This is a genomic window from Bacillus nitratireducens, assembly GCF_001884135.1.
Classification (GTDB): Bacteria; Bacillota; Bacilli; order Bacillales; family Bacillaceae_G; genus Bacillus_A; species Bacillus_A nitratireducens.
On record NZ_MAOC01000076.1, the window covers coordinates 1 to 57,671 of the forward strand.

Below are 57,671 nucleotides of genomic sequence, written 5' to 3' on the forward strand. Positions count from 1 at the left end.
CCTCAAGGACTTCGTGGTGCTACTGGCGCTACCGGTGCTACTGGACCTCAAGGACTTCGTGGTGCTACCGGCGCTACTGGACCTCAAGGACCTCGTGGTGCTACTGGCGCTACTGGACCTCAAGGACTTCGTGGTGCTACCGGCGCTACTGGACCGGCGGGCACACCAATCCCTGTAACTATAGCAGCAATAGGAAATTCTAATCCACAAACTATATCTCCTGGAACAAACATCCAATTCAATCAAGTTTTCGAATTAAATAATATAACTTTTAACGACACTTCAGATACTTTAACTGTTCTAGAAACAGGAGTATACGATATTAGTTTCTCAGCATCTACAACCTTCCCAGGTTCTTCACCATTTGGGTTCGGTATTTCATTCAACGGTCAACCACCTACTCGTAATTTTTCAACTAACGTTATCGGTAGTGCTGTTTCTTTCTCTACAATTGTTACTTTACAAGCTGGTACAACAATTGCTGTACAACCTACAGCAAATACTATTTCTATTCCTAACACTGGTGACACAACAGCTACACTATCAGTCTTCCGAATTTACTAACTTTTAGTTTTTATCTTATTTTTGAAAGACCAAGAATATTTGATTTATAGTAATTTGTATTATTTTGATTGTATGTTAAATCTCTCTTTTAATAAAAAGGAGTACTTATTTTGGAGGATAAGTACTCCTTCTTTACGTTTCTTTACTTCAAATTTACTTTAGCTTAATTCTCTTTTTGTATGATAAATAGTGAAGACAAAGACATGAAAGAGGGATGATAATGAGAATTATATCACTGACACGTTTTTGGTTTGTTCTTATGGTATGCATAATTTTATGTATAGGATTTCTTTTAACTCTAAAATATTCAAACATTTCAAAAGCAGAAAGAAAAACAGTTCCATACGAACTTCTGTATACAAAACAAAATGACATCCCTTATTCCTCTTCCACACAAAATGAAAAAAAGGTTATAAAAGGAATGCTTATTACAGAAGCTTCTAGTTACGAAGCGCTACTTCAAATTGCTGAAACGATTAAAGATCAGTATACAAATAAAGAAATTGATGAAATCACACTTTCTATTCACAATAAAAATAATGGTAATTATGAAGAAGAATTACCTTACGAACCTATTAGTAAAGGTACAGTAATCGTCACATACGATTCTCAATCCTTTGGCAGTACGAACATTATACTTAACGAGTAATATCATTTATTCCAATTGATATGTACTAATAACTAGTAAAGGTATACAAAGATTTCCACCGATTAAAGTTCCACTTTATTTTCCATACGAAAAAGAGGCGAATTTCGTTATTCGCCTCTTTCTTTTACCAAAATGATGGAATCCACTCTTTCACTTTGTCAAACCACTCTTGTTGCTCTTTTTTTCTTTGTTGTTCCTCTTCTTTTCGTTTTTTCTCTTCTTCTTTTCTTCGTTTTTCTTCCTCAATCATTTTTAATTGCTTTGTATAATCCGCCTCAGGTATTAGTGATAACTGAAATGCCTTTTGAGCTGGATTTACATTCGCTTTCCTCATAATGTCCCGGAACATTGTCGTTGTAATTTGGCTGCCTCCTGGCACATAATGCTCACTATCTGTTTTATCATACCCTACCCAAATCGCACCTACTAAATCCGGCGTGTATCCAACAAACCACGAATCCTTCGCACCAGTACTTGGTCCATTTACAAGCTGGGTAGTCCCCGTCTTGCCTGCGGTATCGATATTATTAACTTTCGCTTTTTCACCCGTTCCCCTTTCAATAACACCTTTTAATAAGTATGTCATCTTTTGGGCAACTTTCTCGTTCGTCACACGAGTTTCTTTCTTGTACCATTTTCCAATTGTTTCCCCTTCAGCATTTTGGATTTCTCTAATAGCATGAGCTTCTACTTGGACACCATCATTTGCCAATGTGCTATACGCTTGAGCCATTACAAATGGAGAAGTCCCTACATGCATACCGCCTAAAGCAATCGGATACGTACGATCTTCAGGCTCTAATGGAATACCAAACCGCTCTAAAGATTTCAATCCTTTATCTAATCCAATTTGCTCTAATAGCCAAACTGCTGAAACATTATATGACTTTGCCACTGCTTCATACATCGTCACATTACCATGGAACGTATGATCACTATTTTGTGGTGCATATTCTTTAATATTAAATGGTTCATCTTTTAAAACATCGTATACTTCATATCCTTGCTCTAACGCTGGTACATACACTGCAAGAGGCTTTAACGTTGAACCGGGCTGCCTTTTTAATTGTGTTGCATGATTAAACTGTAAAAATTGATATGGACCTCTACCTCCAACTAAAGCTGGAACACCGCCAGTTTTGGGATTCATAAGGACCACTCCAGTTTGCATAAGCTGATCTGAACCACTATCTTTAAAATAACTATCATTATTCACAACATCTTCAACCGCTTGTTGTTTTTTCGGGTCAAGTTCCGTATAAATACGATAACCACCTGCTAAAATTTCATTTTGTGTTAATTCATACTTGTCCATCGCTTCTCTAATAATATAATCTACGTATTGAGAATATTTCCCCTTATATTTATCGTCAACACCACGTCGTAATACAAGACCTGATTCTTTCTCCTGATTATATTGTTCTTCAGAAATATATCCTTGTTCCTTCATTAAACCTAATACGACATTACGTCTTTCAATGGATTTATTAAAGTTTTTATACGGCGAATACGCAGATGGCGCTTTAATTAATCCTGCAATCGTTGCAGCTTCTGAAATTGTTAAGTCTTTTACCTCTTTATCAAAATAAGATTTAGCTGCTCTTTTTATCCCCCAAGCACCTTCACCAAAATAAATTTGATTCATATACATTTCTATAATTTCATCTTTTGAATAAGTACGCTCTATTTTTTTTGTTAAAAAATATTCCTTTATTTTACGTGAGTATGTGCGATCTTGTGTTAAAAATACATTTTTTGCAAGTTGTTGCGTAATTGTACTACCACCAGCCACAACTTCACCAGCTGTAATGTTCTTAAATACAGCGCTTATGATTCCACTATAGTAAATGCCATGATGACTAAAAAATTCCTTATCTTCTACTGCAACAATTGCTTGAACCATAATATCAGGAATGTCTTTCCTTTTGACCCCTTCTGTTTTAGAAGAAGCTAATTTAGTCGCAACTTCATTATTTGCATCATAAATTAAAGTCGGTTGTGGCACAGCTTGTTTTAATTCAGATATATCTTGAATGGAAATTATTATATTTACAGCAATAAATAGAGTAACGAGCAAACTTCCCAATACAATTAATGAATTGCGTAGTTTTTTCCTCTGATTGAACCACTCAAGCGTTTTTTTAAAGTGAGTGTTCTTCAATTTCATTCGTTCACTTCCTTCGTTTGTTTACACGCTTCTTTTTAAAAGGAAGAATATACCTCCTTTTAAATTTATTATAATAACGTAGTCTTTCCTATAGTGTAAAGCTTTTCTTTCACATTCATACTTTTTACAAGAAAAGGACATTCTACAAGTAAGATATTCACCATTAGTATTAATATTATTAATACAACAATGTGAGTTATGTTAAGTTTTTGTAAACTTTTCGATAAAATGTTTTAAAAAACGACAGTTTTTTGTTAGAATTGACTAGCCAATATATTTTACATATATTACTTTTGTGGGGGTAACTAATAATGGTCTTTAAATCAAAAAAAGATAAATTTTCTGAAATGTTAATGAATGTTTCCGAAAATTTAAAAGAAGGCGCGCAGTTTTTCGTGGAGTATAAAATTAAAAATGCTAGCGATTTAAAAGAGTTTTCTATGCGCATGAAAGATTATGAGTCAAAAGGTGACTCATTCATTCACGAAATCATTATGGAGTTAAACAAAGCGTTTATCACTCCTATTGAACGTGAAGACATCCTACAACTTGCAATGAGTATGGATGATGTATTAGACGGATTAGATCATAGTGCTGGTCTATTCGAAATGTATTCTATTACAGAAGCTGATGAATACATGATTAAATTCGTAGAAGCAATTAATCAATGTGCAATTGAAATTGCAAACTCTGTTGAACTACTGTCTAAAAAGAAATTAGTCGACATTCGTACGAACGCGATTAAGATTAAGGATTACGAATCACAATGTGATGATATTCGCCGTCATGCGATTAAGCACTTATTCTCTCGTGAAAAAGATCCGATTAAGATTATTCAATACAAAGAGATTTACGAAGAGCTTGAAGAAGTAGCAGATAGCTGCCAAAGCGTTGCAAACGTATTAGAAACAATCATTATGAAGAACGCGTAAGGAGTTTGATCATGGATACACTCTTGATACTGACCGTTTTAGTAGTCATTTGCGCTTTAGCTTTTGACTTTATCAATGGATTTCACGATACAGCAAACGCTATTGCAACGGCTGTTTCAACGAAAGCTCTAAAGCCTAGACATGCAATTGTTATGGCAGCTATTATGAACTTTTTAGGTGCGATGACATTTACAGGTGTAGCAAAAACGATTACAAAAGATATCGTTGACCCATTTGCTTTGCAAAATGGTTCCCTTGTAATTTTAGCTGCTTTGCTTGCGGCAATAGCTTGGAACTTAATTACTTGGTACTACGGTATCCCAAGTAGTTCTTCGCATGCAATCATTGGCGCAATCGCTGGTGCAGCAATTGCTGCTGCCGGTATTAGCTCATTAAACTTTAAAGGATTCATTAAAATTCTTGAAGCTTTAATCATTTCACCGATTATCGCTTTTGTTATTGGTTATATCGTATACAGTATTTTTAAAGTAGTCTTTAAAAACTTTAACTTAACGAAAACGAACAAAAACTTCCGTATATTCCAGATTTTCACTGCAGCATTACAAGCTTATACGCATGGTACGAATGATGCGCAAAAAGCAATGGGAATCATTACGATGGCTCTTATGGCCAATAACTATCATACTTCTGACGACATTCCGTTCTGGGTACAATTATGTTGTGCAATCGCAATGGGTCTTGGTACTTCTGTCGGTGGATGGAAAATTATTAAAACTGTCGGTGGACAAATTATGAAAATTCGTCCTGTAAATGGTGTAGCTGCCGATTTATCATCATCACTTGTTATTTTCGGTGCAACATTCATTCACTTACCGGTTAGTACGACGCACGTTATCTCTTCTTCTATTTTAGGGGTTGGTGCTTCTCATCGTGTGAAAGGTGTAAAATGGGGAACTGCAAAACGCATGTTAATTACATGGGTTATTACACTTCCAATTTCAGCTTCTTTAGCTGCGTTATTTTACTCCTTATTACACTTAATCTTTTAATTAAAAGTCGTCTTCCTTATTTTTCTAGGAAGACGACTTTTTTGTGAACAAGCCTATTTCTTATTAAAAAGCGTGTATAATGATTGGTGGATAAGTTATATAGAGGAGTTGGCAATTTTGGAATACACCATGTTACTTTTCATCGGACTAATCGCCGGGACAGTCGGGAGCCTAGTAGGGCTTGGGGGCGGAATTATTATCGTTCCGTTATTAATTGGATTACACAGTTTATCACCACAGCTCGCAGTAGGAACTTCTATGGTAACAGTCGTTTTTACAGGGCTGGCTTCTACCCTTACTTATATGAAGCATAAACGGGTAGATTATAAAAGTGGACTTATTTTATTTATCGGGAGTGGCCCTGGTGGTATTATCGGAGCATGGGCAAACAAATTTTTAAACCAAGATACATTTTCTTTATACTTTGGGATTTTTCTTATATTCGTCTCCATTCTTCTTATACTACGAGACAAATTGAAACCTCTTTCCCTATCAAATATGACTGTAATTAAGCGATCTTTTACAGATAACGAAGGAAATACTGTAGACTATCAATTTCCACCATTTCTCGCTATCTTTATTGCCTTTATAGTTGGATTTATATCCGGATTATTTGGAATCGGTGGTGGTGCCTTACTTGTGCCAGCAATGATGCTCCTTTTTGCGTTCCCAGCACACATTGCTGTAGCAACTTCAATGTTTATCGTATTTCTCTCAGCAATTGTAAGTTCTTTAACTCACATCTCTCTAGGAAATGTCAGCTGGGCTTATGCATTAATTCTTATTCCTGGTGCATGGGTTGGCGGAAAAATCGGGGCTTATATTAACACAAAATTAAGCGGTAATGCCGTAATTAATTTATTACGTATCACATTAATTATTCTTGGAACTAGATTAATCATTACTTCATTTTTATAACGCGTTCTTTCTAGAATGCGTTTTTTCTTATACACATGAATATAAAAAGGCTCCTAGGAGAACAAATAAAACTAAACAAACACTTAATAACATAAAATTTGAAATATGTACTTTCTTCAAGTTGATCACTCCTATAGCTACGACTGTTATCTTTATGATAGCGAAAAAAAAGGTCGCATGCAGTTACAAAGTGCTAACAATGCAAAATCATTTATTACAAATTTTATCCTTATATTTCATTTCTTTGTATAATCTATCGATTCAATAAAAAAAGATGTCGTATTGACATCTTTTTAGTGAAGAAGTGACCATCCCATAAAGTCTTCATGTACTTGGCACGCCCTCTTATCATTTCGATCATATAATTCAGCATAACTATCTGTTTCTTCATCATAAGCCATCGTATAAATAATTTGGCCGTCTATTTCAACGGATAAAACGACTCCACCTTTCATCTCTTCTACATGAATGGTAGCATTCGCTGGAATTCTCATATCCGTCATCTTCATCGCATCTAACAATATACTAAACCCCCTACAGCGTATTCATTGCTAGTACTATTACACACTAAATAGTATACTACTGTAATAGCATACATTTCGTCAATGAAATTGCTGTTTAAAAAGCATATTGTCTTTATACATATACGCTAAAATATAAGAAATAGAAATGTTTTAATGGGGGGCTAACATTGATTCTACATAAGGGAGATGTATTATTCCGTCAAGGTGAGGACGGTCCATTATATTTTATAAAAACAGGTTTATTAAAAGTTATTCGGTTAGAAGCAGACGGAACACCATTTTTATTTAATATTATCGTTCCTGGTGAAACGATACCTCACCATTCTTTAATTTCACCGAAGGAATATCACGGTACCGCTATCGCTTTAATGAAAACAGAAGTTGAGCCTATACTTAGCAATGAATGGTACGATCAACTCCGGGCAAATCCTGCATCTTATGAAAATATCGCTATGCAATTACAATCGAAATTAAGAATGATGCAACAGCGTATCGATCAATTGACAACTGTCTCTCCTAAAGAGCGCCTTCATCGTTTACAAGAGTGGTTCACCTTATATTTAGGTGACATTCCTATTTATGAAATATTAACACAAACTGAAATTGGTCAGCTCATAGGTGTACGCCGCGAAACAGTAAATCGCTTATTAAGGGAACAAGCAAAAAACGAGGTAAAATAATACCTCGTTTTTTGTTTAGTAATGTTAATCTATTGTAAGCTTGCTGCGGGACCGAAAAATTCATAATGAATGTTCTCTTGTTTAACACCCAAATCAATTAATGCAGCATTTATATGCTTCATAAATGGTACTGGGCCACAGAAATAAAATTCTGCTTCAATTGTTGGAATAATGGTTTGTAACCATTCAGCGTCAATGAAACCTTCTTTATCAAAGTTTTTCATTTCCAGATCTTTTTCAGTCGGTGCCGAATAGCAAGTGTATGCTTTAACTTGTTCGTATTCATTATCTATTGTCTCAACGTGTTCTTTCATTGCATGTGTATTACTATTGATCGCTGCATGAACAAAACATACATTACGTTTTGAATTTTGTTCAATTAACGTATTTAGCATACTCATCATTGGTGTAATACCTACTCCACCACTAATTAGTACAACTGGTAATGTTGAATCCATATTTAATACGAAATCTCCCGCTGGTGCACTTACTGATAAGGCATCTCCTTCCCCTACATGCTCATGTAAGTAATTAGATACTTTACCATCTGGTGTATCTACACCTTTTTCTTTCTTTACACTAATGCGATAGTATTCTTTTCCAGGAGCATCAGATAAGCTATATTGACGATTATGCGTATATGTTTCACCTTCAATATTTATTTGAATCGTTACATATTGTCCCGGGATGAATGATGAAACTTTCCCGCCATCTTCAGGTTTTAAATAAAATGATGTAATAACATCGCTTTCCTTCACTTTTTTAACAATCACAAAGTTGCGGAAATCTTTCCATCCACCTTCTTTATCTGCAGCTTCTTCATACATACCCGCTTCAATGCTAATGAATGCATCAGCAATTACGCCATACGCTTCTCCCCATGCATTTAAAACTTCATCAGGTGCGCCTGCGACCTCTTTAATCGCTCGTAGTAAGCATGTGCCTACTATTGGATAATGCTCTGCTTTAATACCTAAACTTCTATGCTTATGACCGATTTGCTTTACAACCGGAATAATAGCCTCTAAATTATCAATGTACATTGCAGCTGCATAAACCGCATTTGCTAATGCTTGTTGTTGTCTTCCCTTTTTCTGATTCGTATGGTTGAAAATATTCAATAACTCCGGATGTTCCGAAAATAAAATTTGATAAAATCTCGTTGTAATTTCAACGCCTTTTTCCTGTAATAATGGTACTGTTGACTTAACGATTTCAATTGTTTTTGCACTTAACATTGTATCCCACTCCTCTATTTCTTTAACTGTTTTTAGTTTAACTGAATTGTATAATACATATTGTGATTTTAATCACTATTAACATGGTGTTTTTGTGAAAAATATATGAACAATGCACATATTAAGTAAATTTTAATTAGCCATCATTAATAGTGCTCAAAAAAAAGCTAACTAGAATTCTAGCTAGCCTACTACTTCGTTTGTATTGCTTGTTCAATTACTTGTATATTCTGCCCATCTCCAAACTCGGTATACCCCCACACATTCGTTTCACCTTTATATTTATTCACAAGTATATCCAAGTCATGATATACGCGATGAGCATAGACTACATACTCAATATTCTGAAGCTCCACACCTTTTTTTACAATTTCATAACTTCTATTCACATCACGTTTTATTTTTTCATTTTTTATTTCTTTATGTATATTTTTTAATGAAGGTTCTTGCTCTTGAAACCATTGTTTAAAATGTTTCCAATCCCCATCTGTATATTTCTCTGCCTTACCATAGTTCAAGAAATTATTATAACTTTCATGTGTCGTACGAACAAATTCAAGTGGCTTCTTCTTCTCTTGCACATCTTCTATTTGTGCTACTGTATTTACTCCAGCAGACTTATTCGCATAATACAATAGTACTTTCATAAGACTATAGCTCGCTATTGCCATTACAGTAATAGTTACCAATACACTTAACAATTTCTTCATATACAGAACTCCTTTTCTACTATGAATATTACAATGTACTGTTACACTTGTAACATTCTCTCGCAGAAATGTAATTCCTGTTTAAATTCTTCTTGTCATTTCGACACTATTTTCCTACAAATTTCTCTTTGGCAAATGCTCTTGTAAAACAATATAACCTTCATAAGCTGTATAACCGAGTATAGCCATTAATCCGATATAACAAGCAAAAACTGTCCATTTTGTTTTCGTATCAACTTTATAATAATTTTCTTGTTGTTCCTTTTCTATTTCCCATTCATTTAATTTTCTTTCCGACACTTCAAATGCTTCTCTTATATGAATTGTATACTCATCTTTTTCATCTTCATATGGGACATAATCAAGTGGCTCAAACTTTGGTAAAAGGTACTCTAGCACTTCGATTTTTTGAATTTCTCCTGTTTTTAATTCTTTCTCACGCTCTCTTTGTCTTAATACATTCATCTCATGATGAATCATATAAATCGTTCGATGCACCGCACCAGTTTCTTTTAATTCCTCTTCAAGCCTAGCAACATATTCTTTCATTCCATCGATTTTATATCCTAATTCCTTAATCGGTTCCTCTCTCTTTATTACTCTATACAATTCCATACAACCGATAATAACAATAAATCCACCTAAAATACTTTTGAAGTAAATAGAATATCCAAGTAGTACAACTAGCCCTGCTCCCCAAATTTTCGTACTTACAACTGAAATTATTCGTCCACCATCTAACGGAGAAACTGGAATTAAGTTAAAGAAATTAATCATACTTCCAAGTAAAATAATCAGCGCCCAAAACGGCTCTTTCGTTATTATATAAAGTGGGATTGCGGGTAAAAATGAAAGTAATCCGAAAAGAGGTCCCATATATGCAATGTAAGCTTCATCTTTTGCATTTTTCGGCATCTCTTTCATCCCAATAAGAGCTCCCATAAATGGTATGAAGATTGCTGGCGATGTTGGTATACCTTTTCTTCTAGCTGCCCATAAATGCCCCATCTCATGTACAAACAACAAATAAACGAGTGCTACCCCAAACTTCCAACCATATATGACTGCGTATGCACCAAGCGATAAAAACATACTAAATACTGTTGAAAATTTTGCTAACTTAAAAATGGCAAATACCCACTTTAACTTAGACAGTAAAAATAATCCTATTGCAACGATAATTCCCCATAACCCTTTTTTATTATTTTTCATATTCCTCTCCTTTATCTCGCTTTACTGAGTCATTTACACTCATCAAAACTTATTCTTGTCTTTATTATGACATATTTTTTTCTATTGTTAGAAATAATGTTTATTACATCCATTTTTAGCCAAAAATATAAATGAAAGGAGGTATATACAAATGAAATTACAATCTCTTATGATAGGCGCTCTATCGTTTTTAGCTTCAACTCTTATTTTTTATACCGTTAGCTACGTATTATTATTAGATTTGTTGCCAAATCACTTATTTATTGCTCTTATCATTCTTTCCGCTCTTATGATTTCTTTTCTTATTACACGAAAATCAATGAGTGAGCCATCTGCAAAAGCAAAGTAATAGAGAGGGGAGTCTTTCCCCTCTCTTATCATTTCCTAGGAAAATCTATATAGGCTTCACGATTCACATTTATCTCGATTAGTAAAAGCTAATAATCAGTAGGGGATGCCCCCCACTGATTAAAGTTTCACTTTATCTTTGTAAATTCATTTTTTCACCATACTCTTTAACAATTTGAATAATGTTTCGAAATGCTCCTACTTTTTCTTTCTTACTATTTAATATTTGTAAATCGTAATTATCATAATAGCTTTCTAGTGCTTTTAATTGTGATTCTGAAGCATCTTTTATGGGAACAGTAACCTTCAATTCATACTGTTTATACCCTTCCTTTACTTTTTCAGCTGGAATTATTTCACTTTCTTTCGCTCCAATTAATTTTTGAACCTTTTCAGGGAAAATCAATTGCAAATAATATTCTTGTTCCTTCGCTAACTTATTATATAGTGATTGTGAAATCGTATATCGTACTGTATAATTCATTTTTTGATCACCCGCTTTAATATGAAACGCGGTAATCTGCCAATCTTTTTTCGTTACTTCCGTTAAAGGCCCTACCTGCATCTCATCTTCTTTTTGTTCTGGAATTTTTGGAAATATAGCCAAAAGTTTTTCCGTATCTTTTTCATTCAGCATATACATAGCTTTTTTATATTGCACCCATCCCCGTCGATCTTCTCCTCTTAACCATGCATAATACGTTTCTATTTTCCCATCTCTACTAATTTGTATTTCATATTCTGGTTCGCCAAAGCTACCTGTTACTTCTTGTTTTTCTGCTTTGTTTATAATATCCACCACTAACTCCGCATCCATTTTCTTTAATTTTTTTTCTTCTGTACCTTTTTGTATAACAGTTACTTGTAATGGTTCTTTCACTTCATTCACTGTCTCCTCTACTTGTTTCGATTCTTTCTTTTCCTCGGCTTGACCACACGACGCGAGTAAAATAACACATAAAAAAATTAAATACTTCCCTTTCAAATCGATTCTCCTTTTCCAATAAGAAATTCTTATGATCCTCATACATAAAACAAAAATGTTACATTATATAGAATGAGCTATACTATACACTGAAGGGAGGATTTTACAATGTCCATTAATTTTCATGATGCAAATAATAGGTATACGTATGCAAGTCGTAACGCACATATTTCATGGCAGGAAACAATAAACAATATTGTAGATGTGCAAAATAAACAAGTAATTGATATAGGTTGTGGTGGCGGCATTTATACGAAAGAACTTGCTCTTATGGGAGCCAAAAGTGTTGTTGGGCTTGATTTTTCAAAAGAAATATTACAAGCTGCAAAAGAAAACTGTAAAGGCTTCCCAAACATTTCATTCATTCACGGTGATGCGCACAACATTCCATACCCTAACGAAACATTCGACCTGATCATTTCGCGTGCCGTCATTCATCACTTACAAGATATTCCTATTTTTATACGAGAGGCTTCTCGCATATTAAAAAAAGACGGTATACTTATTTTACAAGACCGAACTATTGAAGATTGTACAATTCCAGGAAGCCCTGATCACATTCGTGGATACTTTTTCTCTGTATTTCCAAAACTCATTGAAATAGAATCAAAAAGAAGACCAAAAACCACTACTATACAGCAAGAATTACAACAATATTCTCTTCAAGCGTTCCCCATACAAACACAATGGGAAGTACGAAAAACACATAATTCTGTAGAAGCATTGCTGCAAGATTTATCCCCCCGAACTGGACGATCCATTCTATATGAATTAACAGATCATGAACTTTCTCAACTTCTACTTCATATCCAAACAGCATTGCAAAACGTCTCTCCTATTATCGAAAGAGATCGTTGGACCATTTGGAGCGCCATGAAATTGTAAGGAAGGAAGCCTCACAAAATAATGTGAGGCTTCCTTCTTTCATAATCTAATTTTGCAACACTCTTGATATCCTCCACTCCTGGCCTGTGCACTTCCACACTTCGGACATACTAAATATCTAGACTGATTTGTCAACAAACTACCTTTTTGAAAGAGTAAAACTTCTGCTTGTTTAAACGAACGCGAATAATATAACCACATAAAACCAATTATAGCAATAATGCCAAATAATACTCCCATCGCAAGCATTTCAGTCACCTCTTTTGGTTTGTTCTTTCCAGCAAGTGGATTGTTGTATTATTCTCTGTAAATTCTAACAATACCTTCTTTACTCCTATAAATATCGATTTTCTCCATAAACTTTACAATTCCCTATAATGTTTTACAGCATTTTTACAAACAGCATTCAACCTTATATTCTCAGCTATATTTCTACAGGAAAATATATTTCCCAAAAAATATATTGACTTTCTAAAAAAAACGTGTGAAAATACTGTCAGAATACTTGAATAAAAATTCATTGACGAGAACGAGTACGTTATAGGACTGTTCCCCAGAGAGTTGGCGATTTGCTGAAAGCCAACGTTCAGTGCTTAACCGAAAATCATCTCCGAGAAGTAGAACCGAATGCTGAAGTAAGTTCTTACCGGATGTCCCCCGTTACAAGGAACACGTATCATGTTGTACGTTGCAAAGCCGTATGCATATAGATTCATTTCTACATGTATAAATTAGGGTGGTATCGCGGGTAAATATAACTCGTCCCTTTCTTTAGGGACGAGTTTTTTGTGTTCTTACAATGAATTTACAAAAAGGAGGAAAAACAATGAACACTGTATCAAAAAAACATGTTTTTTTCACAGGCCTTATGCTATTTTCTTTATTTTTTGGGGCAGGAAATTTAATTTTCCCTCCAATGCTTGGACAAAATGCTGGTGAAAACTTTTGGCCAGCGATGATTGGCTTTTTACTAACAGGAGTTGGTTTACCGTTACTTACTGTTATCGCTATTTCTTTATCAGGAAATGGAATGCAGCAACTTGCAAGTCATGTTCACCCATTATTCGGAATTTTCTTTACAGTAGTTGTATACATTGCAATTGGTCCATCTATGGGCATTCCACGTGTTGCTAATGTCGCTTATGAAATGGGGGTTAGTTCTTTCTTACCAGAAACTATTCGCTCTAGCAGCCTAGTGCTATTTTTATACACAGTCATCTTCTTTTCTATCGTATTTTGGCTTAGTTTAAACCCTTCTAAGCTCGTCGATCGTATCGGAAGTGTATTAACACCTATTTTATTACTCTCTATTTTTTTATTATTCGTTAAGAGTGTATTTACACCCCTCGGGCAATCTGGACCAGCAATGCAAGAGTATCAAACTTCTCCAATCTTCAAAGGTTTTATGGAAGGATACTTAACGATGGATACCATTTCAGCACTTGCATTTGGGATTATCGTTGTAAATGCAATTCGCTCAAAAGGTGTGAGTGATCGTAAATCAATTGCCATCGCAACAGCAAAAGCAGGACTTATTGCCGCTACTGGTCTCGTACTTGTATATGGTGCACTTGGCTGGCTCGGTACAACTAGTGTCTCTCTCGGATACGCAAAAAATGGAGGACAGCTACTTACCGCTATCGTACAACAATTATTCGGTCCATATGGTCTAATTCTGTTATCTCTTATCGTTACACTTGCTTGCTTAACAACATGCGTTGGACTTGTATCTGCATGCAGTCAATACTTCTCAACATTATTGACAAAATTTTCATACAAAATATTTGCAAGTGTCATTTGCTTGTTAGGATTATTAGTTGCCAATCTAGGGTTAACAAAAATTATCGCAATCTCTGTTCCTATTTTACTTGTTGTATATCCAGTTGCAATTGTACTCGTGTTATTATCATTACTTCATAAATATTTCGGTGGCTATCGATCTGTTTATGTATGTGCTTTAATCGGAACAGCAGTTGTTAGCGTTTTTGACGGATTAAAACAAGGGAATATTCCTGTTTCATTTATCACATCTTATTTTGAGTTTATTCCATTATATAATGAAGGAATTGGCTGGTTAGTACCAGCATTAGTTGGGGCTATTATCGGTTTTGCTATCGCAAAATTAAGTGGTGCAAAAACAGTGCCATTAACGGATCATTCACCTGAATCGAAAGCATCATAAAAAAACTCCCATTTCGGGAGTTTTTTACATTTGATAAGAAGTATGATTAAAGCTACTTACTTTATAAGCTTTCGTATAGTAATCAATATTCGTATCCACCGTTTCTACTTTTACAACATCATAGCAATCTTCTTGCTTTACTAAAAATAAATAATATTCTTCTGTCGCCTCGATAATTGCGATGCGATCTGTTTCAATATCATATTGTTCACAAAGTGCTTGCAACGCATTCACATAGTTACCTAATTTTTTAGTTTCATCCATTCCAAATATCGTTTGAACTAACATACACTCTCTCCCCTTTGTATGTACTGTTAACACCTTAATGATAACGCTTACAATGTTAACCGTCAACAAAAAGCTTTGACCATATATAGTCAAAGCCTCCTTCTTATTTCGTCAATTGATGTCTAAACGCATAAATAACCGCCTGTGTCCTGTCACTTACATTTAGCTTATTTAATATATTACTCACATGTGTCTTTACTGTTTTGAGAGCAATAAACAACTCATCTGCAATCTCTTGATTACTTTTCCCCTCTGCAATTAATAACAAAATTTCAGACTCTCTTTCTGTTAACTCCTCATGCAAAGGTTGTTCTTTCTTCTGACGCATACGAGACATCATTTTGCCAGTAACTTTTGGCTCTAATACCGTTTCTCCATCATAAGTAGCTCGTACAGCGTCTGCTATATCACTTGCTCTTGATGTTTTTAATAAATAACTTGTCGCCCCCGCCTCAATAACAGGATACAACTTCTCATCATCTAAAAAGCTCGTTACAACCACAATTTTCGCTTCTGGCCATTCCTGAATAATAGCACGTGTTGCTTCAACACCGTCCATCTCATCCATGACAAGGTCCATCAAAATAATATCCGGTCTTAATTGCAAAGCTAACTCTGAACCTTTTCTTCCATTTTCAGCTTCTCCAACCACTTCAATATCTGGCTGCGTTGATAAATATGCTGATACACCCATTCGAACCATTTCATGGTCATCAACTAGTAATACTTTTATCATGACTCTCCCCCTCTCTCAATCATAATCGGTACTTTCACTTCTATTTGCGTACCTTTATTTGGAAAACTAAGTACTTTTAATGTACCACCAATTTCATGAACTCGCTCTTGCATTGATCTTAAACCGTATGAACCTGCCTTATTAACCCCAACTTTAAAACCAACACCATCATCAATAATTTTCAAAATCGCATATTGATCAATTTTACGTAGGCGTACTTCGGTTTTCTTTGCCTTCGCATGCCGTAAAGTATTAGACAACGCCTCTTGCACAATACGGAATAAATGATCTTCTACACCTTTTTTTAATTGAATTGGTTCAATTAACCATTCAATTTTCATATGTTGCTTTCTAGACAGTTCTGTTAATAATTCTTCTATACCCTCTGTTAGTTTCTTACCTTCTAACTGCACTGGGCGTAAGTGAAGGAGCAATGCTCTCATTTCTGATTGTGCATTTACAACCATATTCTCAACAAGCTGCAACTGTTTTTTCGTCGTGTCTGGAATTTCAGCTACTTGTTCATTAATAGCTGACATCATCATCGACATTGCAAAAAGCTGCTGACTTACAGAATCATGCAGCTCCCTCGCCAATCGATGCCTTTCTTGGGAAATCGCTTCTTGTCTCATCTCTTCATTCCAATGAGCTCGTTCATTCGTTACTTTTTGAAATAGCCCAGCTTGCTCCTCTAATCGACGAGCAAGGCCGATTACTTTTCGTTCCACTTCATGAAATTCATCATCCGCAGTAAACGAAACATCACTCGGAAAATTCCCTCGCTCTACTTCAAATAGAAAAGTATTTAATCCTTGTATACGCTGCTCTATATAATAACCGATTGCATAGCCTACAATTCCTCCGATAAGAAGACTAGTACTCATAATAAACAAGCCAATTGGAACAGAAGCAATGGATTCTTTCCATAGTAAATCATAAACTTGTTGTTCGCTTTTCCATACATATACAATTGTACAAATAAGTGCGATACTCACAGAGGACAACATAGAATAACGAATATACATCCACGAAATATTCTTTTGTTTTTTCATTATACTTTCCTCACTTCCGTATCGCCTACGACAAGCGAAGAAATAATTTTTATACGGCGAGGAGCTTCTTTATACTGTTCTGTTCTAAACGTAACATTACGGTTAAATCCTGTTTCTTCGTGCCCCGGCAAGAGCACTCGCCCAACAATAACAGAATGATTTAAAGACAGTTCGATATCATACGGCACATATAAACGAATATTACCAACGACTCCCCGAATAACAATTACCGTTTCTCCCTCTGGAATCATCGCAGTTGTTAAATCAATCTCGACATCACATGCACCATATTGGACGTTAATATCCTCAAGCTCATAAATATGATCCATCATTCGTACATTACCTACGAACATATTTTTTATATACGGTTCTGTACGGTATATTTGTTTTTCTTCATCTATATATCCCTTTTCTTTAATTTCAACTTTCATTGCTTTTTGCTGGTGCCCTTGTTGAATAAGTTGATAACCAATTAAAGCTAAACAAGCAAATACAACAAGTACGAATGCTGCTGATGAAAATAAGAAGAATAAGAATACAATACCACCGACAAATAAAAATACATTCCCTCTTACATAACGGTTTTTCTTTCGGTAATGCCTTCCAAACATAATCATAATAAATGCAAATATTAGACCACCTGGTTCAAAATGCCCAAGTATCATATCAAGAAAAAGACCGAATCCAAATATGATGAGGAGCATCCCCATTAATTGTGTTTTTGAAAAGTGCTTCTTCATTTCAGCTCCCCTCCCTCTTTGTCACATATACATAGAAGAAAAGGCATTGCTTTCCAACACCTTTTCTTCTATCACTATATCATAAGCCTATTTTATTATATACTACAATTATTTTGTTAACTCTTTCGTTAATGATACTTCATTTTTCTCTTTCATTTCACGCTCTAGTTTTGCAATTTTCATATCAAATGTATCACGCTCATGCTCTTCATTTATACGAAGCTCTATGTCACGAATGTGATCTTCAATTTCTTCGAATCGTAAGAACGGATTATTTTCATCCATTTTATGAATGGCAGTATTCATACGGCGATTTGCATGCGCCATATTTTCACGTGCCATTAATTCCATACGCTTTGCGTTCATTTCTTTTAATTTGTTTTTCATTTCTGAAAGACGACGCTCTAACTCATCAATTTGCTCTACAACGCCAGCATACATTTCTTCTAAGCGAGTTACTTGCCCTTCATAATACGCTACTTCTTCTAATGCACGTTCATGTAGTTGTAATTCGCCTGCTTCTTGTGCGATGATAGCTTGCTTTGATCTTTTATTAACAAAATAACGTGCTTGCTCAAGCTCACGAGCAAAGTTAGATTTTAATGTTTTATGACGCTGAATTAATTTCTCAATTTTTGTTATTTCACGCTCACTGTCGCGTAAATATTGGTTTAACATAGCAATTGGATTTTTTCTTTCTTTCTCATCTAACACATTATGAAAATCAGCTAAAATTGCATCGCGCACACGTCCGAATAAAGATTGTTTCATTATAATCTTCCTCTCTTCTACTTTATAATTTAATTTGATTTGATTTATTCTATATTAGTTTTTCATTAACTTGTTCCACTCATCTTCAAAGTTGCTATATGGTTTAGAACTTTCTGGAGCAGAATCAACAACTACGTTTTTTTCTTTTTTCCACTCACGGTAACCGTAGTATAAAACTACTAATGCTGCGATACCGATTAATGCTGGGGAATGAGAAAGTGCAATGGACAAACCGATTAAACCAACAATACCCCAAGCTAACTTTCCAAAGAATGATTTAGCTCGCACAAATGATTTATAGCTCCAGTACACAACTCCTGCTCCAATGGCGAATCCTACAATACCAGCAAGACTACCAAGAGCAATTAAAGCCAAAATACCGGCTGCGATAAACGCTAGAAATTGTTTCATCTTGTGCTTGCCTCCCTTCGATTTGATACTCTTATCTTAACTATTTTTTCTTTTTTCCATAACGAGCTTAAGAACCGTTTTTAACTCAGACTTAAGACTGAGTTAAATTCAGCCTTTTGTAAAACATAAGGTAGGATAGGATAATTCCCTCTTTTACCATACAAAAAAAGCCGTACAGAGAATATTCTCTGTACGGCTTCTGTTGCTACGAATAAAATTCATATTTAATTATGCTGTTTTATGATACTCTTTTTTTTCCGCTACTTTAGAAAATCTCGGGAAACCAATTAATATAGAAATGATTCCACATACTCCAACTAAGATCGGATAAAATGCATATGGTAACAATTCAACCGGAGATAACGCAGCAAATCCTGCCGCAGTTAACATTTGAGCACCATATGGGATTAACCCTTGCACACAACATGAGAAAAGATCTAATACACTCGCTGATTTACGTGGATCAATTTCATATTGATCCGCAATGTTCTTCGCAAGAGGACCAGTAAAAATAATCGAAATCGTATTATTCGCTGTACACATATTCGTCATACTCACTAAACCAGCAATACCGAACTCTGCTCCTTTTTTCGAACGAATGTTACGTGTTAAAAGATTCATTAAATATTGAATACCACCATTATATTGGATCAGTTCAACCATACCACCGATTAATATAGCAAGTAGTACTAGCTCCATCATACCGCCCATTCCAGTCGTTACACTTTTAAAGAAACTCTCTAACGTGTAACTTCCATCTATAAGACCGATAGCACCTGATAATATTGTTCCACCAGTTAACACAATAAGTACATTCCAACCAAGTAGTGCTGTAATAAGTACTCCTGCATACGGTAAAATCTTTATCCAGTCAAAACTATGGGCTTTAACTTGTGTATCACTTCCTAAAGTAATGATTACTAATAGTACAATTGTAATCATAGCGGCTGGTAATACAATTAAAAAGTTCGTTTTAAACTTATCTTTCATTTCTGTTCCTTGTGAACGAACAGCAGCGATTGTTGTATCTGAAATAAATGATAAATTATCACCAAACATCGCTCCGCCCACAACAGTAGCCATCGCAAGTGCAATTGAGATATCAGTTTGTCCACTAATCCCTACAGCAATTGGTGCTAGTGCTGCAATTGTTCCCATTGAAGTTCCCATCGCTAATGAAATAAATGCCCCTATAACAAAAATTCCAGCAACGATAAATCCTGGTGGCAAAATAGATAACGCTAAATTAACAGTTGAATCAACTCCACCCATTCCTTTTGCTGTTTCAGAAAAAGCCCCTGCAAGTACAAAAATTAATACCATAATCATAATATCTGGATTTCCTGCACCTTTAGCAAATCGTTCTACTTTCACATTAAAGCTTTCTTTACGATTCATCACTAAAGCAATTCCTACAGCAATTGAAATTGCTACAAGTATCGGCAATTTATAGAAATCACCTGTAATAATTCCAGAACCAATAAATAGCGCCAAAAATATTCCAAGTGGTAATAACGCTAAACCATTTCCTCTCGTTTCTTTCAAAGTATCATCTCTCCCTAGTTTTCAACCTTTTCTAATGAACAACAAAAGACCTCTTCCAACGAGAAGAGGTCTTATACATCTATAAGAAACACTCTTCTCATCTTTCAAGCACATGCTTGCTGGATTTGGCACAGCACTCTAAAATCGAGTCCGCTGCCGAGGCATCGTAGGGCCAGTCCCTCCGCCTCTCTTTATAAGAAGGTTTCATATTTATTTTTTAATAATAATTTCTTCCCTAACTTTACTCGCTTACAAAACAAAAGTCAATTATTTTTTGTATGGATTTTTTTGGTGATTATACAAAAATATGAATACGCCAATCATTTTAACTTTTCAATTTCTTTATCTAATATTGAAATCCAATAAAATTCACTATTGTTTATTGCTGCCATTATCCATTTCGTTGTTCGCCAGGCTAATTCATATTCTTCCTTAGTAACATCACCTATACTATAAGCATCCTCTAACTCATCTTCATCCAATACATAAATCTCACCGCTCGGTAACAATACTACATCTAAGTATAAATCATCAAAATAAGGCAAACCACGATCGTCAATTTTAAATTCTTTCGTCACATCGATATAATATTGCACTAATTTTTGCTGATCATCTAACATAGCTGTAATTGCAAAGTTTTTGCCGTTTATAAAATATTGCATCCATGTATACCCATCACCTGCAATGCAAAGCTTTTTACCATTATATTCTTTATGACTAGGTTCTCTCACTTTTTTTATGTCCAGTATTCCTAACATTCCATCCTCTACTTGCTTAACCCTGTAATCCTTATCTGTTAGTCGCTTCCACGAAGAACCGTCACCATATTTACGTTTCATTACGTCCGCTCCTCTTCTATATATAGAAAAGCCCCCACATATTATGTGAGAGCTTGTTCATATTATAATTAAGCTGCTTGACCCTTTTCAGATATCTCTTTTAAATAGGCTTGTCCTTTTTCAGCGTCATATTGACCTTCCCACTTAGACATAACTACAGCCGCTAAAGAGTTACCTACAACGTTAACTGCTGTACGAGCCATATCTAGAATACGGTCAATACCAGCGATGAAGGCTAAACCTTCAGCTGGAATACCTACTGTACCAAGTGTTGCTAATAATACAACGAATGATACGCCAGGTACACCCGCAATACCTTTTGATGTAAGCATTAATACAAGTAATAATGTAATTTGTTGTGTAATGGATAAATCAATACCGTACATTTGCGCTAAGAAAATAGCTGCAATTGCTTGATATAAAGTTGATCCATCTAAGTTAAATGAATAACCTGTTGGAATAACGAAAGATGTAATTGCTTTCGGACAACCGAATTTCTCCATTTTCTCCATGATTTTTGGTAAAACCGTTTCTGAACTTGCTGTAGAGTATGCTAAGATCAGTTCGTCTTTTAAAATCTTAAAGAATTGGAAAATGTTAATTCCAAATATTTTCGCTGTAAGTCCTAATACGACTACAACGAAGAAAATCATTGCTCCGTATACTACAACTAATAATTTCCCTAATGGAATTAATGAAGAAAGACCAAATGTAGAAACTGTAACTCCAATTAGTGCAAACACACCAAATGGTGCAAATTTCATAACTTGGTTTGTTACGTAAAACATTGCATCAGCTACACCTTGGAAAAATTGAAGAACCGGCCTTCCTCTTTCACCAATTGCCGCTACACCTAAACCGAATAATACAGAGAAGAAGATAATAGCAAGCATATCTCCGTCAGCTAATGATTTCATAATGTTCGTCGGAACAATATTTACAAACGTATCCGCAAACGAATGACTTTGTACTTGCTCTGTCGTATGTGTATATTTCGAAATATCTGTCTTTGTTAACTGCTCCATATTTACGCCTTTTCCCGGTTGGAAAATATTCGCAATTAATAGACCGACAATAATTGCAATTGTTGTAATAATTTCAAAGTAAATAATTGTTTTTCCGCCTAGTCGACCTAATTTTTTAACATCGCCAACACCAGCAACCCCAACAACAATACTCGCTACAACAATCGGCACAACGATCATCTTAATCAATCGAATAAAAATATCACCAATTGGTTGTAAGTAACTCACCACTGCCGGATTGCCAAAGAAAATCGCCCCAACTGCAATACCCAGCGCAAGACCAATTAATATTTGCCATGCAAGTCCTATTCTTTTCATATTTGTTGTAACCCCCTCTTCGATGTGTCACTCTATCTCTCATTCTATCTCTATAAAACTCGAAATTAAGAGTATTACATATTATTCGACAATTCACTACATTTTGTCCCTGTTAAAAATCATAAATCAAAATTTTAAATCTGACAACAAAATAAGTTTTCCCGAACGCAAATAATTTTCTTGACAAAAATAAAACTCATGTCAGAAAACCTCACATGAGAACGATTCCTTACTAGTGATTGATAGGTTTTTAAAATACTGTTTCATTATGGAGAACCCCATCATTTTCCATGATTTTTAAAAAAATATATAGAAATTGATATCTTTTTCTATACATTCAAGACTTTTAACTTTATGACAAACACTACGAAAAGATACTAAATTCCGACAAAACTTAGCAAAATTATAAAATTTTCTTTACATTATGATTACAACGATAGACACTCCTCTTCTTATGATATATAACTTTCATAGGGAAAGGAGCTAGACAACAATGAAAAAGAAATTTGCAGCGCTTAGTGTTTTAGCAGCGGGAACGATTTTTGCTTCCCCGTTACTTTCACCCGTGTACGCTGAAACAAATCAAGATAAATTAACTGACATTCAATCCGAATTAGAAGGCAAACAAAATGACTTACAAAATAAATCAGCTGAGAAAGAGCAAATAGAAAAAGAAATCCAAGAATTACAAAAGAAAATCGACGAATTAACTACTTCTATTAATAAAAACGAAGCTGAATTGAACGATACAAAAAAGGAAATTAGCAACACACAGCAAGTTATTACCGAAAAAAAGAAACATATAGAGCAATTACAAACGAATATAGATACACGACAGGAAGTTATTAAACAAAGACTACAATCTATGCAAGAAAAGCCTCGTACGAGTATCATTACAGAAGTACTAACAAGTTCTGCAAACATTGCCGATCTTGTTGATAATATGTATTCAGTAAGTTTGATTTTAAATAACGATACAGATATTGTGAAAAAGCAAACAAGCGATCAAAATGCTGTGACGACAGAAAAAGAGGCTGTTGAGAAAAAAGAGCAACAACTGAAAGAATCTGAGCAAAAATTAGAACAAAAACAGCAAGAATTACAAAGTAACCAACAACAGCAACAAACTTTTATTAACGATCTACATACGAAAGTAGCAAAAGTAGATTCAGAGATTGAAGGGTTAGAAGAATCAAAAGGCATTTTAGAAAACCAGCGTCAAGCTGTTCAAAAAGCAATTGAAGAAGAAAAACGTGCAGAAGAAGCGCGTAAAGCTGAAGAGGCACGTAAGGCTGAGGAAGCAAAAAAACAGGTCGCCGCTTCTGCTAAAGAAAGCACACAATCCGCATCAACACCGCAAGATACGAACAAAGGTGGATTTATTAAACCAGCCGCTGGATCGAAAACTTCAGGATTTGGTACACGTTCTTTAGATAACCATAAAGGAATCGATATCGCAGCTTCAGGAACAGTGCCTATCGTAGCTGCTGCAGATGGCGTCGTTATCCGTTCAGAATTATCATCTAGTTACGGAAACGTTGTATACTTATCTCACCGTATAAACGGAAAAACATATACGACAGTATATGCTCATATGAGTAGCCGTTCTGTATCAAATGGACAAACTGTAAAACAAGGCACTCAACTTGGATTTATGGGGAACACTGGCCAATCATACGGACAACATTTACACTTCGAACTTCACCTTGGGGAATGGAATGTCGGCAAGACAAACGCAGTTGATCCATCTCCTTATATCGGATTATAAAAAACTCGGTGCATACCGAGTTTTTTTACTATCATTTCACACTTTGTAGGCATTTCACATAGACTACAACTAAATGCCTATATGTTGCGGGGTGATTAATATGAATACACAATTACAACAAGAAATAGAAGAAGCTAGAGAAACATACATTGGTCGGTTATTTACATTCGGCGGCTCAGCGCTATTTTTAATTGGATCATTTATCGCCGTTGTCACAGCTTATAAAGCATATAATCGTTTATTAAATACGTCTACAACATAATAAAAAGACGGAGATTTCTCCGTCTTTTTATTATGCAAACATTTTAAATACGCCTATCGCATTTAAAAATACGATAATTACAGTTACCGGAATAACATAACGAAGCAAGAAGAACCAAATATTAAATAATGTTTTCCCTTTTGTTTCCGTAACTTCTAATTCTTTCATTAACATTTCTTTACTCATTTTATTTGGTACGAATAGCGAGATGGCTAGTACGCCCAGCGGCAGTAATACATTACTTACCGAAAAATCGACGAAATCAAAGAATGTCTTACCAAATATTTTCACATCACTCATAATTCCAAACGATAATGCCGACGGGATTCCAACTGCAAAAATAAGAATACCAATTAATAATGATGCTGACGGACGCTTTTTCTCATTATCTTTCGCAACAGATGCTACTACAATTTCAAGCATAGAAATCGCAGATGTTAACGTTGCAAAGAAGAATAAAACTAAAAACATAATGAAGAAAAATTGTCCAAATGGTATTTTCGCAAATACTGCTGGAAGGACGATAAACAGTAGTCCTGGTCCTTCAGTCGGCTTAACACCTAATGCGAAAATCGCCGGGAAAATTGCTAATCCTGCAAGCACTGTAATAAAAACAGTTAAACTTACAATAGATGTTGCTGATTTAGCTAAATGTTCTTCTTTCTTCAAATATGAACTATACGTGACCATTACTGAGGCACCTACTGTTAGCGAGAAGAACGATTGTCCCATCGCGTATAAAATCGTATCTGCTGTAAGCTTTGAAAAATCTGGTTTTAAGAAGAACTCTACCCCAGCCATAGCACCATCAAGTGTTAACGCACGAATAATGATAGCAATAAATAAAATGAATAATAGCGGCATCATGTACTTACTTGCTTTTTCTATACCTTTTTCTACACCTTTACTAACAACAAAAATGGTACAAAGCATAAAGATGAATTGTGCCCCAATCGCACTTACTGGATTTGAAATTGTTTCACCAAACAATTTCCCATAATCGACTACTCCGTTCCAGAAGCTACCTGTAACACTATAATATAAATAAAGTAAAATCCATCCACCTACAACACTATAAAAAGATAGTACGCTAAAACAAGTAACAACTCCCATACGACCAATCCAAGGATATAACTTGCTATTCGGTACTAATACTTTATAAGCTGTAACTGCCTCTTTTTGAGTACTACGGCCAATAACAAATTCAGCTAAAAGTAGAGGCATACCAATAAATAAAGTTAATAGTAAGAATACAAGGAAGAATGCGCCTCCCCCTCCATTACCTGCAACATATGGAAACTTCCATATTGCACCAAGACCTACTGCGGCTCCGGCTGCTGCGAGTACAAAGCCAATTTTCGACGTCCATTGCTGTGTTTCTTTCATCATAAATTCCCCTTTTCTGAATATTTAAACTTTTGTCAATTATACACTTTCATTTCATACTCGCACACCTCCTTCAGAAAATAAAAAAGTCCCCTACACGCAAATATGCATGTAGAGGACGATATATGTAATGTAAATACCGTGGTACCACCTCAATTGGATCAATAAATCCCACTTGTTCAAGTACAGGAAACATTCCGATACTCTATCCTTTTAACGGCGGAACCCGGGTTGCCTACTGCAATGTTCAGCATACCTCTCGCAAGCCCATTCTGTATATTTTATCGTACCGGGCTCACACCTTACCCCAGCTCTCTGAACGCCTCAAATATACGTACTCTTCTTGCTCATCGATTTCATCTATTGAAGTTACTAGTGATTATAAATTATATTTTTATATTTGTAAAGCACCATTCATTCACTATCCTACATGAAGTTCCCTCTCTAATTCTTGTAAAAAAATTTCTCTTTTTTGTTCATTTTGAACATATATCGACTTTAATACTTCTTGCAATAATATATTTTTCTGCCTTTTCTCTACTTGTAATTCTTTCACTTTTATTCTAACTTCATATAAAAAATCAAGATATGATTCATAGTTCTCATCATATTTATTTGCAATATCATCACGAATTTTTTTTGCAAGTTTCGGACTAGCCCCTCCAGTAGAAACAGCTACATTAAGCAATCCGCGATGAATTGCCGCCGGAAAATGAACATTTCCACTTTCCGGATTCGTAATAACATTTACCAATTGATTTGCCGAGGCATCTTCAGCAATTTGTTCATTTAGTACCGAATCGCTAGTCGCTGCAACTACTAAAAAAGCATCGTCGATATCGCTTTTCTCATACTCCCTTTGATACCAACGAATTTGCTTTTCTTCTACAAGTTTTACTAAATTCGCATCTAATTCTGTACTTATCACAATTATATCCGCGCCTTGTTTTAGTAAGGGAACAATTTTAAACCCTGCTACTTTCCCTCCACCAATGACAACTACACGTTTCTTATCAACTCGCACTGTAAGTGGATACATATTGTTCCCCCTCCAATATTCCCTCTGTTTTCTGAATTAACATCTCTCGAAACGCTTCATTCTTCCCTAAATATGGACTTATTTTTATCTCTTCCAACTCATATTGACGCACTTCTTTCTCAACATGTTTCATAAGTAAGCCTGTAAACAATAAATAAGGTAGTACAACAACGCTCTTTTCTTTTCGTTCTACAACTTCCCTCAATTTCTCCTCAAACTTTGGCTCCGCAGCTGCTAAATAACAAATTTCCACCTCTTTAATGTTCTCTTCTTTTTGAAATAAAGAAGAGATCCACTTCATGTCTTGTAAAGTTTCCGGATCACTGCTTCCTCTTGCAACGAGCAAAAGTGTTACTTCTTCTTCATAGTCTTTAATGCCACTTCCGTTATATACCGCTTTTACAAGCACTTCTGATACACCAAATGGATTACCATACACTATTTTGATACCCGGATATTCCTCGTTTAACTTTCGTAATTCAAGCGGAATATCTTTCTTTACATGTCCTGCCGCTAATAAAAAAACAGGAATAGCGACAATCTCTGTAGCACCACGCTTCACACATGTACGAAATCCTTCTTCAATAGAAGGACTCGCTAGCTCTAAAAAACAAACTTCTTGAATATTTGCCTCTACACGGTTCATACATGACGTAATAAATGCAACCGCTTCTTCTTTTGCTGCTTTCAAACGACTTCCATGACATATATACAAAACAGCCTTCATTTTACAATACTCCACTTACTGGATATGCATTTTCCGCTTGTTTCTCAAACCAATGTATCTTTTCTCGAAAACGGACAACTTCTCCAATAATAATCATACTTGGATTTTGAATTTTTTCTTTTTTAGCAACATCTATAATTGTTCCTAACGTCCCTGTAACAGTACGCTGCATAGATGTCGTCCCCCACTCAATGATAGCGGCAGGTGTACTTAGATCTTTTCCATATTTTATAAGTTGTTCACATATATAAGGTAAATTACTAACCCCCATATAGACCGCTAATGTATCCACACCTTTAGCTAAACTTTCCCACTTCACTTCCTCTTCAGCATCTTCTTTCCGATGCCCTGTCACAATAGCAAAACTTGCACTTGCATCGCGGTGCGTTACTGGAATTCCAGCGTAAGCAGGAGCAGCTATACCAGCTGAAATACCAGGAATAATTTCAAATGGGATACTTTGCTTCGCTAACGCTTCAGCTTCTTCTCCACCTCTTCCAAATACAAATGGATCTCCACCCTTAAGTCTCGTTACAACTTTTCCTTTTTTCGCATATTTAATAAGAAATGTGTTAATTGTCTCTTGCTTCATCGTGTGATAATTTGGGAGTTTCCCACAATAAATTAAATCCGCTTCAGGCTTTGCATAAGAAAGCAATTCTTTATTTACGAGACGATCGTACAAAATAACATCCGCCTTCTCGATGCATCTCAACCCTTTAACAGTAATTAAATCCGGATCACCAGGACCCGCCCCAACGATATAAACCTTCCCCATCATCTCTCCTCATTTCTACTATAAAATGAAACTTCCACTCTTCATCACGAATGGAAGTTACTATTATTTCGTATTACATGTTCTCTACTCATGAATAACAAATGCCGCTCCTTTTCGAATCTTCTTTTTTTCAAACAAAGAAATCTCTTTCACTTCTGGTAACGGTAAAAAATGTTTTTCAAGCTCAATTTCCGCAAGCTTAAATGCCTGTTCTTCACTCTGAGCAACGACAACAATTGGAACAATACTGTTTACTAATACAGCTTCAAATCGATATAAGTCCATATTGCCCTCCTAAGACGCTATTACTTCTTCTAATACACGATTTAGTACAATTTGTAATTCTTCCACTCCAACACGTCCGACGAAATCATAAAACGTTTCGGCTAGTAGTTTATTCTTTTGGAAATAATTCAAAAATGATACGAGAACATCAGGCAAATCTTCTCCATCTATTTTCCCTTTTAACTTTTCGTTATATGCTCCTCCGTCTAATAGCGTTCCGCCTACATATATTTCAAACGCCTCAACGATTCCCTTTTCCTTCGTTTTCAGTTTTATCCCTTGCAAACCAATATCAGCAATTTGACGTTGACCACATGAGTTCGGGCATCCTACCATATGAATTCGAACTGGAACATCGAGTGCGATTTGTGTATCTAAGTACTCTGCGATTTTACGTAATCTTTCTTTCGTTTCTACTAACGCAAGATTGCAATATTCAATACCAGTACATGAAACCGCATGACCAATAAACGATTTCGGATTTGCTGAAATTGCTTCAAACAACGGTTCACTTAATAATCCTGCAACATTTTCTGGCGGAACATTCGGAATAATGAAGTTTTGTGAGTTACAAGTACGAATTTGCCCGTTTCCATATTGCTTTGCAATTCTAGCAATCTCAAACATTTCTTCTGCATGTAAACGCCCTACCGGCACATTAAAACCGACATATTTTAACCCTTCTTGTTTTTGATCTTGGACGCCATAAAAGTATCCTGCATTCCATCCTTTGAGTGCACTTTCCCCTTTACTTTGCAATGGTCCTGTATACTCTATTAGTTTCTCTTTAAATTTCTCCGCACCCCAGTCAGCAACAAGAAATTTCAAACGTGCTAAATGACGTTTTTCACGATATCCAAAATCACGGAATATAGTAGCAATTGCAATTGCTATCCCCTTCACTTCTTCTGGTAAAACGAATACATCTAATTCTTCCGCTAAGTATGGACGAGCTGATAATCCTCCGCCTATTTTTATATGAAACCCAACCTTTTTCTCACCATTTATTTCTTTCGTAGCAGGTGTAAACGCCACACAGTTAATCTCTGCATTTGCTGAATTATAAATGTTAGAACTAATAGACATTTTGAATTTACGTGGTAGATTAGAAAACTCTTCATTATGTTGGAAGTAATCGTATATTTCTTTAACAATCGATGTTGTATCAAATAGTTCATTTCCATCAATTCCAGCAAGTGGATTTCCCGTAATATTACGCGTAATATCACCGCATGCCCCCGCTGAAGATAAACCAACTCTAGCTAGCCTCTTAAAAATATCCGGAATTTGCCCAATTTCTAACCAATGAAACTGAATCGCCTGTCTTGTCGTAATATCTAACACATCACGCCCATAATCTTTAGCAATGGAAGCCAGCACCTCTGCCTGCGCATTTGTAATAATTCCAGAAGGAATGTTGACACGCATCATAAAATAGCCCGCTTCTTTTGGTCTTTGCAAATACAATCCCGCCCATTTAAAAGCGTCCCACTCTTCTTTCGGAATAGATTCAAATCCATTCTCCGCATAGTAAGGAATATCATTAAAGATTTCTAATCCGTCTTTCTCTAATTTCTTTTTCTCTGTTTGATTTAATTTTTCATTATTAGCCCACACTTTTTCATAACTCATCTTTTATCCCCCTATATGAAACTACGCTCTTGTAAGTACTTCACAATTTGTTCTGCACATTCTTCAATAGAATACTTGTGCGTTTCTACAATTAATTCTGCTTGTTTTGGTTCCTCATACGGTGAATCGATACCTGTAAACTCTTTAATATCACCTTTTCTTGCCTTTTTATAAAGTCCTTTCGGATCGCGTTTCTCACACTCTTCAATTGGACATTTTACAAACACTTCTATAAACTCATCCGCTATCAAAAGGTCTCTAACTTGTTTTCGGTCTACTCGAAATGGTGAAATAAACGCTGTAAGGACAACAGTTCCTTGATCAACAAATAGCTTCGCCACTTCACCAATACGTCTTATATTTTCCATACGATCACTTTCAGAAAAACCTAAATCTTTATTTAAACCTTGGCGAATATTATCCCCATCTAGCACATAATTTCCGATATTCTTTTCAAACAGTTTACGAGCAACCGCATTCGCTACTGTAGATTTACCCGAAGCAGATAAACCAGTAAACCAAACTACAAAACTGTGATGCCCATTCTTCACTCTTCTCTCATCTTTTGAAACAGAAGCTGTATGCCAAGTAATATTCGTATCCATCTCATTCTCTCCCTATTCTGTTACTACTTCTTTTTTCAGACCTTTAATTAGCACTTCCACTACTTCTTTACGACTAAATGTACTTGGCGGAATCTCACCATTCCTTAACATTTCTCGTACTTTCGTACCTGATAAGATGACACGGTCTTCTTTTCCATGCGGACACGTTTTCGTTGAAGCCATCGCTTCACATTTCGTACAGTAAAAACTATGTTCAAAAAATAGCGGCGTAATTCCTAACTCTTCTACTGTAAAGTTCGTAAAAATTTCTTGTGCTTCATAAGTCCCATAATAATCTCCTACTCCTGCATGATCGCGCCCTACAATAAAGTGGGTACAACCAAAGTTCTTTCTTACTAGTGCATGAAATATCGCTTCCCTTGGTCCTGCGTAACGCATTGCTGCAGGAAATACGCCTAAAAAGACACGGTTTTTCGGATAATAGTTTTGAAGCAGTGCTTCATAGCTTTCCATCCTTACATCAGCAGGAATATCATCTGACTTCGTTTCCCCAACGAGTGGATTTAAAAAGAGACCGTCTACAATTTCAAGAGCAGACTTTTGAATATACTCATGGGCACGATGTACTGGGTTTCTCGTTTGAAATCCGACTACTGTTTTCCAACCACGGTTTTTAAATTCTTCTCTCGTTTCAATTGGATCTAAATGATAAGAAGGAAATGGATTATTCCCAAAACGTTTTGTAAGAATAATAGCTCCTCCAACGTAAACATTTGGTCGTTCATATAATTTCTTCACTCCTGGATGGGCCTCATCCGTCGTTTTATATACAAGTAACGCCTCTTTTTCTTTATCAGGTACAAAAATATCTTCTATTTGAATGACACCATATACATTTCCATCGTTAACAAGTTTTACTTCCTCTCCGGCTTTCAGACTTTTTGCTACTTCTTCTGTTACTGGTAATGTAATCGGTATACTCCATACGCTACCATTTGCTAAACGAAGCGTTTCTACGACCGAATCATAATCTTCCTTCCCTAAAAAACCAGTAAGCGGGCTATATGCCCCTGTTGCCAACAGTTCTAAGTCACTTAACGCAATATTGTCTAGTTTAATTTCTTTTTCAATTTGTGATACGTTGTATGTCTCATCTACACGGTTTATTAATTCGTTGTTTCTTGTACTCATTTTCTATATCCCCTCTTAGCTTTATTTCAAGATTCACCTTATTGATAATGAAGACCACATTCTGTTTTCACTTTCCCAGCCCATCTACCATCTCTTGAATCACCACCATCTCCTACAGGTAGCGTACATTTCTCACACCCAATACTCGGATAGCCAACATCATGCAATGGGTTATACGGCAAACTATGTTTGTATACATATCGCCACACTTCTTTCCACGTCCAATGAATAAGTGGACAAACTTTAATAGATTGAAAGCGATGATCTTGATTTATAAACTTTGTATGCTTACGCGTTTCTGATTGTTCCCTTCTTAAGCCCGATATCCACGCTTTTTCCGCTGCTAATGATTTTTCTAACGGTAAAATTTTTCTAATCTTACAACAAAGATTCGGATTACTTTCCCATAACTTCTCACCATGTAACTTCGCTTGTTCATCAAGTGTAAGTTCCGGCTGTTTTTCCATAATATTCAATGAAGGAAATCTTTCTCGCACTTTTTGAATTAATTCATACGTTTCTTGAAAATGAACATTTGTATCCAAAAATACAACTTTAGCAGATGGATTTACTTGGTTTATAAGGTGCAGTAATACCATACCTTCTACTCCAAAGCTACATGCGTATACAATCTCATCCTTATACTCTTTATAAGCCCAACTTAATACTGACAGTGCGCCTTTCGTTTCATCTTCTTCCGAAAATGAAACACTATTTTCTTTCCACGTTTCGTACGTCAACATATTTTTTCCCCCTGTAAAAGCAAAAAGACGGCTTTAACCTATTAAAAATAGATTAAAACCGCCTCTAGTTTTTCTAGTCAGCGCTTTTTACTTTAAACGTACTTTTTCACTTTTTTCTAATTGAATCACTTTTCCATCTTGCACAACAATTGTAATTGAGCCATATTTCATATCAGCAAGCATCGCTTGAATTTTCTCAGATACTTCATCAAAATGTTCCCGTACACTCACGCGAACAGCCCCCCTTTTTATTCATAAAAAAAATCTTTCCCATTTCGAAAAGACTGTTCGGTAATATATTTTACCTTATCTTTCAAAATGGACTCCATTTTGCTGGATTTAGCACCTTGCTTTCTATAAGCAGGTTGCCGAGCTTCGTAGGGCCAGTTCCCTCAGCTTCTCTTGATAAGCTTTGTATTTGTATTTTATCACAATTCTGATTTTTTTCAATCCTAGTTTTCCGATATATTTAATTATTTTTATTTTTTAAAAGGAGTTGCCTTTACTAGACAACTCCTTCTTTCTCATTCACACCAGCTCTTTAATACGTATGCGATCGTTCCCAATGATATTTTCATATGTTTCACGTTCTACGACAATTTGTGACGTCCCGCCTTTTGCAAAGACGACAGCTGGTCTACGAATACGATTATAATTATTCGCCATCGAGTACCCATATGCCCCCGTACAAGAAATTGCTAGTAAATCAGAAGGAGCAACTTGCGGTAAGTTAATATCCCAAATCAGCATATCTCCACTTTCACAGCATTTCCCAGCAATCGAAACGAGTTCCTCATTCTCATCATTCCCTCGATTCGCCAACATCGCCTCATAACGCGCTCCATATAGAGCAGGTCTTAAATTATCTGTCATCCCACCATCGACTGAAACATATTTCCGAATACCAGGAATCTCTTTCACCGCTCCAACTGTATAAATTGTTGTTCCCGCATCACCTACGATACTACGACCTGGTTCAATCCATATTTCTGGAAGCGGGTATTCACATACTGTAAACTGCTCTCTTATCGTACTTGTTACAGCGTGCACATACGTTTCAAGTGTTAACGGTGTATCTGACTCCGTATAACGTATACCGAAACCTCCGCCCACATTCAATACTTTCACTACATAGTTTGTTCGCTCTCTCACTTCCTCTAAAAATTGACGTAATACTTCAATTGCTCGAACAAAACCAGCCGTTTCGAATATTTGTGATCCAATGTGCGAGTGAATTCCTAGCACATTATAATTTGATTTTTGCAAAGCTAGCTCAATTGCTTGCATCGCTTGACCATTTGAAACACCAAATCCAAATTTCGAATCCTCTTGACCTGTTGTTATATATTCGTGTGTATGTGCCTCTACTCCTGGCGTTACACGGATTAATATGTTCACAAACTTTCCATGTTGCACTGCTAAATCATGTAAGATTTCTAATTCCAAGAAATTATCTACGACAAAACAACCTATATTCGCCTGAAGAGCCATCACGATCTCTTCTTCTGTTTTATTATTGCCGTGAAAATGAATGCGCGATGCTGGAAATCCTGCTTGAAGCGCCGTATATAATTCCCCTCCAGAAACAACATCTAATGACATATTCTCTTCACGAGCTACTCGGCACATCTCCATGCACAAGAACGCCTTGCTTGCATATGCTACTTGATAAGAGAAACCACTTTCTTTAAAAGCACGATGAAACGCGCGGCACTTTCCTCGAATAGACTCTTCATCGTATACATAAAGTGGTGTTCCGTATTGTTTTGCTAGCTGCGTCGTATCGCACCCACCAATTTCTAAGTGTCCTTGCCCATTGATTCGGCTTGTGCCGTGTAAATACATTTGAATTCCTCCCTTATTTCCTCTAAAACTCATAACCCCAATCTGCTATTCATTGCAGCACGCTTTTAGATAGACAAAAAACGCGCGGAACAATGTTCACACGCGTTTCTTATTAGGAAAAATATATATTGAAAAAATAAACGAGTTGTTATCTCCTCAAAATAAGAAACCGCATCAACATCTCCAAATAGCTCTCCATAAAATAAATCTTATGACAGTACTACATTTATTCAATGCAGTCCCAATATATGAATAAGATGGTTATTCTTATATTTCGGCAATAGTCCCTTTCAACCTATGATCACAGATTCCATTAAATCTCCCATAGTTTACTCTTTCCTATCGCGGCCTCTACCTTTGAGAGTAGATGAGGTAAGTCTATTTAATTTTCAAACATCTAATTGTTGCTATTAACAATACCAAAGGACCATTTTATTTGTCAAACAATTTTTTATATTGTTTTTTTACAGTTTAATTTTGTATCATTTGGTAAGCGCTTTACTGAAACCTTTGTCACTTCCCATTCGCCCTCTTCGTTATTAAATGTAATCGTTACCTTCTCAAATGGTGGAGCAATTTTCCCAGCAACACGTTCATACTTCGTTACTTCAATACTCGCTTGAAATAAATATGTACCACTATACACTTTTTTTAAACTAATAATTTTAGGACATTGATAAGGCTTCAAGCTCCCATATTGTTTTTCAATTGCTTTATTTATTTTCGGAAATAAAACAGAATAAAGGGCATCTTCCATAAGAGGTGCATCATATTGTGCTACCGACACACTCGGTGAAGCAAAAAGTATAACACTACTGCATACTATAAAATATAATAATTTTCGCATTATAACCTCCGTTTTATTACTCGATTCTTTCTGTGCACGATAATTATCATACATAGAAACTCCGTTTTATTGTCTCCCACTGCCCTTTTTCTACTCAATTATTATAAAAAAGCCCACAACTCTCTTTTATTTTCGTATAATGATACTCATAGTATAATAAACATAATAATAAAGGACTGTTCGTATATATAAAATGAGGCGCTAATCAAACCGGCTCACAAGAACTGTCATGCTTTTAGGAGAGGAGTATATTATGCTACAAAATCTGTTTCCAAAACTGCGATTTGCACTAGTTGCAGTCGTTTTATTATGGATAAAAACATATATTGTGTACAAGCTAGCATTTGATATTAGAATTGATAACTTCTTTGAAGAATTTATGCTTTTTATTAACCCACTAGCTTCGTTACTTTTATTTTTTGGTTTCGCTTTACTTGCATCTAAGTACCGAAACCGAATTATTATTGTAATTAGTTTTATACTGTCATTTATTTTATTTGGAAATGCAATGTTTTACGGGTTCTATAACGATTTTGTTACTTTCCCTGTTTTATTCCAAACAAATAATATGGCTGACTTAGGGACGAGTATAAAAGAACTCTTTACGTATAAAACATTACTTTTATTTGCAGACGCAATTATTTTAATGTTTATTTCGCGTAAATTCCCATCATTTGGTGATAAAACACCACTTTCTCGCTCTGAGAAGCGAACTTTCTTTAGCGGTGTAACAGCATTATTAGCACTACAAATTGTTGTTTCAGTTATATATAAACCACAAATGTTCTCACGCTCATTTGATCGTCAAACTGTCGTGAAAAATTTAGGGTTATACACATATCATCTATTTGATATTACACTTCAATCTAAGTCTTCAGCTGAGCGTGTATTTGCAAGTGGAGACGGATTCTCTGAAATTAAAAACTATACAGACTCAAAAGATAAACAAGTTGATAAAAACTTATTTGGAGCTGCAAAGGGTAAAAATGTAATTTTAATTTCAATGGAATCTACACAAAGTTTTGTTATTAATAAAAAAATAAATGGAAAAGAGATTACTCCATTTTTAAATGAGTTTATTAAAGATAGTTTTTATTTCGATAACTTCTATCATCAAACGGGACAAGGTAAAACTTCTGATGCTGAATTTATCGTTGAAAATTCCCTCTATCCGTTAGACCGTGGTTCTGTATTCTTTACTCATGCGACAAATGAATACACTGCCACACCAGAACAATTAAAGAAATACGGATATTCTTCTGCTGTCTTCCATTCAAACGATAAAACGTTTTGGAATCGTGATGTAATGTATCCTGCGCTTGGATATGATCGTTACTTTAATTTAAATGATTACGTAGGAACGGAACAAATGTCTGTCGGTTGGGGATTAAAAGATAAAGAGTTCTTTGAGCAATCTATTCCAAAGTTAAAATCTTTACCACAACCGTTCTATACGAAATTTATTACGTTAACAAACCATTTTCCATTTCTTCTAAATCCAGCAGATCAATATGTTGATGAATTTAATTCCGAAAGTGGTGTTTTAAATCGCTACTTCCCAACCGTTCGTTACACGGATGAAGCTCTTAAATTATTTATTAAACAATTGAAAGACGAAGGACTGTATGATAATTCCGTTATTGTCATTTATGGTGATCATTACGGCATTTCTGAAAACCATAATGCAGCTATGGCTCAGTTCCTTGGGAAAGACGCTATTACACCATTTGATTCTATGCAATTACAACGCGTCCCTCTCATTATTCATGTGCCTGGCCAAGAAGGAAAAGTCATCTCTAAAGTATCTGGTCAAATTGATATTAAACCAACGTTACTTCATTTACTTGGTATTAAAACAAATCAATCCGTAGAATTTGGAACAGACTTATTTACGAAAGAAAAAGACCCTCTTATGGTAATGCGGGACGGCAGTTTTGTTTCGGAAGATTATGTTTATACAAAAAATATGTGCTATAAAAGAAGCACAGGTGAAGAAGCTGATTTAACACTATGTCAGCCTTATATTGAAAAAGCAAAAACAGAATTAAAATTATCCGACAAACTCATTTATGGAGATTTATTACGATTTGATCCTAACAATCGATATAAAACCGGAACGATGACAACGAAATTTGAATAGTGTAGGAAGCAACTTTTGTAAAGTTGCTTCCTATTTTTTTACTTATTTTTCAAATTTCTCTTCTATACAATCTTTCACAAATTGGGAATTTCTTTCGTATGAGGAAGAAATTTATGGTATGATAAAATAAGTAAACTTTCATACACTAATTAAGAATTTATTACAGAAAGCAAGGGATCAGATTTTGTATAGAGCAGCTATTCCAAACTTATTTACGCTCGGAAATTTATATAGCGGATTTTTGTCAATCGGCTATGCATCTTTAGGATATTATAAATCAGCTGCTATTTTAGTACTTATCGGGATGATGTTAGATAGTCTTGACGGTCGTGTTGCTCGTTTATTACGCGTTGATTCACAAATGGGAAAAGAGCTTGATTCACTCGCAGATGTTGTAACGTTTGGCGCGGCACCTGCTGTGTTAATGTATTACACATCTTTCTCCAACTATGGCATCATTGGACTATACATAGCGGGATTATTCCCACTGTTCGGAGCATATCGCTTAGCACGATTTAATGTAACACCATCATCGACTTCTATGAAATATTTCACTGGAGTTCCGATTACTGCAGCAGGAGGGCTTGTCGCTTTCCTAACATTATTTTCACATACCATTCCAAAAATCGTTCTTATTACAGTATTTGTAACGTTCGCATTTTTAATGGTGAGTCGTATTCGTATCCCAAGTTTAAAAGATGTACCAATTCCACGATATAGCATAATTATTACATTATTTTTAATTGGGATCATTATCACAATGTATCAAACAGGGTTCGGTAATTTTTCTGTTTTCTTATTCATTGCTATTCCACTATATATTTTGTATATGCTATCTCAATTCATTAGACAAAGACCGTCTAAAAAAACGAATAAAGAAAAATAAAAAGAAACCTTCCGAATACGGAAGGTTTCTTTTTATTTTGTAACTAATAATTTTTGAGTTACAGGTGTTACAGGTTCTTCATCGTTTAATACAGCTAAAATATTTCTCACTGCCATTTCAGCCATCGCATCACGAGTTTCGAATGTTGCATTTCCTACGTGAGGAGCAAGTACTACATTCTTTAATCCTTTTAGCTCTTCTGTAATTTTCGGTTCAAATTCAAATACGTCAAGAGCTGCACCTTCAATTTCATTCGTTTTTAGTGCATGAGCAAGTGCTGATTCATGCATAATTGGTCCACGTGAAGCATTTATAATATACGCTGTTTTCTTCATCATTTTAAACTGTTCTTCATCAATCATATGATGTAATTTCGGATTATAAGCACAGTTAATTGTAATAAAGTCCGCTGTTTGTAATAATTCTTCCAACGTTACGTATGTTGCTTCCAGTTCACTTTCAGCTTCAGGCTTTCGATTTGGTCCTGTATATAAAACATTCATTCCAAATGCTTTCGCACGCTTTGCAACTGCCTTCCCGATTTCTCCAAGGCCAATAATTCCGATTGTCTTACCGTGTACTTCGCGGCCCAAGAAGAATAATGGTGCCCATCCGTTAAATCCAGTTGTACGACATAACGTATCACCTTCAGGAATTCTACGTGCAGCTGCTAAAAGAAGTGCAAATGTTAATTCTGCTGTCGCTTCAGTTGATACTTTCGGTGTATTCGTTACCGCAATTCCTTTTCCTCCTGCATAAGTGAAATCAATATTATCGTAACCAGCACCGTAGTTTGCAACAATCTTTAAATGAGGTGCCGCATCAATAACTTCTTTCGTCACCTTTGTAGAAAGTAAGCTTAACAATGCATCTTTATCTTTTACACGCTCTGTTAATTCATCTAAAGAAATCAATTCTTCTTTATCATACATTTCTACATCATGATCCTTCAATAGTTCTAATCCGATTGCTGGAATTTTTCCTGCTACTAATATTTTCGCCACTACTAACACCTCTTCTATACAAAATAAGATATCTCTTATATTTCATTGTAAGAAATCCACATATAAAAACCAAGGAATTTGATTATAGTTTTGAAAATCGACACTTTTCCATTAAAAAAGAGGAGATACAAGTCTCCCCTCTTTTTACGCTTTTTCTTGCGATTCTTTTCCAAGCTTCACATCAATTGTTCCCTCTGCAACCGTATCGCTAATTTGCTCCTCAATAACTGACTGAGCAGTATTCGTTGTTTCAGAAGTATAAGATTGTTGCTGTGCACCTTGTACATTTTGTTTATTTTGTTGTTTCGCCATTTCTTACCCTCCTTTTTATTCTTTCTTATTTTGAACAAAAAGGGTGGTTTTCATCAAAAAATCGTTTTTTATTTTGAAACTGTTACTTCTTCTTCAAGCAATTTCATCGTTCTTACTCGTTTCGTAAAGGTAGCTATGTGGGAAATATCATGATTACGTAATGTTTTTATATTCTCTTCCACATACTTTCCTAAATCATTCGGATAATGAGCATCTGAGGAGAGAGTAATCGGAACTCCATGGTTAGCTAATACTTGTAAATAAAGCGGACTTGGACACATTTCGCGCACAGGATAGCGATAATACAATCCTGCATTTATTTCTGTTGCGGTATTCGTTTCTACTAACGCACGCGCAATTTCCTTATAATAAGAAAGCTGTTCATTCTCATCTAACCGGTAATTAAATACTTTTATGTTATCAAGATGAGCTATTATATCAAAGAGCTCAGAACGAACAGCACTTTCAACTGTAGCGAAAAAATTATGATATAGAGTATGTAACTCATGCTTACCAAAATACTCTTTCGTATCTGGATTATCAAATCCCCATCCCTCTATAAAATGGACTGAACCGATTACATAATCAAAGTCTCCTAATGCTAGTAACTCTTTTAACTCTTGTTCGCCGCCGATAAAATAATCCGCTTCAATTCCAAGTTTGAGCGTTACCCCTCGTTTACTCCATCGTTCTTTTGCCTCTTCAATCGCCTTTGTAAAATCATAAAGAGACGTTACTCTTACTTGGTCTAGCCATTCCTTCTGTAAACGACCAAGGTTTGAATCACTAATATCTACATATTTTTCATAATATCCTTTCGCCTCGTGAAAACGATATAAATGATCGACAATGCCAACTTCTTTTATCCCTTTTCGCAACGCCTCTTCTAAATATAAATCAATCCATTTCGCTGTAAATGGGCCTTCCTTTACACGTTTTTGCAGGCGTTCTTGTGTTTTCACAAGCCATTCCATAGAATGTTTTTCTTCTTTAAGCGGTTCATAATATTGTAGTGCATCATTTATTTTAGCAAGCCAGCCTATTGAATAAGGCCCTTCTTCTAAATGAAGGTGATAGTCCACTTTCATCCATATTCCCTCCTTATAATGTATCTATTTCTTTTCGATCTCCTACTCTCGAAAGCTTTCCATTTCTTTCTTTCACTTCTTGCATGACATCTTCTAATGAAATATTTTTTTCAGCTAATAGAACAAAACAGTGATAGAACACATCAACCATTTCTTTTACTAGTTCTTCTTTATCATTATTTTTAGACGCGATAATTACTTCGGTGCACTCCTCACCAATTTTCTTTAAAATTTTATCTTCACCTTTTGAAAATAAATAGTTCGTATATGATTCAGAGAGTGGATTTTTCTTTCGTTCTTCAATTGTTTCAAATAATAACTTAAGGATATCTTCCATATGTACCCCCTATATAATTTTATAGTGAAAACACGTTTTTTCTCCCGTATGGCAAGCAGGCCCTATTTGCTTTACGACAACAACGATTGAATCTTGATCACAGTCTAAATAAAGTGACTGAACATATTGGAGATTACCTGATGTTTCTCCTTTATTCCATAACGATTGTCTCGAGCGGGAATAAAACCATGTTTTTTTCGTTTCTAGCGTTCTTTCATACGCTTCTTTATTCATATAAGCTAGCATTAAAACTTCTTTCGTACCTTCTTCAATTACAACTGCTGGTAATAATCCTTTTGAAAAGTTAGGTTTCATAACCGCACCTCAACGTTTGCGTCTCTTAGTTTTCTCTTTACGTCCTGCACTGTCGCCTCGCCATAATGAAAGATGGATGCTGCTAATGCTGCGTCAACAGTTGTCTTTTGAAAGACTTCTATAATGTGATCCGCATGACCACATCCTCCAGATGCGATAACTGGGACGGAAACATTTTTTGAAATTGCTTCTGTTAACCGAAGTTCATATCCATTTTTTGTTCCATCTGCATCCATACTCGTCAGTAAAATTTCACCTGCCCCTAGCTGGACAACGCGCTTTGCCCATTCGATTGCATCCATCCCTGTATCGACTCTTCCGCCGTTCACGTATACATTCCATTTATCTTCCTCTACTTTTCTAGCATCAATTGCTACAACAATACATTGTGAGCCAAAATGTTCTGCACCTTCCTGGACTAACTTCGGATTTCTCACTGCCGCTGAGTTTATTGAAACTTTATCTGCTCCAGCTCTTAGTAAATTGTACATATCTTTAACACTTGAAATCCCTCCGCCAACTGTAAGAGGGATAAATACTTTTGAAGCTGTTTTTTCTACAACATCTATAATCGTTTTTCGTCCTTCATGCGTTGCAGTAATATCTAAAAATACAATTTCATCTGCTCCCGCATCATTATATAAAGCAGCTATTTCAACAGGATCACCGACGTCTTGTAACCCTATAAAATTTACGCCCTTTACGACTCGCCCCTCTTTCACATCTAGACATGGAATAATGCGTTTCGCTAACATAACTTTGTTACCTCTAGCACTTCTTCTAAATCAATCGTTTTCTCGTAAAGCGCCTTCCCAATTATGACGCCGTATATATTCATATCATTTAATTTTTTCACATCTTGAATAGATGCCACTCCTCCAGAAGCAATAAGACGAATGCCCACGCTTTTTTGTAGTAACTCCAATTGCTCAAAATTCGGCCCTGCAAGTGTCCCGTCTTTCGAAATGTCTGTAAACACAATCGTTTGAACACCTACATTCTCCATTTGCTTCGCTAAATCAATGTAAGAAATTTCAGACATATCAAGCCAGCCTCTCGTTGCTACAAAACCATTTTTTGCGTCAATTCCAACTATGATTTTCTCTTTGTATAGACGAACTGCTTCTTCTAAAAATACCTTATCATAAAGAGCTGCTGTTCCTAAAATTACTTTTTCTACACCGACTAACAATAACTTCTCTACTGCCGCAAGTGATCGAACTCCTCCTCCAACTTGCACAGGAATACGTACCGCCCTGCATATCCTTTCAATTACGGGCAAATTTACTGACTCCCCAGCAATTGCACCATCTAAATCAACAATGTGTAGTATTTTCGCTCCAAACTTTTCAAATATGATCGCTTGCGCAACCGGGTCTTCATTCATTACTGTTTCTTTACTAAATTCCCCTTGATAAAGTCTAACGCATCGACCTTCTTTTAAATCGATAGCTGGGAAGATTTCCATGCTTCTACCACCCCTTTGAAATTTTTCAACATTTGCATTCCAATGTCACCACTTTTTTCAGGATGAAACTGTGCGCCGTATATATTTCCTTTTGCTACAAAACCAGGTACTTGCACTCCATACTCACTTGCCCCATACACAATTTCATTTGGACAATCTGCATAATAAGAGTGGACATAATATACGAAAGAACCGTCCTCTACTCCATTCCAAAGCGATATTTCTCCCTCTTTCTTTAACTCATTCCACCCCATATGTGGAATTTTATAAGGAACTTTTAACTTTCTAATGATACCTGGCAATAAATTTAATCCGTTACAGTCTTGTAGTTCCTCACTTTTTTCAAATAAAAGCTGCATTCCTAAGCAAATGCCTAGAAGCGGTTTTCCTGAACTCCCAACTTCTTTTAGCACACATACTAAATCTTTTTCTTCTAAAACGTCCATTGCTTTCGGAAATGCGCCTACTCCTGGTAAAATCACTCCATCACTTCTAAAAATCTCTTCTTTATCACTCGTTACAATGTACTCTGCTCCAATATATTTTAATGCTTGTTCTACACTACGAATATTTCCCATTCCATAATCTATAATGGCAATCAATTACAACATCCCTTTCGTTGAATTTACACCAGTAATGTTGGCATTTCTTTCGACTGCTTCTCTAAGCGCTCTACCAAACGCTTTAAATAATGCTTCAATTTTGTGATGTGTATTGCTTCCGTATAAGATGCGAGCATGTAATGTAATATTGGCAGCATGAGCAACTGCTCTAAAAAATTCTTCCGTTAATTCTGTGTCAAAATCTCCAAGCTTCGGATTTGTTAATTCTCCTTGAAATACAATATATGAGCGTCCGCTTATATCAATTGCGACAAAACCTAAAGACTCATCCATCGGTACATATGCTGAGCCGTACCTGTTAATCCCCTCTTTATTTTGCAACGCTTCTTTCAAGCAAGTTCCGAGTACAATTCCAACATCTTCAACTGTATGATGCGCATCAACGAATACATCGCCTTCCGCCTCCACTTGCAAACCGAATCTTCCATGCCTTGCAAATAAAGTTAACATATGATCAAAGAATCCAACTCCCGTTTGCACAGAAACATTTTTGCTTTCATCGAGCTGCAAACTTAATTTTATTTTTGTTTCTGTCGTCTCACGTATTTGACTGGACTCACGCATTATTCTTCCTCCTCAAATCTTATTTGAATTGCTCTCGCATGCGCATGTAACCCTTCTTTATTTGCAAGTTCTACAATATGATGTTGTACATCTCTTAACGCTTCCTCCGTATAAGATAGAAAGCTTGATTTTTTCACGAAATCATCGACTGATAACGGTGAGAAAAACCTTGCCGTTCCACTTGTCGGTAACACATGATTCGGTCCTGCTAAATAATCACCGAGCGGTTCCGGTGCATATGGTCCAAGAAAGATAGATCCTGCATGTTTCACATACGCTAGAGTATTCATCGGCTCTTTTATATGTAACTCTAAATGTTCTGGAGCGATTTCATTCGATAACTTTAGTGCCTCCTCTAAAGAAGGAACGATAAAGATGGCTCCATTTCTATTTATCGATTCACGTGCGATTTCACTTCTTGGTAATGTCGCTAGCTGTCTTTCTATCTCTCTTTCTACTTCTTTCGCTAACTCTATACTCGTTGTAATGCAAATCGCTGTAGCTCTTACGTCATGCTCTGCTTGTGATAATAAATCAGCAGCGATATATTTTGCATTTCCTGTTTCATCAGCGATAACTACAATTTCTGATGGTCCAGCAATCATATCGATATTTACTATTCCGTATACTTCTCGTTTCGCTAGAGCGACGTACAAATTTCCTGGTCCAACTATTTTATCCACTTTCGGAATCGATTCCGTCCCGTATGCTAAAGCAGCAATTGCTTGCGCACCACCTATCGCATAAATTTCATCTACTCCTGCAAGGCTTGCAGCAACTAAAATATGTGGATCAATTCCTCCTTGCCTTGGTGGTGTCACCATTACAATTTTTTTCACGCCTGCGATTTTTGCTGGCAATACATTCATCAACACTGACGAAGGATACGAAGCAGTTCCGCCAGGCACATATACCCCTACATTTTCTAAAGGCCGAATGATTTGTCCTCTAATGATGCCCTCACTCGTGCAATCGAACATCGATTGTCTTTTTTGCTTTTCATGATACGAGATAATATTTTTCTTTGCCTCTTTTAACGCATCTAAAAATGAATTCTCTACAAACCTACGCGCTTGTTTTATTTCTTCCTCACTTACAAGAAACTCTTTAACCTCCACACCATCGAACTTTTTTGTATAGAAAGATACAGCCTCATCTTTACTCTCCCTTACATTTTGAACGATTTCGCTTACACTTCTTTGAACAGTTTCTTCTATTATATTAGCGTTTTCACGTAGCAATTTTATTTTCGATAACGCCTTTTGAAAATCTTCACAAACTATCTCCATTACAAGTCCCCCTATTTTCCTGACAAAATTTCTTGCTCCATCATATTTATAATACCGAATATTTCGTCTTTTTTAGTTTTTAATGCAGCCTTATTTACAATCATTCGAGCAGATATAGAACACATTTCCTCAAATACAATGAGTCCATTTTCTTGTAATGTTTTTCCTGTTTCAACAATATCAACAATCGCATCTGCCAATCCAAGAATAGGAGCGATTTCTACAGAACCTTCTATTTTTATAATCTCTACATCCTCCCCTTTATCATGAAAATAGTTAGAAGTAATATGTGGATATTTCGTAGCAATGCGTTTCTTCCGGTAGCTCTTCGGATTATAAGTAGGAATAGAAGCAACACAAAACTTACACACACCTACTCCTAAATCCAACATTTCATAAATATCTTTCTCGTTTTCCATTAAAATATCTTTTCCAACGACCCCAATATCAGCTACTCCATGTTCTACATAAGTAGCAACATCTACTGCTTTCACTAAAATAAATGAGATATCTGTATTTCTACTTTGAAAGACAAGCTTTCGTCCTTTATTTTTGAGCTCCGAACAATCAATTCCAATCTGCTCAAACAACGGAATCACATGCTTCTCTAATCTTCCTTTCGTTAACGCAATTTGAATGTTACGCATGAAGTTTCTCCTTCTTTCTGGAATACCCATTTCTCTTTCCATACATATTCCACTAATGATTCGTTCTTTGCCTCTACGACCGTTACTATTTTATTTTTTCTGGCAAATTGAAAGGTCTCGTTTAAATTAGGGAATAAAGATAGCTCTACTTTTTTCCCGTCCTTTTGAAGTAAATTTCGTAATCTTTCCGCTTCTGCTAATCTATTTAACTCATAATGAATCATAATATCTATTTTCTTTCGTTCATATGGTTCTTGCTGCTCTTGCAGCGCCTTCACAATTTGATTGACTTGCACCGCGAGTCCAACAGCCGGCAGCATCTCTCCAAAATTCCCAATTAACTCATCATATCTTCCTCCACTAACAATTTCTTCTCCAATTTCATATATATACCCTTTGAAAATAACACCTGTATAATAATCCAAATGTTGAATCATACCTAAATCAATTGAGATGTAAGATCCATATCCTAGTTTTTCAATTGCTTCATATATTTCTTTCACTCTGGCAATCGCCATTTTCATTTCATTACTTGAGGCGAGCTTTTCCGCTTCCTCAATAACTTCTAAATTTCCAAATAGCCTTGGCAATTTCTCAAGTAATCTTACTGTTTCATCACATCGATCTAATTTCTTTTCTCTAATAAAATTTGATAGAGCAGCATAATTTTTACTTTCAATATATGTTCTAAGCACACTCTCTTCTTCATCACGAATGGAGAGTTTTTTTACAATACATTTATATAACTGTACTTGCCCAATCTCAATTGTAAAAGATTGCACCTTTAACTTTTGAAGTGCCTGAATAACACTTATTACGCATTCAATTTCAGCTCTTACATTATCAATCCCGATAATTTCAATACCACTTTGTACGATTTCATTATATTTTCCAGAATGGGACTCATTCGCCCGAAATACATTCCCGCTATACGTCAGTTTAAGTGGAGTATCCCACCTCTGCGTTCCCATCACTCTCGCTAAAGGAATTGTCATATCTGGGCGTAACACGATAATCCGTCCTTTTTCATCAAAAAATTTATACATCTTTTCCTCATCTATCGGCCTGTTTTGAAATGCAAAAACATCATAAAATTCTATTGTCGGTGTCCTTATTTCTTCATAACCTCGCTCTAAAAAAGTACGCCTTAATTTCTGTTCTACTTCTTCAATTAACGTACATTCTTCGAATAAATAGTCCCTCGTTCCATTTGGGTTTGCCCGTTTCCATTTTGTCATCTAAATTCTCACACCTTTCCCTTTCTAATGTATGCCTATTTCATTCACCTAAACCGAAAATAAAAAGAGCCTTGTAGACAAAATACCTACAAGGCTCTTTAGTAGAGTGTAGGTACAACGGGAATAACCCTTGTGCCTACACGTTTTCACGCTAGGTTCAAGGGTTTTATGTATGATGATGTAGTTGTGTAAGCATTTTAATAGATTGCACGATATTCATAATACTTACTCCCTTTCTCCTCTGATTTTTACATAGTATATAATACTTAATTCTGAATGTAAATACATTTTAAAAATTCCGTTATTTCTTAATATAAAGCTAAATTCCTTTCATACTCTCCAATTTCTTGTTCATATTGCATCGTAATACTAATTTCGTCTAGACCATTTAATAATTTTTCTTTCCACATTTTCTCGATTGTAAAATGAAACCTGTGCGTATTCGTAGTAATTACTTCATTCTCTAAATCGACTTCCATTTGATCTCTCGCATCCGTTTTGGCAAGTTGTTCACGAGTTTCTTTATCCATTACAATCGGTAACATACCATTCTTCATACAATTCATATAAAAAATATCTGCAAATCCTCCGGCGATAATAACGCGGAAACCATAATCAGCAAGTGCCCACGGAGCATGTTCTCTTGAAGAACCACATCCAAAATTATCACCTGTAATTAATATACTTGCTCCTTTTCGTTCTTGTGCATTAAGAGGGAAATTAGGATTTTCATGACGCTCATTATCGTAGCGCCACTCATCAAATAAATACTGTCCAAATCCCGTCCTTTCAATTCTCTTTAAATATTGCTTCGGAATAATTTGATCTGTATCAATGTTATCATTCATAAGTACTGCGGCAGTACCTTTATGAATACGAAATGGCTCCATCGTAACTCTCCTTTCTAATATCAACAAAATGCCCATATAACGCAGCCGCCGCTGCCATTGCCGGGCTAACTAAATGCGTTCGTGCTCCTTTTCCTTGTCTTCCTTCAAAATTACGATTTGAAGTAGATGCACAATGTTCTCCTTCAGGTACTTGATCTGGATTCATTCCAAGACACATTGAACATCCGGGTTCTCTCCATTCAAATCCAGCTTCTTCAAATATGTGATGTAGTCCTTTTTGCATCGCAGCTTCTCTTACCTTTTTAGACCCAGGCACAACAAGTGCTCGCACACCATCTTTTACCTTTCTCCCTTTTACAACAGATGCGGCAATTTCTAAATCAGATAGCCTGGAATTTGTACAAGATCCAATGAAAACATGCTGAACTGGAATTTCAAAAGTGCTTTGTCCAGGACTCAATCCCATATACGAAAATGCTCTTTCATCATTTTCATCATGCTTTTCTGGTAATTTTTCATCAATGCGAACACCCATACTAGGATTTGTTCCCCAAGTAACATACGGTGCTAAATCCGTAACATCTATCGAAATATGTAAATCATAAATTGCATCTGAATCTGTATAAAGCTCCGACCATATTTCCGTAAAACTTCCATAGTCTTTCGGTGCATATTTACGACCTTTTACATAAGAAAATGTTTTTTCATCTGGTGCAATGATACCAGCCTTCGCTCCTCCTTCAATTGCCATATTGCAAAGTGTCATTCTCTCTTCCATCTCCATAGCTTGAATCGTCTCACCGTAAAATTCCATTACATATCCGGTTCCAACTGCTACGCCGTACTTTGAAAGGAGATGTAAAATAATATCTTTTGCATACACACCTTTCTGTAACTTTCCTTTTAATTCAATACCCATCGCTTTCGGTTTTCGTTGCCATAACGTTTGAGTTGCCAATACGTGTTCCACTTCACTCGTACCAATACCAAATGCTAGCGCTCCGAAAGCACCGTGGGTTGCTGTATGACTATCACCGCAAACAATTGTTTTTCCTGGCTGTGTGAGTCCAAGTTCTGGTCCGATAACATGAACAATCCCTTGCTCTTCATCACCAATATCAGCTAATGACACTTGAAATTGTTTGCAGTTCTCACGAAGTGTATCCAATTGCTGCTTCGCAATACGATCCGTAATATTCCAAACATCTTTCGTTGGAATATTATGATCCATCGTTGCAAATGTTAATTCTGGTCTCCGAACAGTTCTATTTGTAAGCCGCAAGCCTTCAAAGGCTTGCGGTGACGTTACTTCATGAACGAGATGAAGATCGATATATAATAAATCCAATCCATTTTCGTTTGTCGCAACTACATGTCTCTCCCAAAGCTTATCTAGTAATCTTTTTCCCATTATCGTCCTCTCCCTACTAGTGCTTGCTCTTCCATCTCTTGTATAACTGCCTTCGTAAATGAAGTTGTCGTCTCATTTCCCCCAATATCTGCTGTATATTTTCCAGATTGAAGAACTGCAGATATTGCGGATTCAATTGCATACCCTTCTCTCGTTAATCCAAATGATTGCCCAAGCATCATTGCAACAGAACGCAACATTGCGATTGGGTTCGCCTTATTTCTCCCCGCAATATCCGGTGCTGATCCGTGAATAGGCTCATATAATGAAGGACCATTTTCCGCATGGCTTGCTGATGGAAGCATTCCTAACGATCCTGCTAATACAGAAGCCTCGTCACTTAAAATATCACCAAATAAATTTTCTGTTACGATAACGTCAAATCGACCTGGATTACGAATTAATTCCATAGCGGCTGCATCGACTAAAATATGCTCTAATTCAACATTTGGATAGCGAAGGGCTACTTCTTCCGTAACAGTTCTCCATAGTTTACTAGACTCTAAAACATTTGCCTTATCAATAGATGTAACTTTTTTCTTCCGTTTGCTCGCTAATTGAAAAGCATACGAAACGATACGTTCAATTTCATGACGATGATACGTAAGTGTATCGGTTGCTACTTCATCCGTTCGTTCTTTCGGATAAGAAAAATAAATACCGCCTGTTAATTCACGAACAACAACGAAATCAATTTCATCAGCGTTTTTTAATGGCGATAAATGTGCAGTTGCGCTTTCTACCGTTACAGGTCGAACATTCGCAAATACACCAAGTCCTTTTCTTAAAGCTAATAATCCTTTCTCTGGCCTTTCTTTCGCACCATCCCACCGTGGACCACCAACCGCTCCAAGTAAAACCGCATCACTTGCTAAACAAGCGGCAAGTGTTCGTTGTGGTAATGGTTGCCCGGTTAAGTCGATAGCACTCCCGCCAAAGTACTCATCTTGTAAATGAAAATGATGTCCATATAGCCTCTCTACCATATGCAATACTTCCTTCGCACTTTCCATAATTTCCGGACCAACACCATCACCAGCTAAGCAAACGATACGTTTTTCCAATTTCAACACTCCTTTTTAACTGAATTTTCAGAACTTTAATTTGATAGGTGAGGAAAGCTTCTCTCACCTATCAAACACTTATTTCACAAGCGCTATAAGAGATTTTAATTTCCCTGCTGCATGGACATAAGCTCTCGCCGATGCTTCCAATACGTCTTGCGCAACGCCAAAACCTGATACTTGATGCGTGCCTTCTTTTAATTCAACATGAACATGAGCCAGTGCGTCTTGACCTTGTGTAATAGATTGTATGCGATAATCCGCTAAGTCACATTCTAATCCTAAAATTCTTTGAATTGCATTATAGATTGCTTCTATACTTCCAGAACCAGTTGCTGCATCTTCATACATATTTCCTTCCTCATCTTTTAGTACAACTGTTGCACACTGCGTACTATTGGATACGAAATGTACTTGTAATTGCGTAATACTATATTGTTGTGCCGAAAATGCTGCTTCGCCCAGCATAAGCGCGCGTAAATCTTCTTCTGTAATTTCCTTTTTACGATCAGCCAATTTTTTAAATGCTTCAAACACCGCATCTCGTTCTTCTTTTGTAAATTCATAGCCTAGTTCTTTCATTTTTTCCGTAAATGCGTGACGACCAGAATGTTTTCCAAGTACAAATAGATTTTGAGATTCACCTATAAGCGCCGGTTCAATAATTTCATATGTCGTCACTTCTTTTAAAACACCGTCTTGATGAATACCTGATTCATGAGCAAATGCATTTGCTCCAACAATCGCTTTATTTTTTGGTACAACCATACCTGTTAAACGACTTACTAATGTACTTGTCGCTTTAATTTCTTTTAACGTCATAGAAGACTCTGCTTCATAGAAATCTTTTCTAATATGAAGAGCAACTGCGACCTCTTCTAGAGCTGCATTCCCCGCTCTTTCTCCAATCCCATTAATCGTTCCTTCTACTTGTAACGCTCCGCCTTCAACTGCAGCTAACGAATTCGCTACCGCCATCCCAAGATCATCGTGACAGTGACAAGAGAAAATTGTTTTTTCATACGAAGGAACGGATTCTTGTAAGTATTTAAAAAGAGAATAATATTCTTCTGGATTCGTATATCCAACTGTATCAGGAATATTGATTACATTCGCTCCTGCACGAATCGCTACTTCTACTGCTTCAGCTAAAAATGCTCTCGATGTTCTTGTCGCATCTTCTGCTGAAAATTGCACTGTCGGAAATAATGATTTCCCGAGCGTAACCGAGCGATGTATGCTATCTAATACATCTTCTTTTGACATACAAAGCTTATATTTCATATGAATGTCACTTGTAGCTAAAAATACGTGTAAACGAGGAGAGACAGCGCCTTTCACAGCTTCATAGGCTCTTCGAATATCACTTTCTTTCGCTCTAGCTAAACTCATAACCGTAGCATTTTGAATGGTATTTGCGATACGTTTTACCGATTGAAAATCACCTTCAGAAGCTGCTGCGAATCCCGCTTCCATTACATTAATACCAAGTCTCTCTAGTTGCCTTGCAATCTGTAATTTCTCTTGTTCATTTAAATTAACTCCTGGTGATTGTTCGCCATCACGAAGCGTCGTATCCATGAACAAAATCTGCTTCATATTATTTAATCCCTACCTTTACTCGTGGCTGTACGAAAGGCATCATTTCACGTAATTTACGTCCAACTACTTCGATTTCATGTTCATTTTCTTTCTCATTTGTCGCCTGGAAATTTGGTCTTCCTGCTTTATGCTCTGCAATCCAACCTCTTGCAAATGTACCATCTTGAATTTCTGCTAACACTTCTCCCATCGCTTTCTTCGTATCTTCAGTAACAACGCGTGGTCCTGATACGAAGTCTCCCCACTGCGCTGTATCTGAAACTGAATATCTCATATTTTCAAGTCCACCTTCGTACATAAGATCAACAATGAGTTTCAATTCATGTAAACACTCAAAATATGCAAGTTCAGGTTGATATCCTGCATCAACTAACGTTTCAAATCCAGCTTTTACTAGTGCAGTTACTCCGCCGCAAAGCACAGCTTGCTCTCCAAATAAATCTGTTTCTGTTTCTTCTTTAAACGTCGTTTCTAATACACCAGCTCTCGTCGCTCCAATTCCATCTGCATAAGAAAGTGCCTTTTCAGTCGCAACTCCTGTTGCATCTTGATAGACTGCAAATAATGCAGGAACAGCCCCGCCCTCAGCAAATGTACGGCGCACTAGATGCCCCGGACCTTTCGGCGCTACTAGAAATACATCTACATTAGCTGGCGGTTTTACTTGATCAAAGTGAACATTAAAGCCATGTGCGAATACAAGAGAATTCCCGCCTTGTAAGTTTGGTGCAATTTCAGCTTCATATACTTCTGGCTGTAGTTCATCCGGTAGTAGAATCATTACTACATCCGCTTTTTTGGCAGCTTCCGCTACTGTATATACAGAAAATCCATCTTCTTTCGCCTTTTCCCATGACTTTCCTTTTCTCAGTCCAACTACTACATCAAATCCGTTATCACGTAAGTTTTGCGCATGCGCATGGCCTTGCGATCCATATCCGATAATTGCTACTTTCTTTTCCTTTAATACATTTACCGTCACGTCTTTTTCATAATAAACTTTTGCCATTTTCATTTCCCCCTATATTTAAATAATTATTGAATTAACATCACTTGTTTATCTTGTTTTTTCATACTACGCGTAAATGCTGTTACACCTGTTCTAGCAATTTCTTTCAAACCGTATGGACGAAGTAATTCAATTAACGCTTCTACTTTCTCCTGGGTACCTGTTACTTGCACCACTATGGAATCCTTCCCAACATCTATTACAGCGGCTCGGAACGGTTCAATTAAACTATATAATTCTGCTCTTGTTACACTTGAGGTTGCCACTTTAATAAGCGCAAGTTCTCTAGCAATCATTGCTTCTTCTGTAATATCAGATACTTTTAGGACATCGATTTGCTTATGCAGTTGTTTAATTAACTGTTCAACCTGCTGTTCACTTTCAACATGTACAACAATCGTCATCCTTGAAATATCCGACGATTCCGTATGCCCTACTGAAATACTTTCAATATTAAAATGTCTACGTGTCATAACGCCTGTAATTCGATTTAACACACCGCTTTGATTTCGAACTGTCGCTGTAACAATTCTCTTCACCTTTTCTCCACTCCCTCCATTTGGTGAACCCCTTTTCCTGGAGCAACCATCGGCATAACCTTTTCAGATTGAAGTACGCGGCAATCAATTACGACTGGCTCTTGTAACTCAATCACATGTTGTAATTGCTTCTTTGCAAGAAGTGGATCATCAATACGAACACCTTTTATGCCATACGCATTCGCAAGAGCAACAAAATCTGGTTGACATGGCAATAAGGAATGTGAATATCTTTGATTATAAAATTCATCTTGCCATTGTCTTACCATTCCTAAAGCTTCATTATTTAAAATAAACACTTTAACTGGTAAAGAATGTTCTTTTAATACACTTAGTTCTTGCAGGGTCATTTGAAATCCCGCATCACCGACAATGGCAATAACTAATTCCTCTGGCTTTGCAATTTGTGCACCAATTGCTGCTGGAAATCCGAAGCCCATTGTTCCTAAGCCTCCAGAAGTTACCCATTTATCTGGATTTTTCAGCGGATAATATTGAGCTGCCCACATTTGATGTTGCCCAACATCTGTCGTTACAATCGCTTCTCCCTTCGTAATTTCATATAACATATCAATTGCGTATTGAGGCTTAATACTTTCAGAGCTTCGTTTATAAGAGAATGGATACTGTTCTTTTCTACTCTTTAATAAAGTGATCCATTCATGATGATTTTCTTTCCTTCCTTCCGGTTGAAGTAATACTTCCAACGCTTGCTTAGCACTTGCAACAATAGGAATTTCAGTCGGCACATTTTTTCCGATTTCTGCTGGATCAATATCGATATGCGCAACAGTCGCCCCTTTAGCAAAATAAGCTAAATTTCCAGTAAGACGATCGTCAAATCTTGCTCCTATATTTATAAGTAGATCACATTCATATAACGCCATATTAGCCGTGTAAGAACCGTGCATTCCTCCCATCCCAAGAAATAATTTATCATCTGGTGGAAAACCACCAAGACCAAGTAATGTATGCACAACAGGGATTTCATATTTACGAGCAAATCTTGTTAATTCTTTCGATGCCTTTGCATGTAATACACCTGCTCCAGCTAAAATCAACGGTTTTTTTGAAGTCGCAATCGCTTGTAATAATTTGTTTATTTGTAGTAGATTCGGTTCGTAATTAGGCTGGTATCCTGGTAAATCCATTTGTACATCACTACATCGCTCGCCTTTCTCTACTACCATATCTTTCGGAAGGTCAATTACGACTGGGCCTGGCCTTCCTGTTCTAGCGATATGAAATGCTTCTTTAATAATTCGGGGTAAATCCGATGCTTTTCGTACTTGATAATTATGTTTTGTCACCGGCATCGTAAGCCCCATAATATCAGCTTCTTGGAAAGCATCACTCCCGATTAACGTCGTTGCTACTTGCCCTGTAAATACAACAAGTGGCAATGAATCAATCATCGCGTCAGCTAGACCAGTAATAACATTTGTAGCACCAGGCCCGCTTGTTGCAATGACAACTCCTGGATTTCCTGTAATTCTTGCATATCCTTCAGCCGCATGAATTGCACCTTGTTCATGCCGCGTTAAAATATGCGGAATCTCACAATCATAAAGCGCATCATATAGAGGTAAAACAGCACCACCCGGATAACCGAAAATCACTTCTACCCTTTCCTTTTCTAGCGCTTCTAACAATAGCTGTGCACCAGTTGCCAGTTTCTCTTCTGTTTTTGAAGACATTTTTCTTATAAGCCCCCTTTTTATACCCTTTATAAAATAAAAAAATCCTACGTCCACACTCCAGCTATGTGCTGAAGGGACGAAAGATTTCGCGGTACCACCCTTCTTTGCAAGAATACTCTTGCCTCAGTGACTCGGGATGAGTCTAGCTAATAACGGAGCTACCGTCTAAGCCTAGACAAATGCTTCAGCTTAGCACTCAAGGGCGATGTTCGTCGACGTGAACCATCGGTTTTCAGCAACCACCGACTCTCTGTGAGGCTTCACAATCAACTACTCCTCCCTATCAACGTTTTATCATGTCATAAAGGATTATTATCCAACTTTATTTTCTTCGTAAATTTTCTCACCATCTTTTACAACTAATTTACGAAATTCTTCTAATAGACGATTCGTATGTGGACCTGTTTTTCCTAAACCAATCGTTCTACCATCTACTGTCGTAACAGCAATGACTTCAGCAGCTGTTCCTGTTAAAAACACTTCATCAGCTACATATACATCGTGCCTTGTAAATAATTCTTCTCTTACGTCATATCCAAGCTTTTCACCGATTTCTAAAATCGCATTTCTTGTAATACCTTCTAACGCCCCAGCAGAACTTGGCGGTGTAATTAATTTATTTCCTTTTACAATAAATACGTTATCTCCAGAGCCTTCAGCTACATACCCTTGATCATTTAGCATAAGTGCTTCTTGTACTCCAGCTAATTTCGCTTCAATGCGAACTAAAATATTATTTAAGTAATTTAAAGATTTTACTTGAGGCGACAAAACATCTGGGCGATTACGACGCGTTGCAACTGTTATAATTGGAATCCCTTTTTCATAATATTCTTGTGGGAATAAAGATAGTTGTTCTGCAATTACTACTACATTTGGTTTCGGACAAGAATCGGGATCTAATCCAAGATTCCCTGGTCCTCTTGACACGACTAGGCGGATATATCCATTAGATAGTTTATTATGTCGAATCGTTTCAACAACGATCTTCGTTGCTTCTTCTAACGTATATGGAATTTCTAACATGATGGATTTCGCTGATTCATATAATCGGACAAGATGCTCTCTCAAACGGAAAACATTACCGCTATACACCCTAATCCCTTCGAACACTCCATCGCCATATAAATAGCCATGATCATATACTGAAACTTTTGCTTCGTCTTTTGGAACAAATTCTCCATTTAAGAAAATCCATTGCTCGTTCACTGGAAAGCGCCCCCTATGTTCTATGAGTTTTTTATTGTTTCCTAGTTTACTCTCCTTTCTAAATAAATCAAGTGAATTTTTAGAAAATTTTTAATTTTTAATCGTACGTACATCTTTATTTATATTGATTTAACAACATTGTTAACGTTTACAAAAAGTCAAAAAATTTTTTTCGCCAATTTCTACTAAAAAAAATATTTGTTTAAAAGAAGGATTTTTGTCAATTGATACGAATCTATTGTATTCAATAAACGGACGTCCGTTTTTATAAATTTGGGAATATACAACGACTTTTGCTGAAAAAGGGGGAAAATAATAAAAATAACGCTGTCTAAAAATAACATTCATATTTTTCATTTCGTAATCATAATCCTATTTTTAAAAAACAATTTGTCAAAATGAAGGAGGAAATCAATATGGCGTGTGTACAAATTAAAGGAACGAGACAAGAGGTAGTAGAAATGCTTCAACTATTTGACCTAATGGATACGAAAGGTTTTTGTAAATTCGATAATTACGTTGAAGTAGAACCACATAGCAAGAAACATAACAACTATACAGCTTCAATCGACATTCA

General features: G+C 36.1%; 63 protein-coding genes, 3 riboswitches and 3 other annotated features (1 of these 69 running past the window's edge). Of the genes, 14 read left to right on the forward strand and 49 right to left on the reverse strand.

Annotation, left to right across the window (positions count from 1 at the left end):
* Nucleotides 1–564, forward strand: a 564-nt coding sequence (locus BAU23_RS19085) for a Gly-Xaa-Xaa repeat protein (protein ID WP_131802513.1), incomplete at its 5' end; no start/stop codon positions are given.
* A 220-nt stretch (nucleotides 565–784) separates the two neighbouring features.
* Nucleotides 785–1,213: a hypothetical protein gene (locus BAU23_RS19090; RefSeq protein WP_001220309.1), complete on the forward strand. Its 429-nt coding sequence runs from the start codon at nucleotides 785–787 to the stop codon at nucleotides 1,211–1,213.
* 124 nt (nucleotides 1,214–1,337) lie between these two features.
* Here the strand turns inward: BAU23_RS19090 and BAU23_RS19095 are convergent, their stop codons facing one another.
* A complete protein-coding gene (locus BAU23_RS19095; protein WP_000769261.1) occupies nucleotides 1,338–3,380 on the reverse strand; it encodes a transglycosylase domain-containing protein in 2,043 nt (680 codons plus the stop codon).
* Between the two features lie 311 nt (nucleotides 3,381–3,691).
* Here BAU23_RS19095 and BAU23_RS19100 point away from each other — a divergent pair, with 311 nt between their 5' ends.
* From BAU23_RS19100 to BAU23_RS19110, 3 genes are all read left to right on the forward strand, one after another.
* Nucleotides 3,692–4,312 carry a DUF47 domain-containing protein gene (locus BAU23_RS19100; protein ID WP_000231441.1) on the forward strand — a complete coding sequence of 207 codons (621 nt, stop codon included), beginning with the start codon at nucleotides 3,692–3,694 and terminating at the stop codon, nucleotides 4,310–4,312.
* A gap of 11 nt (nucleotides 4,313–4,323) precedes the next feature.
* Nucleotides 4,324–5,322: an inorganic phosphate transporter gene (locus tag BAU23_RS19105; protein WP_000380280.1), complete on the forward strand. Its 999-nt coding sequence runs from the start codon at nucleotides 4,324–4,326 to the stop codon at nucleotides 5,320–5,322.
* A gap of 117 nt (nucleotides 5,323–5,439) precedes the next feature.
* Nucleotides 5,440–6,240, forward strand: coding sequence for a sulfite exporter TauE/SafE family protein (locus BAU23_RS19110; RefSeq protein WP_071735026.1), 801 nt, complete (start codon nucleotides 5,440–5,442; stop codon nucleotides 6,238–6,240).
* Between the two features lie 293 nt (nucleotides 6,241–6,533).
* Here BAU23_RS19110 and BAU23_RS19115 read toward each other — a convergent pair whose 3' ends face one another.
* On the reverse strand, nucleotides 6,534–6,761 hold the full coding sequence (locus BAU23_RS19115; RefSeq protein WP_000883005.1) for a hypothetical protein: 228 nt from the start codon (nucleotides 6,759–6,761) through the stop codon (nucleotides 6,534–6,536).
* A 170-nt stretch (nucleotides 6,762–6,931) separates the two neighbouring features.
* On the opposite strand from BAU23_RS19115, the gene BAU23_RS19120 reads away from it, so the two are divergent.
* Nucleotides 6,932–7,444, forward strand: a complete 513-nt coding sequence (locus tag BAU23_RS19120; protein ID WP_000600572.1) for a Crp/Fnr family transcriptional regulator — start codon at nucleotides 6,932–6,934, stop codon at nucleotides 7,442–7,444.
* Nucleotides 7,445–7,473: 29 nt separating this feature from the next.
* On the opposite strand, the gene hmpA is transcribed toward BAU23_RS19120, so the two are convergent.
* The 3 genes from hmpA to BAU23_RS19135 form a co-directional block, all read right to left on the reverse strand.
* Nucleotides 7,474–8,682, reverse strand: coding sequence for an NO-inducible flavohemoprotein (hmpA, locus tag BAU23_RS19125; RefSeq protein WP_000947328.1), 1,209 nt, complete (start codon nucleotides 8,680–8,682; stop codon nucleotides 7,474–7,476).
* Between the two features lie 191 nt (nucleotides 8,683–8,873).
* Nucleotides 8,874–9,392: a hypothetical protein gene (locus BAU23_RS19130; protein ID WP_000735541.1), complete on the reverse strand. Its 519-nt coding sequence runs from the start codon at nucleotides 9,390–9,392 to the stop codon at nucleotides 8,874–8,876.
* Nucleotides 9,393–9,506: 114 nt separating this feature from the next.
* Nucleotides 9,507–10,604, reverse strand: coding sequence for a site-2 protease family protein (locus tag BAU23_RS19135; protein ID WP_000794484.1), 1,098 nt, complete (start codon nucleotides 10,602–10,604; stop codon nucleotides 9,507–9,509).
* A gap of 151 nt (nucleotides 10,605–10,755) precedes the next feature.
* Here BAU23_RS19135 and BAU23_RS19140 point away from each other — a divergent pair, with 151 nt between their 5' ends.
* Entirely contained in the window at nucleotides 10,756–10,953 is a 198-nt protein-coding gene (locus tag BAU23_RS19140) for a hypothetical protein (RefSeq protein ID WP_000776286.1), read from the forward strand.
* A gap of 132 nt (nucleotides 10,954–11,085) precedes the next feature.
* Here BAU23_RS19140 and BAU23_RS19145 read toward each other — a convergent pair whose 3' ends face one another.
* Nucleotides 11,086–11,937, reverse strand: a complete 852-nt coding sequence (locus BAU23_RS19145; RefSeq protein WP_000677048.1) for a YhfM domain-containing protein — start codon at nucleotides 11,935–11,937, stop codon at nucleotides 11,086–11,088.
* A gap of 108 nt (nucleotides 11,938–12,045) precedes the next feature.
* Here BAU23_RS19145 and BAU23_RS19150 point away from each other — a divergent pair, with 108 nt between their 5' ends.
* The gene (locus BAU23_RS19150) at nucleotides 12,046–12,822 is read left to right on the forward strand and encodes a class I SAM-dependent methyltransferase (RefSeq protein WP_000026271.1); all 777 of its coding nucleotides are present in this window, start codon (nucleotides 12,046–12,048) and stop codon (nucleotides 12,820–12,822) included.
* Nucleotides 12,823–12,861: 39 nt separating this feature from the next.
* Here BAU23_RS19150 and BAU23_RS19155 read toward each other — a convergent pair whose 3' ends face one another.
* A complete protein-coding gene (locus BAU23_RS19155; RefSeq protein WP_000880630.1) occupies nucleotides 12,862–13,071 on the reverse strand; it encodes a hypothetical protein in 210 nt (69 codons plus the stop codon).
* Nucleotides 13,072–13,333: 262 nt separating this feature from the next.
* Nucleotides 13,334–13,592 (forward strand) — a binding site (T-box leader).
* Between the two features lie 56 nt (nucleotides 13,593–13,648).
* Here BAU23_RS19155 and brnQ3 point away from each other — a divergent pair.
* Nucleotides 13,649–15,004: a branched-chain amino acid transport system II carrier protein BrnQ3 gene (brnQ3, locus tag BAU23_RS19160; protein ID WP_016129010.1), complete on the forward strand. Its 1,356-nt coding sequence runs from the start codon at nucleotides 13,649–13,651 to the stop codon at nucleotides 15,002–15,004.
* Between the two features lie 24 nt (nucleotides 15,005–15,028).
* On the opposite strand, the gene BAU23_RS19165 is transcribed toward brnQ3, so the two are convergent.
* The 9 genes from BAU23_RS19165 to gltP form a co-directional block, all read right to left on the reverse strand.
* On the reverse strand, nucleotides 15,029–15,385 hold the full coding sequence (locus tag BAU23_RS19165; protein ID WP_016129009.1) for a DUF3992 domain-containing protein: 357 nt from the start codon (nucleotides 15,383–15,385) through the stop codon (nucleotides 15,029–15,031).
* 10 nt (nucleotides 15,386–15,395) lie between these two features.
* Nucleotides 15,396–16,028 (reverse strand): response regulator, encoded by a 633-nt coding sequence (locus BAU23_RS19170; RefSeq protein WP_000598709.1) that lies wholly within the window; start codon nucleotides 16,026–16,028, stop codon nucleotides 15,396–15,398.
* Nucleotides 16,025–17,080 (reverse strand): sensor histidine kinase, encoded by a 1,056-nt coding sequence (locus tag BAU23_RS19175; RefSeq protein ID WP_000744318.1) that lies wholly within the window; start codon nucleotides 17,078–17,080, stop codon nucleotides 16,025–16,027. Before BAU23_RS19175 ends, BAU23_RS19170 begins: the two co-directional genes overlap by 4 nt.
* Nucleotides 17,080–17,820 (reverse strand): cell wall-active antibiotics response protein LiaF, encoded by a 741-nt coding sequence (liaF, locus tag BAU23_RS19180; RefSeq protein WP_000716083.1) that lies wholly within the window; start codon nucleotides 17,818–17,820, stop codon nucleotides 17,080–17,082. The genes BAU23_RS19175 and liaF overlap by 1 nt, the downstream gene beginning before the upstream one ends.
* A gap of 108 nt (nucleotides 17,821–17,928) precedes the next feature.
* Entirely contained in the window at nucleotides 17,929–18,591 is a 663-nt protein-coding gene (locus BAU23_RS19185; protein ID WP_000814139.1) for a PspA/IM30 family protein, read from the reverse strand.
* 54 nt (nucleotides 18,592–18,645) lie between these two features.
* Complete coding sequence (locus BAU23_RS19190; RefSeq protein ID WP_000808645.1) at nucleotides 18,646–19,002, reverse strand: lmo0954 family membrane protein; 357 nt, start codon at nucleotides 19,000–19,002, stop codon at nucleotides 18,646–18,648.
* Between the two features lie 228 nt (nucleotides 19,003–19,230).
* Nucleotides 19,231–20,547, reverse strand: a complete 1,317-nt coding sequence (locus BAU23_RS19195; RefSeq protein WP_000665469.1) for a Na+/H+ antiporter NhaC family protein — start codon at nucleotides 20,545–20,547, stop codon at nucleotides 19,231–19,233.
* A gap of 94 nt (nucleotides 20,548–20,641) precedes the next feature.
* Nucleotides 20,642–20,747: riboswitch (SAM riboswitch) on the reverse strand.
* A 120-nt stretch (nucleotides 20,748–20,867) separates the two neighbouring features.
* Nucleotides 20,868–21,386 (reverse strand): ribonuclease FAU-1 family protein, encoded by a 519-nt coding sequence (locus tag BAU23_RS19200; RefSeq protein ID WP_000824680.1) that lies wholly within the window; start codon nucleotides 21,384–21,386, stop codon nucleotides 20,868–20,870.
* A gap of 68 nt (nucleotides 21,387–21,454) precedes the next feature.
* Entirely contained in the window at nucleotides 21,455–22,729 is a 1,275-nt protein-coding gene (gltP, locus tag BAU23_RS19205) for a glutamate/aspartate:proton symporter GltP (protein ID WP_000821136.1), read from the reverse strand.
* Nucleotides 22,730–23,222: 493 nt separating this feature from the next.
* Here gltP and BAU23_RS19210 point away from each other — a divergent pair, with 493 nt between their 5' ends.
* Entirely contained in the window at nucleotides 23,223–24,497 is a 1,275-nt protein-coding gene (locus BAU23_RS19210; protein ID WP_071735027.1) for a murein hydrolase activator EnvC family protein, read from the forward strand.
* Nucleotides 24,498–24,597: 100 nt separating this feature from the next.
* On the forward strand, nucleotides 24,598–24,759 hold the full coding sequence (locus BAU23_RS30265) for a hypothetical protein (RefSeq protein ID WP_001095991.1): 162 nt from the start codon (nucleotides 24,598–24,600) through the stop codon (nucleotides 24,757–24,759).
* Between the two features lie 30 nt (nucleotides 24,760–24,789).
* Here the strand turns inward: BAU23_RS30265 and BAU23_RS19215 are convergent, their stop codons facing one another.
* From BAU23_RS19215 to BAU23_RS19270, 12 genes are all read right to left on the reverse strand, one after another.
* A complete protein-coding gene (locus BAU23_RS19215) occupies nucleotides 24,790–26,145 on the reverse strand; it encodes a sodium-dependent transporter (protein ID WP_000665451.1) in 1,356 nt (451 codons plus the stop codon).
* Nucleotides 26,146–26,256: 111 nt separating this feature from the next.
* Nucleotides 26,257–26,505: a binding site (T-box leader), on the reverse strand.
* A gap of 61 nt (nucleotides 26,506–26,566) precedes the next feature.
* Nucleotides 26,567–27,184, reverse strand: a complete 618-nt coding sequence (locus BAU23_RS19220) for an NAD(P)-binding protein (protein WP_000283328.1) — start codon at nucleotides 27,182–27,184, stop codon at nucleotides 26,567–26,569.
* On the reverse strand, nucleotides 27,159–27,911 hold the full coding sequence (locus BAU23_RS19225; protein WP_016129008.1) for a sirohydrochlorin chelatase: 753 nt from the start codon (nucleotides 27,909–27,911) through the stop codon (nucleotides 27,159–27,161). The genes BAU23_RS19220 and BAU23_RS19225 overlap by 26 nt, the downstream gene beginning before the upstream one ends.
* A 1-nt stretch (nucleotide 27,912) precedes the next feature.
* Nucleotides 27,913–28,689, reverse strand: coding sequence for a uroporphyrinogen-III C-methyltransferase (gene cobA, locus BAU23_RS19230; protein ID WP_000521289.1), 777 nt, complete (start codon nucleotides 28,687–28,689; stop codon nucleotides 27,913–27,915).
* Between the two features lie 84 nt (nucleotides 28,690–28,773).
* Nucleotides 28,774–28,974: a DUF3906 family protein gene (locus tag BAU23_RS19235; protein WP_000366913.1), complete on the reverse strand. Its 201-nt coding sequence runs from the start codon at nucleotides 28,972–28,974 to the stop codon at nucleotides 28,774–28,776.
* A gap of 9 nt (nucleotides 28,975–28,983) precedes the next feature.
* Entirely contained in the window at nucleotides 28,984–30,606 is a 1,623-nt protein-coding gene (locus BAU23_RS19240; protein WP_016129007.1) for a nitrite/sulfite reductase, read from the reverse strand.
* A gap of 11 nt (nucleotides 30,607–30,617) precedes the next feature.
* Entirely contained in the window at nucleotides 30,618–31,211 is a 594-nt protein-coding gene (gene cysC, locus BAU23_RS19245) for an adenylyl-sulfate kinase (protein ID WP_000380514.1), read from the reverse strand.
* Nucleotides 31,212–31,223: 12 nt separating this feature from the next.
* On the reverse strand, nucleotides 31,224–32,363 hold the full coding sequence (gene sat / locus BAU23_RS19250) for a sulfate adenylyltransferase (protein WP_000107549.1): 1,140 nt from the start codon (nucleotides 32,361–32,363) through the stop codon (nucleotides 31,224–31,226).
* A gap of 38 nt (nucleotides 32,364–32,401) precedes the next feature.
* Complete coding sequence (locus BAU23_RS19255; protein ID WP_000959025.1) at nucleotides 32,402–33,106, reverse strand: phosphoadenylyl-sulfate reductase; 705 nt, start codon at nucleotides 33,104–33,106, stop codon at nucleotides 32,402–32,404.
* 87 nt (nucleotides 33,107–33,193) lie between these two features.
* Nucleotides 33,194–33,337, reverse strand: coding sequence for a YezD family protein (locus tag BAU23_RS19260; protein ID WP_000116159.1), 144 nt, complete (start codon nucleotides 33,335–33,337; stop codon nucleotides 33,194–33,196).
* Between the two features lie 72 nt (nucleotides 33,338–33,409).
* Nucleotides 33,410–33,518: riboswitch (SAM riboswitch) on the reverse strand.
* Between the two features lie 116 nt (nucleotides 33,519–33,634).
* Nucleotides 33,635–34,951: a diaminopimelate decarboxylase gene (lysA, locus tag BAU23_RS19265; RefSeq protein ID WP_000280664.1), complete on the reverse strand. Its 1,317-nt coding sequence runs from the start codon at nucleotides 34,949–34,951 to the stop codon at nucleotides 33,635–33,637.
* A 180-nt stretch (nucleotides 34,952–35,131) separates the two neighbouring features.
* Nucleotides 35,132–35,313: riboswitch (Lysine riboswitch) on the reverse strand.
* Nucleotides 35,314–35,402: 89 nt separating this feature from the next.
* Complete coding sequence (locus BAU23_RS19270; RefSeq protein WP_001228834.1) at nucleotides 35,403–35,798, reverse strand: DUF3888 domain-containing protein; 396 nt, start codon at nucleotides 35,796–35,798, stop codon at nucleotides 35,403–35,405.
* A gap of 253 nt (nucleotides 35,799–36,051) precedes the next feature.
* On the opposite strand from BAU23_RS19270, the gene BAU23_RS19275 reads away from it, so the two are divergent.
* Nucleotides 36,052–37,938 (forward strand): LTA synthase family protein, encoded by a 1,887-nt coding sequence (locus tag BAU23_RS19275; RefSeq protein ID WP_071735028.1) that lies wholly within the window; start codon nucleotides 36,052–36,054, stop codon nucleotides 37,936–37,938.
* A gap of 184 nt (nucleotides 37,939–38,122) precedes the next feature.
* Nucleotides 38,123–38,824, forward strand: a complete 702-nt coding sequence (gene pssA, locus BAU23_RS19280; RefSeq protein WP_000285415.1) for a CDP-diacylglycerol--serine O-phosphatidyltransferase — start codon at nucleotides 38,123–38,125, stop codon at nucleotides 38,822–38,824.
* Between the two features lie 32 nt (nucleotides 38,825–38,856).
* Here the strand turns inward: pssA and BAU23_RS19285 are convergent, their stop codons facing one another.
* From BAU23_RS19285 to BAU23_RS30960, 21 genes are all read right to left on the reverse strand, one after another.
* On the reverse strand, nucleotides 38,857–39,828 hold the full coding sequence (locus BAU23_RS19285; protein WP_001062821.1) for an NAD(P)-dependent oxidoreductase: 972 nt from the start codon (nucleotides 39,826–39,828) through the stop codon (nucleotides 38,857–38,859).
* Nucleotides 39,829–39,972: 144 nt separating this feature from the next.
* A complete protein-coding gene (locus BAU23_RS19290) occupies nucleotides 39,973–40,140 on the reverse strand; it encodes a DUF4025 domain-containing protein (protein ID WP_001118885.1) in 168 nt (55 codons plus the stop codon).
* A gap of 68 nt (nucleotides 40,141–40,208) precedes the next feature.
* Nucleotides 40,209–41,228, reverse strand: coding sequence for a histidinol phosphate phosphatase domain-containing protein (locus BAU23_RS19295; RefSeq protein ID WP_071735029.1), 1,020 nt, complete (start codon nucleotides 41,226–41,228; stop codon nucleotides 40,209–40,211).
* 13 nt (nucleotides 41,229–41,241) lie between these two features.
* Nucleotides 41,242–41,565, reverse strand: coding sequence for a phosphoribosyl-ATP diphosphatase (hisE, locus tag BAU23_RS19300; protein WP_000389488.1), 324 nt, complete (start codon nucleotides 41,563–41,565; stop codon nucleotides 41,242–41,244).
* Nucleotides 41,566–41,574: 9 nt separating this feature from the next.
* Nucleotides 41,575–41,880: a phosphoribosyl-AMP cyclohydrolase gene (gene hisI, locus BAU23_RS19305; RefSeq protein WP_000803983.1), complete on the reverse strand. Its 306-nt coding sequence runs from the start codon at nucleotides 41,878–41,880 to the stop codon at nucleotides 41,575–41,577.
* Nucleotides 41,877–42,635 carry an imidazoleglycerol phosphate synthase cyclase subunit gene (hisF, locus tag BAU23_RS19310; protein ID WP_071735030.1) on the reverse strand — a complete coding sequence of 253 codons (759 nt, stop codon included), beginning with the start codon at nucleotides 42,633–42,635 and terminating at the stop codon, nucleotides 41,877–41,879. Before hisF ends, hisI begins: the two co-directional genes overlap by 4 nt.
* Nucleotides 42,629–43,348, reverse strand: a complete 720-nt coding sequence (hisA, locus tag BAU23_RS19315; protein ID WP_071735031.1) for a 1-(5-phosphoribosyl)-5-[(5-phosphoribosylamino)methylideneamino]imidazole-4-carboxamide isomerase — start codon at nucleotides 43,346–43,348, stop codon at nucleotides 42,629–42,631. The genes hisF and hisA overlap by 7 nt, the downstream gene beginning before the upstream one ends.
* Nucleotides 43,321–43,950: an imidazole glycerol phosphate synthase subunit HisH gene (hisH, locus tag BAU23_RS19320; RefSeq protein WP_071735032.1), complete on the reverse strand. Its 630-nt coding sequence runs from the start codon at nucleotides 43,948–43,950 to the stop codon at nucleotides 43,321–43,323. The genes hisA and hisH overlap by 28 nt, the downstream gene beginning before the upstream one ends.
* Nucleotides 43,951–44,535, reverse strand: a complete 585-nt coding sequence (hisB, locus tag BAU23_RS19325; RefSeq protein ID WP_001209300.1) for an imidazoleglycerol-phosphate dehydratase HisB — start codon at nucleotides 44,533–44,535, stop codon at nucleotides 43,951–43,953.
* A complete protein-coding gene (gene hisD / locus BAU23_RS19330) occupies nucleotides 44,535–45,824 on the reverse strand; it encodes a histidinol dehydrogenase (RefSeq protein ID WP_000406986.1) in 1,290 nt (429 codons plus the stop codon). Before hisD ends, hisB begins: the two co-directional genes overlap by 1 nt.
* Nucleotides 45,825–45,835: 11 nt before the next feature.
* Nucleotides 45,836–46,471, reverse strand: a complete 636-nt coding sequence (gene hisG / locus BAU23_RS19335) for an ATP phosphoribosyltransferase (RefSeq protein ID WP_001244495.1) — start codon at nucleotides 46,469–46,471, stop codon at nucleotides 45,836–45,838.
* A complete protein-coding gene (gene hisZ / locus BAU23_RS19340; RefSeq protein WP_000170310.1) occupies nucleotides 46,447–47,709 on the reverse strand; it encodes an ATP phosphoribosyltransferase regulatory subunit in 1,263 nt (420 codons plus the stop codon). Before hisZ ends, hisG begins: the two co-directional genes overlap by 25 nt.
* A 308-nt stretch (nucleotides 47,710–48,017) precedes the next feature.
* Nucleotides 48,018–48,599 (reverse strand): 3-isopropylmalate dehydratase small subunit, encoded by a 582-nt coding sequence (gene leuD, locus BAU23_RS19345; protein ID WP_000433209.1) that lies wholly within the window; start codon nucleotides 48,597–48,599, stop codon nucleotides 48,018–48,020.
* A complete protein-coding gene (gene leuC / locus BAU23_RS19350) occupies nucleotides 48,577–49,971 on the reverse strand; it encodes a 3-isopropylmalate dehydratase large subunit (RefSeq protein WP_071735033.1) in 1,395 nt (464 codons plus the stop codon). The genes leuD and leuC overlap by 23 nt, the downstream gene beginning before the upstream one ends.
* Nucleotides 49,971–51,035, reverse strand: coding sequence for a 3-isopropylmalate dehydrogenase (gene leuB / locus BAU23_RS19355; RefSeq protein WP_071735034.1), 1,065 nt, complete (start codon nucleotides 51,033–51,035; stop codon nucleotides 49,971–49,973). The genes leuC and leuB overlap by 1 nt, the downstream gene beginning before the upstream one ends.
* 78 nt (nucleotides 51,036–51,113) lie before the next feature.
* Complete coding sequence (leuA, locus tag BAU23_RS19360; RefSeq protein WP_000809609.1) at nucleotides 51,114–52,634, reverse strand: 2-isopropylmalate synthase; 1,521 nt, start codon at nucleotides 52,632–52,634, stop codon at nucleotides 51,114–51,116.
* A 1-nt stretch (nucleotide 52,635) separates the two neighbouring features.
* Nucleotides 52,636–53,646, reverse strand: coding sequence for a ketol-acid reductoisomerase (gene ilvC / locus BAU23_RS19365; protein WP_001151746.1), 1,011 nt, complete (start codon nucleotides 53,644–53,646; stop codon nucleotides 52,636–52,638).
* Nucleotides 53,647–53,672: 26 nt separating this feature from the next.
* Nucleotides 53,673–54,185 (reverse strand): acetolactate synthase small subunit, encoded by a 513-nt coding sequence (ilvN, locus tag BAU23_RS19370; RefSeq protein ID WP_000822951.1) that lies wholly within the window; start codon nucleotides 54,183–54,185, stop codon nucleotides 53,673–53,675.
* Nucleotides 54,182–55,882 carry an acetolactate synthase large subunit gene (ilvB, locus tag BAU23_RS19375; protein ID WP_071735035.1) on the reverse strand — a complete coding sequence of 567 codons (1,701 nt, stop codon included), beginning with the start codon at nucleotides 55,880–55,882 and terminating at the stop codon, nucleotides 54,182–54,184. Before ilvB ends, ilvN begins: the two co-directional genes overlap by 4 nt.
* 72 nt (nucleotides 55,883–55,954) lie before the next feature.
* Nucleotides 55,955–56,181, reverse strand: a binding site (T-box leader).
* A gap of 16 nt (nucleotides 56,182–56,197) precedes the next feature.
* Nucleotides 56,198–57,094: a branched-chain-amino-acid transaminase gene (gene ilvE / locus BAU23_RS19380; protein WP_001005500.1), complete on the reverse strand. Its 897-nt coding sequence runs from the start codon at nucleotides 57,092–57,094 to the stop codon at nucleotides 56,198–56,200.
* A gap of 141 nt (nucleotides 57,095–57,235) precedes the next feature.
* Entirely contained in the window at nucleotides 57,236–57,451 is a 216-nt protein-coding gene (locus BAU23_RS30960) for a hypothetical protein (protein WP_071735036.1), read from the reverse strand.
* 59 nt (nucleotides 57,452–57,510) lie between these two features.
* Here BAU23_RS30960 and BAU23_RS19390 point away from each other — a divergent pair, with 59 nt between their 5' ends.
* On the forward strand, nucleotides 57,511–57,671 hold the 5' portion of the coding sequence (locus BAU23_RS19390) for a DUF3911 family protein (RefSeq protein WP_000752501.1). The gene runs 79 nt beyond the window's last position; 161 of the gene's 240 nt are visible here — the first part of the coding sequence; its start codon is at nucleotides 57,511–57,513; its stop codon lies beyond the right edge, outside the window.

What these genes read in the sequence shown, in the direction of transcription:
- BAU23_RS19190 (WP_000808645.1), bottom strand. Translation starts at nt 19,002, where the DNA reads ATGAAACAATTTCTAGCGTTTATCGCAGCCGGTATTTTGGCTTTAATT.
- BAU23_RS19220 (WP_000283328.1), bottom strand. Translation starts at nt 27,184, where the DNA reads ATGTATCCACTTACAGTGCGAGTTGATAAGAAACGTGTAGTTGTCATT.
- cobA (WP_000521289.1), bottom strand. Translation starts at nt 28,689, where the DNA reads ATGGGGAAGGTTTATATCGTTGGGGCGGGTCCTGGTGATCCGGATTTA.
- BAU23_RS19175 (WP_000744318.1), bottom strand. Translation starts at nt 17,080, where the DNA reads ATGAAAAAACAAAAGAATATTTCGTGGATGTATATTCGTTATTCTATG.
- BAU23_RS19240 (WP_016129007.1), bottom strand. Translation starts at nt 30,606, where the DNA reads ATGAGTTATGAAAAAGTGTGGGCTAATAATGAAAAATTAAATCAAACA.
- leuD (WP_000433209.1), bottom strand. Translation starts at nt 48,599, where the DNA reads ATGGAGCCATTTCGTATTCATAAAGGTACTGCCGCAGTACTTATGAAT.
- hisI (WP_000803983.1), bottom strand. Translation starts at nt 41,880, where the DNA reads ATGAAACCTAACTTTTCAAAAGGATTATTACCAGCAGTTGTAATTGAA.
- BAU23_RS19105 (WP_000380280.1), top strand. Translation starts at nt 4,324, where the DNA reads ATGGATACACTCTTGATACTGACCGTTTTAGTAGTCATTTGCGCTTTA.
- BAU23_RS30265 (WP_001095991.1), top strand. Translation starts at nt 24,598, where the DNA reads ATGAATACACAATTACAACAAGAAATAGAAGAAGCTAGAGAAACATAC.
- BAU23_RS19290 (WP_001118885.1), bottom strand. Translation starts at nt 40,140, where the DNA reads ATGGCGAAACAACAAAATAAACAAAATGTACAAGGTGCACAGCAACAA.
- BAU23_RS19200 (WP_000824680.1), bottom strand. Translation starts at nt 21,386, where the DNA reads ATGAAACGTAAATATGGTGACGGTTCTTCGTGGAAGCGACTAACAGAT.
- hisF (WP_071735030.1), bottom strand. Translation starts at nt 42,635, where the DNA reads ATGTTAGCGAAACGCATTATTCCATGTCTAGATGTGAAAGAGGGGCGA.
- hisD (WP_000406986.1), bottom strand. Translation starts at nt 45,824, where the DNA reads ATGGAGATAGTTTGTGAAGATTTTCAAAAGGCGTTATCGAAAATAAAA.
- hmpA (WP_000947328.1), bottom strand. Translation starts at nt 8,682, where the DNA reads ATGTTAAGTGCAAAAACAATTGAAATCGTTAAGTCAACAGTACCATTA.
- BAU23_RS19170 (WP_000598709.1), bottom strand. Translation starts at nt 16,028, where the DNA reads ATGATAAAAGTATTACTAGTTGATGACCATGAAATGGTTCGAATGGGT.
- hisE (WP_000389488.1), bottom strand. Translation starts at nt 41,565, where the DNA reads ATGGAAGATATCCTTAAGTTATTATTTGAAACAATTGAAGAACGAAAG.
- BAU23_RS19155 (WP_000880630.1), bottom strand. Translation starts at nt 13,071, where the DNA reads ATGCTTGCGATGGGAGTATTATTTGGCATTATTGCTATAATTGGTTTT.
- BAU23_RS19100 (WP_000231441.1), top strand. Translation starts at nt 3,692, where the DNA reads ATGGTCTTTAAATCAAAAAAAGATAAATTTTCTGAAATGTTAATGAAT.
- gltP (WP_000821136.1), bottom strand. Translation starts at nt 22,729, where the DNA reads ATGAAAAGAATAGGACTTGCATGGCAAATATTAATTGGTCTTGCGCTG.
- hisA (WP_071735031.1), bottom strand. Translation starts at nt 43,348, where the DNA reads ATGGAAATCTTCCCAGCTATCGATTTAAAAGAAGGTCGATGCGTTAGA.
- lysA (WP_000280664.1), bottom strand. Translation starts at nt 34,951, where the DNA reads ATGTATTTACACGGCACAAGCCGAATCAATGGGCAAGGACACTTAGAA.
- BAU23_RS19130 (WP_000735541.1), bottom strand. Translation starts at nt 9,392, where the DNA reads ATGAAGAAATTGTTAAGTGTATTGGTAACTATTACTGTAATGGCAATA.
- BAU23_RS19150 (WP_000026271.1), top strand. Translation starts at nt 12,046, where the DNA reads ATGTCCATTAATTTTCATGATGCAAATAATAGGTATACGTATGCAAGT.
- brnQ3 (WP_016129010.1), top strand. Translation starts at nt 13,649, where the DNA reads ATGAACACTGTATCAAAAAAACATGTTTTTTTCACAGGCCTTATGCTA.
- BAU23_RS19270 (WP_001228834.1), bottom strand. Translation starts at nt 35,798, where the DNA reads ATGCGAAAATTATTATATTTTATAGTATGCAGTAGTGTTATACTTTTT.
- leuC (WP_071735033.1), bottom strand. Translation starts at nt 49,971, where the DNA reads ATGGGAAAAAGATTACTAGATAAGCTTTGGGAGAGACATGTAGTTGCG.
- sat (WP_000107549.1), bottom strand. Translation starts at nt 32,363, where the DNA reads ATGAGTACAAGAAACAACGAATTAATAAACCGTGTAGATGAGACATAC.
- BAU23_RS19215 (WP_000665451.1), bottom strand. Translation starts at nt 26,145, where the DNA reads ATGAAAGAAACACAGCAATGGACGTCGAAAATTGGCTTTGTACTCGCA.
- hisG (WP_001244495.1), bottom strand. Translation starts at nt 46,471, where the DNA reads ATGCGTAACATTCAAATTGCGTTAACGAAAGGAAGATTAGAGAAGCAT.
- BAU23_RS19140 (WP_000776286.1), top strand. Translation starts at nt 10,756, where the DNA reads ATGAAATTACAATCTCTTATGATAGGCGCTCTATCGTTTTTAGCTTCA.
- liaF (WP_000716083.1), bottom strand. Translation starts at nt 17,820, where the DNA reads ATGAAGAAGCACTTTTCAAAAACACAATTAATGGGGATGCTCCTCATC.
- BAU23_RS19095 (WP_000769261.1), bottom strand. Translation starts at nt 3,380, where the DNA reads ATGAAATTGAAGAACACTCACTTTAAAAAAACGCTTGAGTGGTTCAAT.
- leuA (WP_000809609.1), bottom strand. Translation starts at nt 52,634, where the DNA reads ATGAAGCAGATTTTGTTCATGGATACGACGCTTCGTGATGGCGAACAA.
- BAU23_RS19090 (WP_001220309.1), top strand. Translation starts at nt 785, where the DNA reads ATGAGAATTATATCACTGACACGTTTTTGGTTTGTTCTTATGGTATGC.
- cysC (WP_000380514.1), bottom strand. Translation starts at nt 31,211, where the DNA reads ATGGATACGAATATTACTTGGCATACAGCTTCTGTTTCAAAAGATGAG.
- BAU23_RS19235 (WP_000366913.1), bottom strand. Translation starts at nt 28,974, where the DNA reads ATGGACTTATATCGATTTGAAGCTGTATTAGTAAACAGTATTGTTCCA.
- hisB (WP_001209300.1), bottom strand. Translation starts at nt 44,535, where the DNA reads ATGCGTGAGTCCAGTCAAATACGTGAGACGACAGAAACAAAAATAAAA.
- BAU23_RS19185 (WP_000814139.1), bottom strand. Translation starts at nt 18,591, where the DNA reads ATGAAACAATCTTTATTCGGACGTGTGCGCGATGCAATTTTAGCTGAT.
- hisZ (WP_000170310.1), bottom strand. Translation starts at nt 47,709, where the DNA reads ATGACAAAATGGAAACGGGCAAACCCAAATGGAACGAGGGACTATTTA.
- BAU23_RS19135 (WP_000794484.1), bottom strand. Translation starts at nt 10,604, where the DNA reads ATGAAAAATAATAAAAAAGGGTTATGGGGAATTATCGTTGCAATAGGA.
- ilvC (WP_001151746.1), bottom strand. Translation starts at nt 53,646, where the DNA reads ATGGCAAAAGTTTATTATGAAAAAGACGTGACGGTAAATGTATTAAAG.
- BAU23_RS19275 (WP_071735028.1), top strand. Translation starts at nt 36,052, where the DNA reads ATGCTACAAAATCTGTTTCCAAAACTGCGATTTGCACTAGTTGCAGTC.
- BAU23_RS19225 (WP_016129008.1), bottom strand. Translation starts at nt 27,911, where the DNA reads ATGAAGGCTGTTTTGTATATATGTCATGGAAGTCGTTTGAAAGCAGCA.
- ilvB (WP_071735035.1), bottom strand. Translation starts at nt 55,882, where the DNA reads ATGTCTTCAAAAACAGAAGAGAAACTGGCAACTGGTGCACAGCTATTG.
- BAU23_RS19295 (WP_071735029.1), bottom strand. Translation starts at nt 41,228, where the DNA reads ATGAAAGTGGACTATCACCTTCATTTAGAAGAAGGGCCTTATTCAATA.
- BAU23_RS30960 (WP_071735036.1), bottom strand. Translation starts at nt 57,451, where the DNA reads ATGAAAAATATGAATGTTATTTTTAGACAGCGTTATTTTTATTATTTT.
- BAU23_RS19255 (WP_000959025.1), bottom strand. Translation starts at nt 33,106, where the DNA reads ATGTTGACGTACGAAACGTGGAAAGAAAATAGTGTTTCATTTTCGGAA.
- BAU23_RS19210 (WP_071735027.1), top strand. Translation starts at nt 23,223, where the DNA reads ATGAAAAAGAAATTTGCAGCGCTTAGTGTTTTAGCAGCGGGAACGATT.